At 45.6% G+C, this 57,671-nt stretch carries 57 protein-coding genes and 1 pseudogene (1 of these 58 running past the window's edge); 22 read left to right on the top strand and 36 right to left on the bottom strand.

Features of this window, described 5'->3' with window-relative positions:
• Window positions 1–1,582, bottom strand: the 5' portion of a protein-coding gene (locus tag B6A14_RS00290; protein WP_087908497.1) for a proline--tRNA ligase. The gene continues 161 nt to the left of window position 1, outside the view; the window shows 1,582 of its 1,743 coding nt (coding positions 1–1,582); the start codon lies at window positions 1,580–1,582; its stop codon lies beyond the left edge, outside the window.
• A gap of 48 nt (window positions 1,583–1,630) precedes the next feature.
• Between B6A14_RS00290 and B6A14_RS00285 the strand changes: the two genes are divergently transcribed.
• Both B6A14_RS00285 and B6A14_RS00280 read left to right on the top strand, forming a co-directional pair.
• Window positions 1,631–2,230 carry an RNA pyrophosphohydrolase gene (locus B6A14_RS00285; RefSeq protein ID WP_087908496.1) on the top strand — a complete coding sequence of 200 codons (600 nt, stop codon included), beginning with the start codon at window positions 1,631–1,633 and terminating at the stop codon, window positions 2,228–2,230.
• Window positions 2,227–2,778 (top strand): CNP1-like family protein, encoded by a 552-nt coding sequence (locus B6A14_RS00280; protein WP_087908495.1) that lies wholly within the window; start codon window positions 2,227–2,229, stop codon window positions 2,776–2,778. Before B6A14_RS00285 ends, B6A14_RS00280 begins: the two co-directional genes overlap by 4 nt.
• A gap of 15 nt (window positions 2,779–2,793) precedes the next feature.
• Here B6A14_RS00280 and proB read toward each other — a convergent pair.
• The 4 genes and pseudogenes from proB to rplU all read right to left on the bottom strand — a co-directional run.
• A pseudogene (gene proB / locus B6A14_RS00275) lies at window positions 2,794–3,573 on the bottom strand (glutamate 5-kinase); the annotation flags it as partial.
• A gap of 27 nt (window positions 3,574–3,600) precedes the next feature.
• Entirely contained in the window at window positions 3,601–4,689 is a 1,089-nt protein-coding gene (gene obgE / locus B6A14_RS00270) for an Obg family GTPase CgtA (RefSeq protein WP_087908493.1), read from the bottom strand.
• 87 nt (window positions 4,690–4,776) lie between these two features.
• Window positions 4,777–5,037: a 50S ribosomal protein L27 gene (gene rpmA / locus B6A14_RS00265; RefSeq protein ID WP_087908492.1), complete on the bottom strand. Its 261-nt coding sequence runs from the start codon at window positions 5,035–5,037 to the stop codon at window positions 4,777–4,779.
• Window positions 5,038–5,056: 19 nt separating this feature from the next.
• Window positions 5,057–5,368 carry a 50S ribosomal protein L21 gene (rplU, locus tag B6A14_RS00260; RefSeq protein WP_011902040.1) on the bottom strand — a complete coding sequence of 104 codons (312 nt, stop codon included), beginning with the start codon at window positions 5,366–5,368 and terminating at the stop codon, window positions 5,057–5,059.
• Window positions 5,369–5,443: 75 nt separating this feature from the next.
• Here rplU and B6A14_RS00255 point away from each other — a divergent pair, with 75 nt between their 5' ends.
• Entirely contained in the window at window positions 5,444–6,448 is a 1,005-nt protein-coding gene (locus tag B6A14_RS00255; RefSeq protein ID WP_087908491.1) for a polyprenyl synthetase family protein, read from the top strand.
• A gap of 3 nt (window positions 6,449–6,451) precedes the next feature.
• Here the strand turns inward: B6A14_RS00255 and B6A14_RS00250 are convergent, their stop codons facing one another.
• Entirely contained in the window at window positions 6,452–7,387 is a 936-nt protein-coding gene (locus B6A14_RS00250; RefSeq protein ID WP_087908490.1) for a glycine reductase, read from the bottom strand.
• 55 nt (window positions 7,388–7,442) lie between these two features.
• Between B6A14_RS00250 and B6A14_RS00245 the strand changes: the two genes are divergently transcribed.
• Window positions 7,443–8,210 carry a fumarylacetoacetate hydrolase family protein gene (locus B6A14_RS00245; RefSeq protein WP_087908489.1) on the top strand — a complete coding sequence of 256 codons (768 nt, stop codon included), beginning with the start codon at window positions 7,443–7,445 and terminating at the stop codon, window positions 8,208–8,210.
• An 84-nt stretch (window positions 8,211–8,294) separates the two neighbouring features.
• Here B6A14_RS00245 and B6A14_RS00240 read toward each other — a convergent pair whose 3' ends face one another.
• Both B6A14_RS00240 and B6A14_RS00235 read right to left on the bottom strand, forming a co-directional pair.
• Window positions 8,295–9,314, bottom strand: coding sequence for a 2-dehydropantoate 2-reductase (locus tag B6A14_RS00240; RefSeq protein ID WP_087908488.1), 1,020 nt, complete (start codon window positions 9,312–9,314; stop codon window positions 8,295–8,297).
• A 93-nt stretch (window positions 9,315–9,407) separates the two neighbouring features.
• A complete protein-coding gene (locus B6A14_RS00235; protein WP_087908877.1) occupies window positions 9,408–10,823 on the bottom strand; it encodes a sodium:solute symporter family protein in 1,416 nt (471 codons plus the stop codon).
• A 186-nt stretch (window positions 10,824–11,009) separates the two neighbouring features.
• On the opposite strand from B6A14_RS00235, the gene B6A14_RS00230 reads away from it, so the two are divergent.
• On the top strand, window positions 11,010–11,921 hold the full coding sequence (locus B6A14_RS00230; RefSeq protein WP_236635577.1) for a squalene/phytoene synthase family protein: 912 nt from the start codon (window positions 11,010–11,012) through the stop codon (window positions 11,919–11,921).
• A 2-nt stretch (window positions 11,922–11,923) separates the two neighbouring features.
• Here the strand turns inward: B6A14_RS00230 and B6A14_RS00225 are convergent, their stop codons facing one another.
• Window positions 11,924–12,436, bottom strand: a complete 513-nt coding sequence (locus B6A14_RS00225) for a methylated-DNA--[protein]-cysteine S-methyltransferase (RefSeq protein WP_087908486.1) — start codon at window positions 12,434–12,436, stop codon at window positions 11,924–11,926.
• A gap of 119 nt (window positions 12,437–12,555) precedes the next feature.
• On the opposite strand from B6A14_RS00225, the gene B6A14_RS00220 reads away from it, so the two are divergent.
• The 6 genes from B6A14_RS00220 to zapD are packed head-to-tail and all read left to right on the top strand — an operon-like array spanning window position 12,556 to window position 17,863.
• A complete protein-coding gene (locus B6A14_RS00220) occupies window positions 12,556–13,845 on the top strand; it encodes an HlyC/CorC family transporter (RefSeq protein WP_087908485.1) in 1,290 nt (429 codons plus the stop codon).
• Window positions 13,842–14,921, top strand: coding sequence for a GspE/PulE family protein (locus B6A14_RS00215; protein ID WP_087908484.1), 1,080 nt, complete (start codon window positions 13,842–13,844; stop codon window positions 14,919–14,921). The genes B6A14_RS00220 and B6A14_RS00215 overlap by 4 nt, the downstream gene beginning before the upstream one ends.
• A complete protein-coding gene (locus B6A14_RS00210) occupies window positions 14,912–15,958 on the top strand; it encodes a type II secretion system F family protein (RefSeq protein WP_087908483.1) in 1,047 nt (348 codons plus the stop codon). The genes B6A14_RS00215 and B6A14_RS00210 overlap by 10 nt, the downstream gene beginning before the upstream one ends.
• Complete coding sequence (locus B6A14_RS00205; RefSeq protein ID WP_087908482.1) at window positions 15,958–16,458, top strand: prepilin peptidase; 501 nt, start codon at window positions 15,958–15,960, stop codon at window positions 16,456–16,458. Before B6A14_RS00210 ends, B6A14_RS00205 begins: the two co-directional genes overlap by 1 nt.
• Window positions 16,413–17,075: a dephospho-CoA kinase gene (gene coaE, locus B6A14_RS00200; RefSeq protein WP_407947021.1), complete on the top strand. Its 663-nt coding sequence runs from the start codon at window positions 16,413–16,415 to the stop codon at window positions 17,073–17,075. Before B6A14_RS00205 ends, coaE begins: the two co-directional genes overlap by 46 nt.
• A gap of 35 nt (window positions 17,076–17,110) precedes the next feature.
• Window positions 17,111–17,863, top strand: a complete 753-nt coding sequence (zapD, locus tag B6A14_RS00195) for a cell division protein ZapD (protein WP_087908481.1) — start codon at window positions 17,111–17,113, stop codon at window positions 17,861–17,863.
• Here the strand turns inward: zapD and B6A14_RS00190 are convergent.
• The 4 genes from B6A14_RS00190 to secA all read right to left on the bottom strand — a co-directional run bounded on the left by B6A14_RS00190 (window position 17,860) and on the right by secA (window position 23,219).
• Window positions 17,860–18,276 (bottom strand): NUDIX domain-containing protein, encoded by a 417-nt coding sequence (locus tag B6A14_RS00190; protein ID WP_087908480.1) that lies wholly within the window; start codon window positions 18,274–18,276, stop codon window positions 17,860–17,862. The genes zapD and B6A14_RS00190 overlap by 4 nt on opposite strands.
• 9 nt (window positions 18,277–18,285) lie before the next feature.
• Window positions 18,286–19,143 carry an ATP-binding protein gene (locus B6A14_RS00185; protein WP_087908479.1) on the bottom strand — a complete coding sequence of 286 codons (858 nt, stop codon included), beginning with the start codon at window positions 19,141–19,143 and terminating at the stop codon, window positions 18,286–18,288.
• Between the two features lie 13 nt (window positions 19,144–19,156).
• Window positions 19,157–20,392, bottom strand: coding sequence for a bifunctional glutamate N-acetyltransferase/amino-acid acetyltransferase ArgJ (gene argJ / locus B6A14_RS00180; RefSeq protein ID WP_087908478.1), 1,236 nt, complete (start codon window positions 20,390–20,392; stop codon window positions 19,157–19,159).
• 61 nt (window positions 20,393–20,453) lie between these two features.
• Window positions 20,454–23,219, bottom strand: a complete 2,766-nt coding sequence (secA, locus tag B6A14_RS00175) for a preprotein translocase subunit SecA (RefSeq protein ID WP_087908477.1) — start codon at window positions 23,217–23,219, stop codon at window positions 20,454–20,456.
• Window positions 23,220–23,243: 24 nt separating this feature from the next.
• Here secA and B6A14_RS00170 point away from each other — a divergent pair, with 24 nt between their 5' ends.
• Window positions 23,244–23,774, top strand: coding sequence for a hypothetical protein (locus B6A14_RS00170; protein WP_236635575.1), 531 nt, complete (start codon window positions 23,244–23,246; stop codon window positions 23,772–23,774).
• Between the two features lie 6 nt (window positions 23,775–23,780).
• Here the strand turns inward: B6A14_RS00170 and lpxC are convergent, their stop codons facing one another.
• The 19 genes from lpxC to bioB form a co-directional block, all read right to left on the bottom strand.
• A complete protein-coding gene (gene lpxC, locus B6A14_RS00165) occupies window positions 23,781–24,695 on the bottom strand; it encodes a UDP-3-O-acyl-N-acetylglucosamine deacetylase (protein WP_087908476.1) in 915 nt (304 codons plus the stop codon).
• 49 nt (window positions 24,696–24,744) lie between these two features.
• Window positions 24,745–25,245, bottom strand: coding sequence for a peroxiredoxin (locus B6A14_RS00160; protein ID WP_087908475.1), 501 nt, complete (start codon window positions 25,243–25,245; stop codon window positions 24,745–24,747).
• Between the two features lie 112 nt (window positions 25,246–25,357).
• On the bottom strand, window positions 25,358–26,701 hold the full coding sequence (gene ftsZ / locus B6A14_RS00155; RefSeq protein WP_087908474.1) for a cell division protein FtsZ: 1,344 nt from the start codon (window positions 26,699–26,701) through the stop codon (window positions 25,358–25,360).
• A 50-nt stretch (window positions 26,702–26,751) separates the two neighbouring features.
• Window positions 26,752–27,981, bottom strand: a complete 1,230-nt coding sequence (gene ftsA / locus B6A14_RS00150) for a cell division protein FtsA (RefSeq protein WP_087908874.1) — start codon at window positions 27,979–27,981, stop codon at window positions 26,752–26,754.
• Window positions 27,982–27,990: 9 nt separating this feature from the next.
• The gene (locus B6A14_RS00145; protein WP_087908473.1) at window positions 27,991–28,848 is read right to left on the bottom strand and encodes a cell division protein FtsQ/DivIB; all 858 of its coding nucleotides are present in this window, start codon (window positions 28,846–28,848) and stop codon (window positions 27,991–27,993) included.
• Window positions 28,845–29,831, bottom strand: coding sequence for a D-alanine--D-alanine ligase (locus tag B6A14_RS00140; protein ID WP_087908472.1), 987 nt, complete (start codon window positions 29,829–29,831; stop codon window positions 28,845–28,847). Before B6A14_RS00140 ends, B6A14_RS00145 begins: the two co-directional genes overlap by 4 nt.
• Window positions 29,832–29,850: 19 nt before the next feature.
• Window positions 29,851–31,287 carry a UDP-N-acetylmuramate--L-alanine ligase gene (gene murC, locus B6A14_RS00135; RefSeq protein ID WP_087908471.1) on the bottom strand — a complete coding sequence of 479 codons (1,437 nt, stop codon included), beginning with the start codon at window positions 31,285–31,287 and terminating at the stop codon, window positions 29,851–29,853.
• Window positions 31,284–32,333, bottom strand: coding sequence for an undecaprenyldiphospho-muramoylpentapeptide beta-N-acetylglucosaminyltransferase (gene murG, locus B6A14_RS00130; RefSeq protein WP_201721445.1), 1,050 nt, complete (start codon window positions 32,331–32,333; stop codon window positions 31,284–31,286). The genes murC and murG overlap by 4 nt, the downstream gene beginning before the upstream one ends.
• 20 nt (window positions 32,334–32,353) lie before the next feature.
• A complete protein-coding gene (gene ftsW / locus B6A14_RS00125; RefSeq protein ID WP_236635623.1) occupies window positions 32,354–33,550 on the bottom strand; it encodes a putative lipid II flippase FtsW in 1,197 nt (398 codons plus the stop codon).
• Window positions 33,551–33,621: 71 nt separating this feature from the next.
• Entirely contained in the window at window positions 33,622–35,241 is a 1,620-nt protein-coding gene (gene murD, locus B6A14_RS00120) for a UDP-N-acetylmuramoyl-L-alanine--D-glutamate ligase (protein ID WP_087908468.1), read from the bottom strand.
• A 14-nt stretch (window positions 35,242–35,255) separates the two neighbouring features.
• Entirely contained in the window at window positions 35,256–36,425 is a 1,170-nt protein-coding gene (mraY, locus tag B6A14_RS00115) for a phospho-N-acetylmuramoyl-pentapeptide-transferase (RefSeq protein ID WP_087908467.1), read from the bottom strand.
• Entirely contained in the window at window positions 36,416–37,864 is a 1,449-nt protein-coding gene (locus B6A14_RS00110) for a UDP-N-acetylmuramoyl-tripeptide--D-alanyl-D-alanine ligase (RefSeq protein ID WP_087908466.1), read from the bottom strand. Before B6A14_RS00110 ends, mraY begins: the two co-directional genes overlap by 10 nt.
• Complete coding sequence (locus B6A14_RS00105) at window positions 37,864–39,408, bottom strand: UDP-N-acetylmuramoyl-L-alanyl-D-glutamate--2,6-diaminopimelate ligase (protein WP_407947020.1); 1,545 nt, start codon at window positions 39,406–39,408, stop codon at window positions 37,864–37,866. The genes B6A14_RS00110 and B6A14_RS00105 overlap by 1 nt, the downstream gene beginning before the upstream one ends.
• Before the next feature lie 2 nt (window positions 39,409–39,410).
• Window positions 39,411–41,183, bottom strand: coding sequence for a peptidoglycan D,D-transpeptidase FtsI family protein (locus tag B6A14_RS00100; protein ID WP_087908464.1), 1,773 nt, complete (start codon window positions 41,181–41,183; stop codon window positions 39,411–39,413).
• Window positions 41,180–41,446 (bottom strand): cell division protein FtsL, encoded by a 267-nt coding sequence (ftsL, locus tag B6A14_RS00095; RefSeq protein ID WP_087908463.1) that lies wholly within the window; start codon window positions 41,444–41,446, stop codon window positions 41,180–41,182. The genes B6A14_RS00100 and ftsL overlap by 4 nt, the downstream gene beginning before the upstream one ends.
• Entirely contained in the window at window positions 41,443–42,393 is a 951-nt protein-coding gene (gene rsmH / locus B6A14_RS00090; protein WP_087908462.1) for a 16S rRNA (cytosine(1402)-N(4))-methyltransferase RsmH, read from the bottom strand. The genes ftsL and rsmH overlap by 4 nt, the downstream gene beginning before the upstream one ends.
• Window positions 42,394–42,405: 12 nt before the next feature.
• A complete protein-coding gene (gene mraZ / locus B6A14_RS00085) occupies window positions 42,406–42,834 on the bottom strand; it encodes a division/cell wall cluster transcriptional repressor MraZ (RefSeq protein ID WP_087908461.1) in 429 nt (142 codons plus the stop codon).
• A gap of 315 nt (window positions 42,835–43,149) precedes the next feature.
• Window positions 43,150–43,779 carry a 2-polyprenyl-3-methyl-6-methoxy-1,4-benzoquinone monooxygenase gene (coq7, locus tag B6A14_RS00080; protein ID WP_087908460.1) on the bottom strand — a complete coding sequence of 210 codons (630 nt, stop codon included), beginning with the start codon at window positions 43,777–43,779 and terminating at the stop codon, window positions 43,150–43,152.
• A gap of 10 nt (window positions 43,780–43,789) precedes the next feature.
• On the bottom strand, window positions 43,790–44,827 hold the full coding sequence (bioB, locus tag B6A14_RS00075; protein WP_087908459.1) for a biotin synthase BioB: 1,038 nt from the start codon (window positions 44,825–44,827) through the stop codon (window positions 43,790–43,792).
• An 89-nt stretch (window positions 44,828–44,916) separates the two neighbouring features.
• Here bioB and bioA point away from each other — a divergent pair, with 89 nt between their 5' ends.
• From bioA to B6A14_RS00055, 4 genes are read left to right on the top strand one after another with little or no spacing between them, the layout of a single operon-like run.
• Window positions 44,917–46,263: an adenosylmethionine--8-amino-7-oxononanoate transaminase gene (gene bioA, locus B6A14_RS00070; protein WP_087908458.1), complete on the top strand. Its 1,347-nt coding sequence runs from the start codon at window positions 44,917–44,919 to the stop codon at window positions 46,261–46,263.
• A complete protein-coding gene (locus B6A14_RS00065; protein ID WP_087908457.1) occupies window positions 46,260–47,498 on the top strand; it encodes an aminotransferase class I/II-fold pyridoxal phosphate-dependent enzyme in 1,239 nt (412 codons plus the stop codon). Before bioA ends, B6A14_RS00065 begins: the two co-directional genes overlap by 4 nt.
• Window positions 47,491–48,210 carry a dethiobiotin synthase gene (gene bioD, locus B6A14_RS00060; protein WP_087908456.1) on the top strand — a complete coding sequence of 240 codons (720 nt, stop codon included), beginning with the start codon at window positions 47,491–47,493 and terminating at the stop codon, window positions 48,208–48,210. Before B6A14_RS00065 ends, bioD begins: the two co-directional genes overlap by 8 nt.
• A gap of 55 nt (window positions 48,211–48,265) precedes the next feature.
• Window positions 48,266–49,462: a M20 aminoacylase family protein gene (locus B6A14_RS00055; RefSeq protein ID WP_087908455.1), complete on the top strand. Its 1,197-nt coding sequence runs from the start codon at window positions 48,266–48,268 to the stop codon at window positions 49,460–49,462.
• A 10-nt stretch (window positions 49,463–49,472) separates the two neighbouring features.
• Here B6A14_RS00055 and B6A14_RS00050 read toward each other — a convergent pair whose 3' ends face one another.
• The 3 genes from B6A14_RS00050 to apaG form a co-directional block, all read right to left on the bottom strand.
• Window positions 49,473–50,249, bottom strand: a complete 777-nt coding sequence (locus B6A14_RS00050; RefSeq protein ID WP_087908454.1) for an enoyl-CoA hydratase — start codon at window positions 50,247–50,249, stop codon at window positions 49,473–49,475.
• A gap of 28 nt (window positions 50,250–50,277) precedes the next feature.
• On the bottom strand, window positions 50,278–51,408 hold the full coding sequence (gene mltA / locus B6A14_RS00045; RefSeq protein WP_087908453.1) for a murein transglycosylase A: 1,131 nt from the start codon (window positions 51,406–51,408) through the stop codon (window positions 50,278–50,280).
• Between the two features lie 131 nt (window positions 51,409–51,539).
• Complete coding sequence (gene apaG / locus B6A14_RS00040; RefSeq protein ID WP_087908452.1) at window positions 51,540–51,914, bottom strand: Co2+/Mg2+ efflux protein ApaG; 375 nt, start codon at window positions 51,912–51,914, stop codon at window positions 51,540–51,542.
• Window positions 51,915–51,963: 49 nt separating this feature from the next.
• On the opposite strand from apaG, the gene rpe reads away from it, so the two are divergent.
• From rpe to trpC, 5 genes are read left to right on the top strand one after another with little or no spacing between them, the layout of a single operon-like run.
• Entirely contained in the window at window positions 51,964–52,689 is a 726-nt protein-coding gene (gene rpe, locus B6A14_RS00035) for a ribulose-phosphate 3-epimerase (RefSeq protein WP_087908451.1), read from the top strand.
• Window positions 52,689–54,194: an anthranilate synthase component I gene (trpE, locus tag B6A14_RS00030; RefSeq protein ID WP_087908450.1), complete on the top strand. Its 1,506-nt coding sequence runs from the start codon at window positions 52,689–52,691 to the stop codon at window positions 54,192–54,194. Before rpe ends, trpE begins: the two co-directional genes overlap by 1 nt.
• Window positions 54,178–54,744: an anthranilate synthase component II gene (locus tag B6A14_RS00025; protein ID WP_087908449.1), complete on the top strand. Its 567-nt coding sequence runs from the start codon at window positions 54,178–54,180 to the stop codon at window positions 54,742–54,744. The genes trpE and B6A14_RS00025 overlap by 17 nt, the downstream gene beginning before the upstream one ends.
• Before the next feature lie 14 nt (window positions 54,745–54,758).
• On the top strand, window positions 54,759–55,793 hold the full coding sequence (gene trpD / locus B6A14_RS00020; protein WP_087908448.1) for an anthranilate phosphoribosyltransferase: 1,035 nt from the start codon (window positions 54,759–54,761) through the stop codon (window positions 55,791–55,793).
• 5 nt (window positions 55,794–55,798) lie between these two features.
• Window positions 55,799–56,602, top strand: a complete 804-nt coding sequence (trpC, locus tag B6A14_RS00015; protein WP_087908447.1) for an indole-3-glycerol phosphate synthase TrpC — start codon at window positions 55,799–55,801, stop codon at window positions 56,600–56,602.
• On the opposite strand, the gene B6A14_RS00010 is transcribed toward trpC, so the two are convergent.
• Window positions 56,583–57,152 (bottom strand): hypothetical protein, encoded by a 570-nt coding sequence (locus B6A14_RS00010; RefSeq protein WP_087908873.1) that lies wholly within the window; start codon window positions 57,150–57,152, stop codon window positions 56,583–56,585. The genes trpC and B6A14_RS00010 overlap by 20 nt on opposite strands.
• Before the next feature lie 127 nt (window positions 57,153–57,279).
• On the opposite strand from B6A14_RS00010, the gene B6A14_RS00005 reads away from it, so the two are divergent.
• On the top strand, window positions 57,280–57,630 hold the full coding sequence (locus B6A14_RS00005) for a hypothetical protein (RefSeq protein WP_087908446.1): 351 nt from the start codon (window positions 57,280–57,282) through the stop codon (window positions 57,628–57,630).
• Window positions 57,631–57,671: the final 41 nt, after the last annotated feature.

The raw sequence follows: 57,671 nt of genomic DNA, 5'->3' as shown, positions 1-57,671 counted from the left end.
TCAGCTCCCAGTCAGCAAACATGGCACCTGGACGCTCGTTGCGATCGTCTAAGATCACATCAATGCCAGCAGCAAGTAAGTCATCATGCAATTGATCACAGGCAGCCTTCACTGCCTCAGATTTGTCGTAACCCATTGGGCAAATGACTACTTCAAATGGCGCCATCGAGATGGGCCAAATAATGCCGCGCTCATCATGACCTTGTTCAATAGCGGCGCCCAACAAACGAGTCACACCAATCCCGTAGCAACCCATCACCATGGCTTGCGCTTTACCTTGTTGATCAAGGTAGGTGCAGCCCATTGCTTCTGAATAACGCGTGCCCAATTGGAAGACGTGACCCACTTCAATACCGCGGCAAATATCTACAACACCTTTGCCATCCGGGGAAGGATCGCCAATCACTGCATTACGAATATCCAAAGTGAGTGGCTCTGGTAAGTCACGACCCCAGTTCACACCTGTTAAGTGGTAACCAGCATCATTAGCACCGCATACAAAGTCAGCCATATTGGCAACCGTACGATCTGCCACGACAGTCACATCGGCGCTTACGCCTACAGGACCTAAATATCCTGCTGGAGCGTTACATGCTTGCTTAATCTCAGCCTCTGTAGCAAAGCGAGATTCGGCCATACCTGGAATCTTGCTGGCCTTCACTTCATTCAAATCATGATCACCACGAACTAACAACATGAAGAGTTTAGCTGGCCCTTTTTCTTGGTCAGCAGCAAACAATAAAGTCTTTACCGTTTTTTCTAACGGGAGATTGAGAAACTGAGCGACATCAGCGCAAGTACTCTTATCAGGCGTCGGAACCTTAGTCATTATGGCGCTTGCTGAAGCCCTTATTGCTATCAATGCAAGGGATTCTGCTGCCTCTAGATTTGCTGCGTAATCAGAATTTGGGCAGTACACAATGGCATCTTCGCCAGTTTCCGCAATCACATGGAATTCTTGACTACCCGATCCACCAATGGCACCGTTATCGGCAGTGACCGCACGGAACTTGAGACCCATACGCTTGAAGATACGCGTATAAGCATCAAACATCATTTGATAAGACTTCTTTAAGCCTTCAGTATCGCGATCAAATGAGTAAGCATCTTTCATGCTGAACTCACGACCACGCATAATTCCAAAACGCGGGCGGCGCTCATCACGGAATTTAGTTTGAATCTGATAAAAATTCACCGGCAGTTGTTTGTAGCTCTTAATTTCATTGCGAGCTAAATCAGTAATCACTTCTTCAGAAGTTGGCTGAATCAAAAAATCCCTGTCGTGACGATCTTTAATACGCAGTAATTCAGGGCCCATTTTTTCCCAGCGGCCAGTCTCTTGCCATAGTTCAGCAGGCTGAATCATCGGCATCAGTAATTCAATTGCACCGGCACGATTCATTTCTTCGCGAATGATGTTTTCGACTTTGCGAATCACTTTTAAGCCGAGCGGCAAATAGTTATAAACGCCAGCACTAAGCTTGCGAATTAAACCTGCCCGCACCATCAGTTTGTGCGAAACCACCTCAGCGTCAGAAGGCGCTTCTTTTAGCGTGGCGAGAAATGATTGTGATGCTTTCATGTATGGATATAATCAAATCATTGATTTTAAAGGATTTGAGGCACGATCATGCTTGACCGTGAAGGGTATCGCCCCAATGTCGGCATTGTCCTCCTTAATGGCCGTAACGAGGTTTTCTGGGGAAAACGCGTTGGGCAGCATTCGTGGCAGTTCCCACAGGGTGGGATTCAGCATGGTGAAAGCCCTGAGCAGGCCATGTACCGCGAATTGCATGAGGAAGTTGGCTTGCTGCCGGAGCATGTCCAAATTATTGGACGAACTAGGGACTGGCTTCGCTATGACGTCCCTGAGGAATACTTGCGCCGTCAACACGCCACTCGCGTTCACCGTACTGCCTATCGTGGCCAAAAACAAATTTGGTTCCTTCTGCGCCTAGTTGGCTTAGATAGCGATATTCAACTGCGGGCCTCAGACCACCCCGAATTTGATGCTTGGCGCTGGGTACCTTTCTGGATCCAACTGGATACAGTGATTGATTTCAAGCGAGAGGTTTATGAATTAGCGCTTTCTGAGCTGGCTCGTTACCTTTCCCGAGGAATCAGAATGCAGCAGCTCGCTTGGGGCACCCCACTCGATCTTATACAGTCTTTTTATGCTGGCCATGATGATCAACACAAACCATCTACTAAATCGGATAAAGAAAAATGAATGCTAAGTACCGCAAAATCAGTGCCTACGCGATTAGCATTTCAATTGGAGCCAGCTTAATGGCTTGTGCAGGCGATCCTTTGCAAAGCGGCCTCGATCCTTTTGCTCCAATGGTATTTAAGGAGGGGACAACTACCCTCCCTTCAAATCCACCCAATAAATCCACTCTGCTGCCCTTTTATGTCACTCAAACCACGATCTTCAAGTTTGCAGTGGATACGAACTCTATTGCGATCGGAAAAGATGGTGTTACACGCTATACAGTTGTCATTACCAATCCCAGCGGCGGAATGCAGGTTCAATATGAAGGTATTCGCTGCGATTCTTTCCAGTGGCGCCTGTATGGGACACTTGATAACAACAAGTGGAACGAAAATCCTCTAGGCACATGGACTGCTATCAAATCCAATATCCCAAATCGTTATCAAGCAGCATTGGCACAGGGCGCATTTTGCAATTTAAATTCTCAGGAAACGAGTCTTAAGACCGTACTACAGAGCCTAAATCCCAGATCTTTTACTGGTGATCCCCCAGCTCCTGCGTTCTGATGACGCTTAGTTGAGCTTGGCCCTCAAAGAGGTACCAATTTTCTCGCCTCTCAAGAGACGGGTGAGCACATTAGGTTCGCGACCAGAGGCAATCACAGTAGAAGCTCCTGTTTGGACAGCAATCTTTGCAGCCAATACTTTTGTCAACATGCCGCCTTTACTCAATTCGCTGGCTGCACCACCAGCCATTCTCTCTAAAGCGGGATCTCCCGCAATAGCATCACTGAGCAGAGTTGCGTCGGCGTTTTGGCGAGGATCAGCAGTAAATAAACCACCCTGATCAGTCAAAATCACTAAAAGATCTGCATGAACCAAGTTCGTCACCAGAGCAGCTAGGCTATCGTTATCGCCAAACTTAATTTCATCCGTGACCACGGTGTCATTTTCATTAATGATTGGAACAACGCCCAGCTTTAGCAAAGTCTCTAAGGTGGCCTTAGCATTTGCGTTACGCTCTGGGTTTGCCAAATCAGCGTTGGTTAATAAAATCTGGGCACTGCGTAAATTAAAGCGTGCAAAACAACTCTCATAAACCTGCACTAGACCCATTTGACCAACTGCAGCTGCAGCTTGAAGTTGATGAATTTCTTGTGGGCGCTTAGCCCAACCTAAACGCTGCATACCTTCGGCAATTGCTCCTGAGCTCACCATCAATAACTCATGGCCAGACTTTAATAATGCTGCCATTTGCTCAGCCCACATCCCAATTGCAGCATGGTCTAGACCCTCACCATTATTGGTGACAAGACTAGAGCCTACTTTGACAACGATGCGTTTAGTTTGTTTGGTGTTCATAACAACTATGAAATTTGAATGAATACTTTAATCGGGTTTTTTATCTTCTAGCTGATCTTTGTAACGAGGATCTTGGGCGCGCTCATCTTGCTCATCACGATCACGTCGAACAGAGTCTAGATAGTCCTGCAAGGCATAACAAAGCTTATCGCAGCCAAGTCCAGTGAGAGCGGAGATCTCAAACATGGGACCCTTCCACTTAAACTTTTTCACAAAATCTGCAACTACTTTCTTGCGATCCTCTTCAGGAATCATATCCACTTTGTTCAATACCAGCCAGCGCGGCTTCTCGACCAGAGCTTCGTCGTACTTGCGCAACTCGTTCACAATCGCATTTGCATCGGCTACTGGGTCTACGTTTTCATCAAAAGGTGCAAGATCAACCAAATGCAAAAGAACGCCTGTGCGCTGCAAGTGACGCAAGAAGCGGTGGCCTAAGCCAGCACCTTCAGCGGCACCCTCAATTAATCCTGGAATATCCGCAATCACAAAGCTACGCTCATTTCCCACGCGAACCACACCCAAATTAGGATGTAAAGTGGTAAATGGGTAGTCAGCAATTTTTGGACGTGCGTTAGAAACAGCCGTAATCAAAGTAGATTTGCCAGCATTCGGCATGCCAAGTAAGCCAACATCAGCCAACACCTTTAGTTCCAGTTTCAATTTACGACGCTCACCTGGCTTGCCATTGGTCTTCTGACGTGGCGCCCTATTGGTGCTGCTCTTAAAGTGAATATTGCCCCAACCACCAACGCCGCCTTGGGCAAGGCAAAGGCGCTCACCATGCGTTGTTAAATCAGCAATCGGCTCACCAGTTTCGTAATCCGCAATGATGGTTCCAACTGGCATACGTAATTCAATATCGTCACCTGCGCGGCCATAACAATCAGCGCCACGGCCAGGTTCACCATTTTTTGCGGTATGCGTTTTGGCATAGCGGTAATCAATCAGAGTATTGATGTTGCGATCAGCTACAGCCCATACGCTTCCACCCTTACCGCCATCACCGCCATCAGGCCCGCCAAATTCAATGAACTTTTCACGGCGCATAGAAGCGCTCCCGGCGCCACCCTGGCCGGCTATGACTTCAATGCGCGCTTCGTCTATAAATTTCATGAATAAAAAAGGCCTCGCTTAGCGAGGCCTGTTCCTAAGAGTTAAATTCGGAATAAATCTGAATCAAACGAGTCTCAGTCAGGCGCCTTATGAACGAGGCAAGACTGAAACTTGGGCCTTCTTCAAAGCACCCTTAACGCCGAATTCCACTTGTCCGTCAATTAAGGCAAACAAAGTGTGATCTTTACCAATACCAACGTTAGCACCTGGATGAACACGTGTGCCACGTTGACGAATGATGATGCTGCCAGCATTAATCTGCTCGCCGCCAAATACCTTCACGCCTAAGCGTTTCGATTCTGAGTCGCGACCATTTCGTGTTGAGCCGCCGCCTTTTTTCTGTGCCATATCTTTCTCCTACCCTGAATTAGGCTTTAATCGTGTTGATCAAAATTTCAGTGAAATTCTGACGATGGCCTTGGTGCTTTTGATAATGCTTGCGACGGCGCATCTTAAAGATTGTCACTTTATCGTGACGTCCCTGGGAGACGACAGTGGCCATCACAGCTGCACCATTAACCAATGGATCACCTAATTTCAGTGAAGCGCCTTCGCCAACGGCGAGGACTTGGTCAAGAGTGATTTCGCTGCCGATTTCCGCTGGTATCTGTTCTATTTTCAATTTTTCGCCTGCAGCAACTTTATACTGTTTGCCACCGGTTTTTATGACCGCGTACATGGTTTGAAACCTCAATTAATATCTACATTTAAGCTAATCCACCCTGGATAAGCTAAGCCCATTATTATATCTTGCATGACGAGCACTGTCAAAATCAACGACTTAAGCCAGATCCTGGCCCCAATTGCCTTAGATTTCAAGGCCTTAGATGGAGTAATTCGTCAGCGTTTAGCCTCAAAAGTGGCCTTAATTGACCAAATTTCCTCATACATCATCCAAGCGGGCGGAAAACGGGTTCGACCAGCGCTATTGATGCTGGTAGCTAAAGCCCTGGCTAATGCTAAAGAAACTCCTCACACCCTCGAAATGGCTGCCGTAGTGGAATTTATCCATACTGCTACCCTCCTTCATGACGATGTTGTGGATGAATCGACCCTCAGGAGGGGGCGAGAAACCGCAAATGCTGCTTTTGGCAATGCAGCCAGCGTTTTGGTGGGCGACTTCCTCTATTCCCGAGCCTTCCAAATGATGATTGGCCCAAATGACTTGCGAGTAATGCAAATCCTGTCGGATGCCACCAATACGATCGCCGAAGGTGAAGTTCTTCAGCTCCTGAATATGAATGACCCTGAAGTAGACGAGGCAAGCTACTTGCAAGTCATTCGCTACAAAACCGCAAAATTATTTGAAGCCTCTACTGAGTTAGGTTCAATCCTAGCGAACGCAACAGATATTCAGCGAGAGCAGGCAGCTGCGTTTGGTCGACATATTGGTACTGCATTCCAACTGATGGATGATCTTTTGGATTACACGGCTAATGCTGCGCAGATGGGTAAAAATGCTGGTGATGATTTGCGTGAAGGTAAGCCAACGCTACCCCTGATTTACTTACTAGAAAATGGCAGTAATGAAGAGCGTCTTTTAGTGCGCGCCGCTATTGAACAAAATCAAGATCTACCAGAAGATATATTTGCACAAATTTTAAATGCAGTACAAGCATCCGGTGCTCTAGATTACACCCAAGCTGTCGCTAAACGTGAAGCAGACTTGGCTTTAGCATGCATTACAGACTTCCCAGTTAATGAGGCAACAGCAGCATTGCGTGCCTTATGCGAATACTCCCTCGCACGCCAGACTTAATAATTAACTCCCAACGCTTTTCATTCTTAGCTCGCGTGCGGTAATGCGCACCTTCTCTGCCTCTTCCCTTAAGCGCAAAATCTCCTCTGAGGATAATTTTTCTAGATTTGAGTAATCCAATTTCCAACTCGGATCAGTAGACCAAATCAAGGGAGATTGCACTGTCGTTCGCGCCGTAGGAGCGCCCTCTAAAAGACTTAACGCTAATTCAAAGTTAAGCGCTCGCGAGTCAGGATCACCAGGCTTTGCTGCTGCATTGCCAAGCGGAAAATCACTAAATAGAAATCTCGGTACGCCACAATATTCAACAATGTCCTTTGCAGCGCCCATCACAACAGTAGAAATACCATTTACCTCCAAATACCGTGCTAACAAACTTTGGCTCTGATGACATATGGGGCAATTCGGAATTAAGACTGCAACATCGACTTTGTCAGCTTGCAGAATTTTTAAAATGAGTGGTGCATCTACTTCTAAAGTATGGCGCTGACTGCGATTGGTTGGTAAGCCATAAAAATTGGGTGATAAAGCCTTCACTCTTCTGGACTGCACCGCTTGTTTGGCCGCTCCCAATGGAAACCAACAATTGCTATCTTCCATATTGGCATTTGTACGATCTATACCCACGTGAGCAATTCTTAAATCAAAATCGGTATTCGTTGGTTTTTGATAAGGCTGATAAAACTTAGCAGCGGCGTTGTAGGAGGCACCAGGCCCCTGCGGCCCCTTGCTGGCATCAAAAGGAACTGCCGTAGTAATCAACCCCAATACCGATTGATGCAGCGGCTTTTGCAGTGGATTAAACGGGGTCTCAATGTAATGAGCCCAAACATAGGGATTTTCATAACCCAAACCTAGGTAATAACTGCGAGTACGCTCGATATAGCGAACAGGCTGGTCCGATTCTGGCGCAAAAACGAGTTCGGCGGTTTTGGACATCAATACATCCCTGTAAGATATTGTTTATTAAATATTTACTTCACAGGAACTCATTATGGCTCAATGGCTTAGATTTCAGCATCAAGGGAAAAGTGGTTTAGGACAGGTACAAGGCGAGCAAATCACTGTGTACTCGGGAGACTTATTTCAAGATCCAAAACCTACTGGGGAAACGCTCAAATTGGCAGATGTCACGATTGATATCCCATGCACCCCATCCAAAATGGTAGCAATGGTTGATAACTTCCATGCGCTAGTTACTAAATTAGAGCATGCGGTGCCCGCTGAACCTTTGTACTTTCTCAAGGGAAACAACTCCTTCTTGGCTGCCAATCAAATTATTCGCACACCTAAGTCCTACTCTGGCAAAGTAGTTTATGAAGGCGAACTAGGAATCGTCATTGGCAAACCTATTCATGAGGGTGACGAAGCCCAAGCAGCAAAAGCAATCTTTGGCTATACCTGCATTAACGATGTGACCGCCATTGAGATTCTTAATCGAGATCCTGGTTATGCACAGTGGACTCGCTCTAAGAGCTTTAATACTTTCGGTGTCTTTGGTCCATATATCACTACCGATATAGACCCAAGTAAACTGACCATCAAAACCATTCTCAATGATCAAGAGCGTCAAAACTATCCAATAGCAGATATGATTTTTGCACCAGCAAAATTAGTTAGCTTGATCTCACAAGACATTCCCTTAGAGCCGGGCGACATTATTGCCTGCGGCACTTCAGTAGGCGTTGGCTCCATGAAGCCCGGCAGCAACGTCAGCATCATTATTGATGGTGTTGGTCGATTAGATAATCGCTTCGAATAAATCTACCGCTCCAAAACAAAAACCCTTGCTACTCAACATAGCAAGGGTTTTTTAATACTAAAAACTTTAGTATTGCCGGTGGTTTTAGTAACCCGAAACAGATGGTAGCGCCAAGCTACCTTTGGAAGCTTGCACGTTCTCATCCAAATACTTTGTCAAAGCAAAGACTGTATTTAAGCAAGGTGTAGGTGTTTGGGTAATTTTGCCAAGCTCTATCACAGAACCTAAGAGTGCATCGATCTCTAAACTACGGCCAGCCTCTAAGTCTTGCAACATCGACGTCTTGTGTTTACCGACTTTTTCAGCGCCTGCAATACGACGCTCAATATCAACCCGGAAAGTAACGCCAAGCTTTTCAGCAATAGTTTGGGCTTCTGCCATCATATTGCGCGCTAACTCCTTGGTTAATGGGTATTGGCAAATGCCTTCCAAAGTTCCATGGGTCAAAGAGCTAATCGGGTTAAAAGTCATATTGCCCCAAAGCTTGAGCCAAATCTCAGAGCGAATATCGTCAAGGATTGGTGATTTAAAGCTGGCTGCACTCATCATCTCAGACATCTTCTGAATACGCTCAGTAGACTTACCATCCAACTCACCCAACGGGAAGCGATTGCCTTCTACGTGACGTATCACACCAGGAGCTTGAGTAAAAGTTGCGGGGTAAACAACGCAGCCAATAATATTGTTTGGGTTAATTGTTTTTTTCGCAACGCCGCCAGCATCAACTGTCTCAACTGAGTGGTCTTGATACTCGCCACCGAGTTTTTGGAAATACCACCAAGGAATACCATTTTGCATAGGGATCAAAATAGTTTCTGGACCCATGATGGCAGCCAAGTCATCGATGATTGGCTCAACTTGATGCGCCTTGACTGCCAGGATCACGACATCTGGAGTTTCAGCATCAGTAATTTTTTCAACTGCTTTGACTTCGGCTACTAGTGGCTCAGGTTGGTCATCCATGATTAATGCCAATCCACGCTCTTTAATTGCAGCCAAAGTTGCGCCACGCGCAACAACGGTTACGTCATTGCCCGCTCGCGCCAGCATGACAGCTAGGTAGCCGCCAATAGCACCGCCCCCTCCGATTACACAGATTTTCATAGGAACCCCATCAGAATAAAAAATATTTGTATTAGTGCAATATTAGATGAGAACTTTAGATGAAAACTTGTTGCGGTGCAACAATATGGTTGCCTAAACTGCTTTTAATAGGTCTTTTGATACCAGACTGCCCAAAATCATGCCGGCAATGCTTGCAAATAAGCCCGCTAATTGGGGCGGCAAAATAGCCTTTGGAGCCAGAATTTCACAACTAATCCAAATAGTAAGGCCGCAGACCACTGATAGTAAGCCACCTAAAGAATTGGCCCTTGACCAGTAAACCCCAAACGCTAAAGGTACAAATGCGGCAACTAAGGTCACCTTATAAGCACTCTCGACCATCTTAAAAATAGAGAGCTCAGAATTGATCGCAAAGAAAGTAACAACTACCGCAAAACACAATACTGTGATGCGCATAATTTTGAGTAAGTCTTGATCTGAGAGATGCTTAAAAAATCCCCTCACAATGTTTTCCGCAAAAGTAACTGAAGGCGCAAGCAAGGTAGCGCTTGCACAACTCTTAATAGCTGAAAGTAAGGCGCCAAAGAACATTACCTGCGCAATGATCGGTGCATGGTTCAAGATGAGTTTAGGCAAAATCATTTGCGGGTCAGTATCAAGATACTTCTTGACCAAGTCTGGACTAATTAATGTTGCTGAGTAAGCCAAATACATTGGCACGAAAGCGAAAATAAAGTACAGCACTCCACCTAAGATCGCTGCTTGGACAGCAATGTTGACATTCTTCGAAGAGGTGATGCGCTGGAAGACATCCTGCTGAGGGATTGAACCCAGCATCATGGTGCAGAGAGCAGCAACAAATCCCAAGATGGAGGCAAGATTCATGTCTGGCCAAAAATTGCTAAATTGCCCGGCGGCGGCTGCATGCTCAAGCACTACGCCAATTCCACCGGTTTGCGTGGTCATTTCGCCGCCGATATACAGCATGCCGATCACAATAATGATCATCTGAATAAAGTCCGTAATCGCCACAGACCACATACCTCCAAAAAGGGTATAAATCAAGACGCTACCGGCACCAATCAACATTCCACCTGTTTGAGAAATGCTGCCTTCTGACACCACATTGAAAACTAAACCTAGGGCCTTAATCTGCGCAGCAACCCAACCCAAATACGAAACCACAATGCAAAGGGTTACCAAGACTTCAACCGTACGGCCATATTTTTCACGAAAGAAGTCACCAATCGTTAACATGCGGCGGTTATAAAGATGGCGCGCAAAAAATAGGCCAACCAAAATTAAACATAAAGAGGATCCGAATGGATCAGACACCACTCCGCCCAAACCTTCTTTCAGAAAAGTAGCCGGAATACCCAAAACTGTTTCAGAACCAAACCAGGTAGCAAATACAGTAGCTGTAACGATTGGCAACGGGAGGCTATGACCAGCCGCAGCAAAGTCAGCTGTATTTTTTACGCGCAGAGCAGCCCACAGGCCAATACCCACAGATACTACCCAGTAGATGATGACGAACCAAATAAGCACGCCCAATTTCCCCCTGAAGAATTTGGTGAAATTATATGACCTTGTCACTTTTACCAGTAAGGGAATTTGTATCAACTTGGGGTGCCAGATAACACTAGCGCACTCTGACATAATTCAAGGGTGAATTCATTTCAAATGAGCCCAAGCGAGAACCCCAGCACTGACCTGGCTTATCAAAAAGCTATCTTGAGCTCAGTCTCCCGCACCTTTGCTCTGACAATCCCTCTATTACCCTCCATCATTGAAAAAGTGGTAGGTAATACCTATTTACTGTGCCGAATTGTTGACACTATTGAGGATGCTGCAGAATTAAATCCACAAACCAAACAAAAACTCTCTCAACTGTTTTTAGATGCGGTGCTTCAAAAGGTACCCGTTGAGTTTTTTGTAGAGCCTTGTCTTGAAGCTCTGAATCATTATGGTAATCAAGATGAATTAGATCTCATCGCACACACTCCTACCGTCTTGAGAATTTTGCACACTTGCTCCGAGGATGATCGAGCGGCAGTGAGTCGCTGCGTCTCCATCATGTCAGAGGGGATGTCTTACTTTCACGGAAAGCAGACTCAAGCAGGTCTACAGAATTTGCAGGAATTTGAGAAATACTGTTATGTGGTTGCAGGCGTTGTAGGGGAGCTTCTCACTACCGTCTTCAGTAACCACTCCGCTGAATTTGCTAAGCGCATTCAGGGCCATGAAGATCTCGCCATAGCTTTTGGTCAAGCCCTACAAATGACCAACATCCTGAAAGACTCACCTGAAGATCGTGCCCGCGGGGTATCTTGGAAGCCAGTCGGCATGAATCAGGAGCAACTTTTAGCAATTGCTTATGAAAAGCTCCAGGACTCACTCAACTACATACTTCTCATTCCAAAAGAGGAGCTTGGAATACGGCGCTTTTGTTTCCTGGCTTTTGGCTTAGCAGTAATGACGCTCGCAAAGATTGCCAAACAAAAAGAATTTAGCGAAAAGGAAGAAGTAAAGCTCTCTAGAAAAACAGTCATGACGTTTTATACCTTCACAAAATTTGCAGTAAACAGTGATGCGCTCATGCAGATTTTCTTTAATCAATTTTCTAAATCCATTAAAGCAATTTGAGCCTATAGAGCGCCCTCGTGCTGCAAAAGCCACATCTTGATTTGGCGATACAAACCTGGCGCGTTCTCTTTCATGAAACCACCAATCCCCTGTGCAGAAACAACGCGATGACAAGGTGCAATTAAGGGATAGGGGTTGGCACCGCATGCCGTACCCACTGCGCGCGGGCCACTTTTGATCTTACTTGCAATCTCGCCGTAGGTTTTGGTTTTACCAACGGGAATCATTTGAATATTTTTCCAAACCCTTTGCTGGTGTTCGGTGCCTGCTGGCTTCATGGGCAAATCAAACTGGTAATGAGGATTCTGAAAATATGCTTTAAGCTGCTTTTCTACCTCTTTTGCCAATTGATTCCTAGGGCTTACTAAAGCGGTTGATATTGGCAAATACTCAATTTTGGACAACATTAAACTGCCATCAACCAGCTCAGTCAAAATCCCCAATCTCCCAAAAGGAGCGGCAATAACGCAATATTGAGCACTATCTGAAGCAACTTGTTTTTTAGCCAGGGTCATAGAAAGTGATTCTCACATAACTAGAGGCCAAAGACGACAGGCCTTTCTTCCACATCTATAGCTTGTGAAATGCCACTTTGCTATATTGATTCATCCTTACTTTTTTGCAGGCAGACCTTATGGATACCTTTTTTGACGATTGGCCTTTTTACTGGCAAGTTGCTCTCGTCCTTTTTTTACTTGCTCTTTCTGGCTTTTTCTCAATGGCCGAAACTAGCATGCTCTCATCAAATCGCCATCGTCTACGAGCCATGGCAACTAGTGGCAATTCGGGGGCGGCCTTAGCTGAGCGACTCTTAAAGCGTATTGATTCGCTTTTATCTGTTCTGTTAATTTCTAATAACCTCATTAATACCATACTGCCTATTTTGGTAACGGGCATCGCTTTGCATATCTTTGGAGATAGTGGACTCGTACTTTCAATTGCCACTTTAGTAGTAGCTTTGCTGATCATCATTTTTAGCGAAATTACTCCGAAGGTTATTGGGGCAGCCTTTCCAGAAAAAATCGCTTCTCGAGTAGGCTGGTTCATTCTGCCGCTGACTTTTTTACTAAAACCCCTGCTGTGGTTTATTAATAGCTTTGTCTCTGGACTGATGAAGTTTTCTGGTCTGAAGTCATCTTCAGATAGCAGAACGATGAGTACAGAGGAGTTACGTAGCTTGGTTCTGGAGTCCAACCGCTTTGTATCAAACCATCATCGCAATATTTTGCTAAACCTCTTTAATTTAGAAAATATTACAGTCGATGATGTGATGACTCCAAGATCGAAGATTGAAGTTCTAGATCTCTCGCGACCCATTGATGAAGTCGTTCAACAATTAGAAACTTGCTATCACAACAAACTGCCCGTCTGCGATGGTGATTCTGACCGCATAGTAGGTATTCTATCGGTCAAGAAGGCCCTTTCCTTACTGGGCGACACAGACTTAAAGCATGCAGACTTTCAGTCTTTATTAAATGAGCCTTATTTCATTCCCAGCGGAACGCCTGTGCTTCAGCAGATGCAATTCTTTCAAGATAATCAACAGCGCTTAAGCCTGGTTGTAAATGAATATGGTGAAGTCTTAGGCCTCGTAACCTTTGAAGACATTGTTGAAGAGCTCATTGGTGAGTTCACAACCTCTTTCTCTAATCTTTCAACCGATCCCCATTGGCTGGCTGATGGGACTTACTTAGCCAGCGGTACCGCATCACTTAGGGACCTAAATCGTTTGCTGAACCTGAATTTACCTTTAGATGGTCCTCGTACCTTGAATGGACTCATTCTTGAAAAGCTTGAGGCGATACCAGATCATGATGTCAGCATTCGAATTGCGGGCATCGTAATGGAAATTATGCAGTTTGATGATCAGGGCGTGAAGACTGTCAAACTCTACCGCCCCACCCTTAATCAAGATCAAGATTGAGCAGCAACCATGATGACTCACTCATTATTCGCACCTGGCATGAAATCGCAGTCAATGCGCTTCAATCTAGAGCGAGTGATATCCATATCGAGGCTGGATCACAAAGCACTCTAGTCCGTATTCGAGTAGACGGCTTGCTACAAGTGCAAGCGCAATTTGATATTCAATTCCATGAACGATTAATTACTCGCATCAAAATTTTGGCACGACTGGACATTGCCGAAAAACGTCTGCCTCAAGATGGACGACTCTTAATTGGACTTAATTTTGTAAAACCTAATATCGACTGCCGCGTTTCAATCCTGCCGACTCTATATGGCGAAAAAGCAGTGATACGGGTTTTGCCCAGCTGCATAAACCAACTTGCCATTGAAGAAGTCGGCTTACTTCCAGAACAGTTGGAGATATTTAAAACTGCCCTCAACCAAGAAAATGGTTTGATATTGGTAACAGGCCCTACCGGTAGCGGAAAAACCAGAACTCTTTACAGCTGCTTAAGAACTCTGAACCAAAGCCATCGCAATCTTTGTTCTATAGAAGATCCCATTGAGATTCGCCTACCAGGAGTGAATCAAGTGGCGTATCACCCTCGCTCGGGTTTAGATTTTCCGACAATTATCCGTGCACTATTACGTCAAGATCCAGACGTCATCATGATTGGTGAAATTCGAGACAGCGCTACTGCCGAACTTGCCATTCAAGCGGCACAAACTGGCCATCTTGTTTTGAGCACCCTTCATACTCGCAATGCTCGAGGGGCATTAAATCGATTAAAGAGTCTAGGGCTTGACCAGGAAGCTCTCGAATCTTGCTTGCGTAGTGTTAGCTCGCAACGCTTAGTTCGCAAGATATGTCGGCAATGTTCGGGCGGAGGCATCAATAAAGGTAATAAATGCGCAAGCTGCAACGGATCTGGATGTCACGGACGAATTGGGGTGCATGAAGTTTTAAGTGCGGCACACATATTTGACCTCTCTTTTCAATACTGCACCATGCATGAGGCTGGAATTCACCATATAAAAGCAGGATTGATTAAGGAAGCTGATCTACTGACTGAGGTGGGTACATGGCAGTAAGCAAGCTAGAGCAACTCACCTTTGCTCAACAACTTTTGTCACTATTAACTGCTGGCCTTCCGCTTCTAAATGCGATGGAGCTGATTCGGCTATCCGCACCAAAGTACTGGCAAGGGTGCTTAAGTAATTTATGCGGCCATTTAAAACAGGGTGAAAGCTTTTCTCAAGCCTTGCTGGCAGAGCGAAACTGGTTTTCTGCAGAATTTATTAATCTCATTCGGGTCAGTGAGCGCACCGGTAATATTGAATTAGCGCTACAAACTATTTGCCGGCAACTTGAGGCACAAATTGAATTAAGGCGAAAGGTCCAGCAGGCATTGAGCTACCCCGCTATCACGCTGATCAGCTCCTTACTACTGATTCTAGTAATGCTGATTTGGGTTGTACCGGTATTTAAGGATGTCTTTGCCCACTTTCAGGCTGAGTTGCCAGCACCCACTAAAACGCTGATTCAAATATCGACGGTTATTGAACATTTCTTTTTTGAGATGGCCGCTCTGCTTATCAGTAGTGCTGGTCTATTTCTATTCGCATGGCTAAGACTACCTCGCTTACAAAAAAGGTGTGATGAGCTGAGTTTTTACATTCCTATATTAGGTCAGTTATTTCGCCTGGCAACCCTCACCTACTGGTGCAGAACCTTAGGACATTTATTAGACTCTGGCTTAGCCCTACCCGATGCATTGCGTGTAACGGCACAATCCTCCAACCATTGGCTTAGTCATGATTTGAGCGCAGAGATCTTCAAACATCTCACTCGGGGCTGGCCACTGGGGGATGCCTTGATTCGTGCCGACCCCAAACATGTACTGTTTGATATTGAAACTTGGCAATTACTGCGTATCGCCTCAGAAAGTGGATCTCTTCCCCAAATGCTGGGTACACGAGCGAATGCACTAGGCTCACAACTCAGCAATCGCCTAAATACTTTGAGCCAGAGCTTAGAGCCCTTACTCATCATTTTTGTTGGGATTGTGATTGGTAGTCTTGTCATAATCCTATATCTTCCAATCTTTAATCTAGGACAGATTGTGTAATGGGCCATCTAGAAGTGCTCGACCTTATCCGGATTGTTCTGATCCTCATATTGGCTTATTTGGCCTATGTTGACATCCGAACATTTCGACTGCCTGATGTCATTACCATCCCCCTCATCTTGGCTGGACTTTGCTTCAATAGTTTCTCAAGCCTCAGGTTCATCACTCCACAAGAGTCTATTTTTGGTGGACTGCTGGGCTATTTGCTCCTTTGGCTCTTAAATCGCCTGTATCGATATATTAGAAAACAAGATGGGATTGGCATCGGTGATGCCAAACTCTTGTCTGCTTTAGGAGTCTGGCTTGGCTGGGGCGCCCTACCCAGCATCCTATTCCTGGCGTCCATCTCTGGAATCATTGGTGGCCTGATTTGGCTTAAATTGAACAAACAAAATCATGGCTCAGCCTTTCCTTTTGGACCTTTTCTGATCTTTGCTGGCATCATGGAGTTGTTATGGCCACAGCCTCTTCAAAACCTACTACCGAGCAATCTGAGTTAAGCGCACTCAAGGGTCGCATACCTCTGATTGGCCTGACCGGTGGAATTGGCTCTGGGAAAACTACCGTGAGTGATTTACTGGCTAAGCTAGGGGCTGGTATTGTGGATACAGATCTGATTGCCCATCAAATCACAGCCCCTCATGGCGCAGCAATTTCAGCGATTGAGAAACATTTTGGCTCTGACTTCATTGCAGCCGATGGTTCACTCGATAGAGAGAAAATGCGCACTCTAGTTTTTAAAGACCCAGAAGCCAGAAAATCTCTTGAGGCAATCACTCATCCGCTGATTCGCTCAGAAACTATCAGACAGACCTCAAATTTAGAGAGAGATGGGGTGCAATACATGGTCTTCGTAGTGCCCTTACTACTTGAATCCGGGTCCTGGATGACCCTCATTGACCTTCTAGTGGTAGTGGACTGCCCTGAAGAGACCCAAATTCAGAGGGTGATGCAGCGCAGCAATTTACCCCGGGAGGATGTGGAGAGAATTTTGATGGTACAAGCCAGCAGAGCAGAACGTCTCAAGCATGCCGATGTGGTGATTGAAAACCAAGGAAGTCTTAAGGACCTAGAGGTAGAGGTGCAAAACTTGCACCAAAAAATTCTACAGATTTAGAAACATCAGCGCAGTTCGTCATAGAATATGGGCTTGTGATTGTCTACGAATACCCATTTAACGAATTAGTTCGAAGCATGCTTCGACTGGAGTATTTGTTCGCCCGCTTCAATCAATTTCTTCGCTCAGATGAACCAGAGCTTCACCACAATGCAATCTCTATTTTATTTGAGCTTGGTGATATTGGCGCTAGAGGTGATATCAAGTCTTTATTGCTCAAAGAATTTGAGCGTCAAAAATATGCTCTTAATGGCCTGAAGTCGTCACAAAAGGTAGATCAAGAGGCTTTATCCCAAACGCTTTCTGAAATTGATACTGTTGCCAGCAATATCAATCACTCTACTGGTAGACCGAATTCTGCTATCACCGAGAGCGAATGGTTAAATGCGATTCGTACTCGACTAAATATTCCTGGTGGAACAAGTCCAATTGATTTACCTAGTTATCATGCCTGGAAAAATAGCCCCTCGATTGAGCGACGCAAACTTTTAGAAAATTACGTGCGTCCTCTGATGCCATGGCAAGAAGCGTGTCAATTATTTTTGCGCCTCTTGCGTCAGTCAGGTGAAGCTAAAGATGTCCTTGCTCATAATGGCTCGTTTCAGCAAGCGCCTTCCGGCAAGGTATATCAATTGATGCGCATTACTTTAGAAGATGACACGCTCTTTTCAGAAATCAGCGCCAACAAGTATCTACTTTCTGTACGCTTTCTAAAGGCTGATCGGGATAAAAAAGCACAGCTGATTAATGCAGATGTACCCTTCAAGCTGACGCTCTGTCAGTTCTAAGCTAAAAACCTTCTAAGGCACTCCAGCATTGGCCAGGCGGCTGGTAATAAAGGCTCGACACTTGGTTTTTCGGCACCAATCAGCTCCCAAGATAGGGCTTGTCCTTCGCAGCCCATTGGAGTGCCAGTCCAATCACGAATGATGCTGACATATAAACGAACATAAGCGTGTGGATAGTCATGTTCAAGAACTGTTAATTCTTCGCTAGAACGAATAGCAATCCCCAACTCTTCCTGCAATTCACGCTGCAAGGCCTGAAAAACGGTTTCGCCCTTTTCCACTTTTCCGCCTGGGACTTCCCAATAGCCGGCATATGGTTTGCCTGCAGGTCTCTGACCTAAGAGATAGCGATTCTCAGAATCTATCAATATTCCCGCTGCAACAACGGTAATGGGGCGATTTATTTCATTCATCAAATCAGATTAAGCATGGGTACCTGCCCAATATTTTGCAAACTGCCAAGCAACACGGCCTGAGCGTGAGCCACGCTCTAATGCCCAAACCAATGCCTCTGAACGAGCGGCTTCAATTTGCGCTGCACTTAAACCAAAATGATTAAGCCAATGCGCAACAATAGCTAGATATTCATCTTGCTTGGGCGGATAAAACGATAGCCACAATCCAAAGCGCTCAGACAAGGAAATCTTTTCTTCCACCACTTCACCCGGATGAATTTCACCATCATCACTATGCACATAACTCTCGTTTTCTTTCATATACTCGGGCAATAAATGACGTCGGTTAGAGGTTGCATAAATCAAAATATTGTCGACCTGGGCAGAAACCGAACCATCTAAGGCGGATTTCATGGCTTTATAGCCCGATTCCCCATCTTCAAAAGACAGGTCATCGCAAAATATGATGAAGCGTTCAGGACGCTCAGCCAATAGCTCAGTGATATCGGCCAAATCAGCCAAATGTTCTTTCTCGACCTCCACCAAGCGTAAACCTTGACCAGCAAACTCATGAAGGCTTGCCTTAATCAGAGAGGACTTACCGGTTCCCCTAGCACCCGTCAGCAAAATATTATTGGCCGGCTTTTTCTGGATGAAATTCTTGGTGTTGTCCCGAATAGCATCTCGTTGACGGTCAATATTCTTCAGGTCCTCAAAGGTAATATCCGAGACATGCTTCACAGGTTGTAGAAAGCCAATACTGCCAAAAATACTATCGCGGCGGCGCCATCTAAATGCAGTTGAAGAGTTCCACTGCTCATCACTTAAAGGTTTGGGTAAAAAAGTTTCGAGATGACTGAGGAGTTGGTCTAATTTTTCATTCATCAATCAAAAACCTTTATGAGCGATAGTCCGCATTAATAGAAACATAATCATGAGATAAATCGCAAGTCCACATGGTTTGGGTAGCATTGCCACGGCCCAAATCAATCTTGACTGTAATCTCCGGAGCCTGCATCACCCTTTGGCCATCAACCTCTTGATAGCTTGGATTGCGGCCACCATCCTTAGCAACCCAAACGTCTCCCAGCCACATCTGTACACGACCCACATCTAAATCGGCAATACCTGCATAACCAATTGCCGCCAAAATACGGCCTAAGTTTGGATCACTAGCGAAGAAAGCCGTTTTGACTAAAGGCGAGTGCGCAACTGCCTCAGCAACTAAACGACACTCCTCTTGATTCTTGCCGCCAAGTACATCGATGGTTATGAACTTCGTTGCGCCTTCACCATCACGCACAATCATTTGCGCTAACTCTCTAGCAAGGCCAATCAAAGCCTCTCGTACAACCGCATAACTTGGATCTGTCGCAGACTTAATCTGCACAGGAGACTGACCAGTTGCCATGATGATGAAAGAATCATTTGTTGAAGTGTCACCATCAATCGTGATCGCATTAAAAGAAAGGTCTGCAATTTCACGAGTAAGGTTAGCCAATAGTCCTGGGGCAAAACCAGCGTCAGTAGCAATAAACCCCAACATCGTTGCCATATTTGGATGAATCATGCCGGCACCTTTACAGATGCCGGTAATCACGACTTGTCCCGCTGGGGTTAATACCGTCACTGAGCTTGCCTTGGGCTGAGTATCGGTGGTCATGATCGCCTGGGCAGCATCAAACCAATTGTCCTCACCCAAATTCGAAACCGCCTTTGGTAAGGCGCTAACAATTTTTTCAATTGGTAGAGGCTCCAGAATTACGCCTGTTGAAAACGGCAAAATTTGCTCTGGATTAATCTTGAGATCCTTCGCTAAAGCAGCGCATGTCTCTAAGGCATGTTTCATACCTGATTCACCGGTACCAGCATTAGCATTACCAGTGTTTACCACTAAAGCACGGATTTCGCCATTGCGACCCTCTTGCGCTAAATGGTCACGACAAACCTGAACGGGCGCCGCGCAAAAGCGATTCAAAGTAAACACTCCAGCAACCTGAGATCCCGGCGCCAAAGTCATTACCAATAAATCTTTGCGATTTGCTTTCTTGATACCAGCTTCAGCGATGCCCATCTCAAAACCTTTAACTGGCTTGAGATCGGCTTTTTGGGGAAGGGATAGGTTAACTGTCATAGTCTGACAATTGTAGATGAGGGTTTAAAGGGTTGCTAGGAAGCCACCCTTTAAAAGGTGCTTAGCTTAAGGCGCCGCAGCAATTCTTATATTTTTTACCGCTGCCACAACTGCATGGGTCATTACGACCAATCTTAGGACCAGTTCGCATAGGCGCCGGAACAACCTGAATCGAAGCACCATGGTCGCCTGTTGATCCAGCAACTTCTTTTTCAGGATCAGCGTGGTGATATTGGACGCCCGCTAATTTAGCTAGATCCTCGGTCATAGATTCAGATGCTTCATCTAACTCGCTGGCACTTCCGATCTTGACAGTCATGATGCTTTTCACAACATCATTCTTGATAACGCCTAGTAGTTCACCATACAACTCAAAAGCTTCGCGACGGTATTCTTGTTTTGGATCTTTTTGAGCATAGCCACGCAGATGAATGCCTTGACGCAAATGATCTAATGCTGCCAAGTGCTCACGCCAGTGGGTATCTAAGCTGTAAAGCAGCACAGAGCGTTCAAATCCAGCAAAAGACTCGCGACCGGATAACTCAACCTTTGCGTCATAGGCTTCTTTAGCAGCTTGCAACACACGATCCACAATCTCAGCATCATCAACAGTCTCAGCGCTTTCAACCCAACTACGTAAATCAATCGTCAGGCCCCAGTCACTTGCCAAAACATTCTCGAGTCCAGCCAAATCCCACTGCTCTTCCATAGACTCAAGAGGTACATAGAGAGAACAAATCGAGCGCAAGACATCTTCACGTAAATTAGCAATTAAGTCACCGATGTCTTGACTTTCAAGCACTTCATTTCGGAGACGATAAGTTTCCTTACGCTGATCATTTGCGACATCGTCATATTCCAATAGCTGCTTACGGATATCAAAGTTACGGCCTTCAACCTTACGTTGCGCTGACTCAATCGAACGAGTCACCATACCAGCCTCGATCGGCTCACCATCAGGCATCTTTAAGCGATCCATCACAGCACGCAAACGATCTCCGGCAAAAATACGCAAGAGCGAGTCATCCAAAGAAAGGTAGAAGCGGGAGGAGCCTGGGTCACCTTGACGGCCGGAGCGACCTCTTAACTGGTTGTCAATACGGCGACTCTCATGACGCTCGGTACCAATAATGTGCAAACCTCCAACAGCAAGCACATGATCATGAATTCCTTGCCACTCATCTTGTAGCGCTTTAATCTTGCTTGCTTTGTCTGCAGCCGAGAGTGCGGTATCCGCCTCAATTAAATGAGACTGCTTGCCTACGTTTCCGCCAAGGACAATGTCCGTTCCACGACCCGCCATATTGGTAGCAATGGTGATCATTTTTGGGCGGCCCGCTTGCGCAATAATTTCCGCTTCTCGTGCGTGCTGCTTAGCATTTAAAACTTGGTGCGGTAATTTACGTTGATCGAGTAATTTAGCAATCAACTCAGAGTTTTCAATCGAGGTGGTGCCCACCAACACTGGCTGACCACGCTCGTAGCAATCTTCAATGTCTTTAATAACGGCGTCATAGCGCTCGCGAGACGATTTGAAGATTTGATCTTGACGGTCTTTACGCTGACTAATTCTGTTAGGCGGAATGACTACTGTTTCAAGGTTGTAAATTTCCTTGAACTCATACGCTTCAGTATCGGCAGTACCCGTCATACCAGACAACTTGCCATACATGCGGAAGTAATTCTGGAAAGTAATCGTGGCTAAGGTTTGATTCTCATTCTGAATCGGTACACCCTCTTTGGCTTCTACTGCCTGATGCAACCCATCAGACCAACGGCGACCCTGCATCAAGCGGCCAGTGAACTCATCAACAATAATGACTTCTTTATTTTGTACAACGTAGTGTTGATCACGGTTGTACAAGCAGTGCGCACGTAATGCTGCATAAACGTGATGCATCAAAGTAATATTTTGCGGAGCATAGAGAGAGGCACCATCATTTAAGGCGCCCAACTGTACCAAGATTTCTTCCGCCTTATCGTGACCTCGCTCGGTCAAATAAACCTGCTGTGACTTTTCATCTACCCAGTAATCGCCAGGCTTTTCAACACCCGTACCATCTGCTTTTTCTTCACCGATTTGACGCTCTAAGTGCGAAGGAAGCGCATTAATTTTGATATATAGATCAGTGTGATCTTCAGCTTGACCAGAAATAATGAGCGGTGTACGCGCTTCATCAATCAGAATGGAGTCGACTTCATCGACGATTGCATATGCTAAGCCACGTTGAACACGTTGGTCCAAATCTTGAACCATGTTGTCACGCAAATAATCAAAACCAAACTCGTTATTAGTGCCGTATGTAATATCTGCGGCATAAGCTTCTTGCTTTGTCTTGTGATCCATCTGAGATAGATTCACACCAACCTTCATGCCCAAGAAGTTATATAAGGTTGACATCCACTCAGCATCACGCTGTGCCAAATAATCGTTCACGGTAACAACATGAACACCTTTACCAGTCAAAGCATTTAAATAAACTGGGAGTGTTGCTGTTAAGGTTTTTCCTTCACCAGTTCCCATTTCGGCAATCTTGCCCTGATGCAGGGCAAGTCCACCCATAATCTGCGCATCAAAGTGCCGCATCTTCATCACGCGAACACTGGCTTCTCTCACCACCGCAAACGCTTCGGCAGTAATATCCTCCAATGACTCTCCGCTAGCTAGACGAGTCTTAAACTCTGCGGTTTTAGCAGCAAGGGCAGCATCATCCAAAGATTGCAGGCTAGCCTCAAAAGCGCCAACCTTAGCAACGACTTTGCGATACTGTTTTAAGAGGCGGTCGTTACGACTGCCGACCAGGGTTTTAAGAAGACCGATTACCATGGGATATTGAAGAAAATTAAGTCCTTGAGTTTATCACCCGCAACCCCATTTTTTATGAACTTTGCCCGCAAACCATCACGCAATCATTCAGCCCATGACTGGATGGAATACCTACGAGAGTCCAATGGTCTTGGGGGGATCTTGGCTAAAACAGAAGATCTGGCCAAACTCAAGACTAAGCTCCATAAGGCATTGGAGAGCCTGGATTTAGGTCACTTAAGCCCAAAAATTGAGGCTGGATGGCGTTCCGGAGCGCAGGATGAGCTCTTTTTACTAGTGACCAGCGCCAGCATTGGAACTCGACTACAACAGATTTTACCTAGCTTAATCAATGAGTTAGGAAAAATTGGGCTCAGTTGTAAGGCTATAAAGATCAAAGTAAAGCCAGCAAGTCCAGACTGGGAAGTTAAGCCAAGGCAAAACCCCAGGAACATAAGACCTAAAGGCTTAAATGAGGTGGCCAAACAGTCATGGCAAGACCTCCTGGCAAAACTACCACCGGACTCTAATCTTCGTGAGGCGGTAGAACGCCTCCTGCAAAATAAATCTAAATAGGACGCCCTAGAAAAAGAGGGGCTGACTTTCCCGAGAGTAGGCTTCAGGAGCCTTAGCTTCTGTAAAAGACTCAATTGTGTAAGAACTGGGGTCTTCTAAAAGCTTACGCAAAAGAGCGTTATTGAGTGCGTGGCCAGACTTCTCGGCTACATAGGCACCCACAATTGGATGACCTACTAAATACAAATCGCCAATCGCATCCAAAATTTTGTGACGTACAAACTCATCTTCGTAACGCAGTTCTTCATTGTTTAAGATGCGGTGCTCATCTAAAACAATAGCATTATCTAAACTACCGCCGCGAGCTAAACCCATTTCACGCAAAGCTTCTACCTCATGCGCAAAACCAAATGTCCGCGCGCGACCAATCTCACTGCGGTAGGCATGCTCTGCAAAATCCACAATAAAACGTTGGCCAGTCTTATCAACTGCTGGATGCTTAAAGTCAATCGTGAAATCCAATTTAAATCCGAAGAAAGGCTCTAGAAGCGCCAGCTTGTCACCCTCGCGAACTTCAACGGGTTTCTGAATCACGACAAATTGACGTGGCGCATCTTGCTCAATAATTCCAGCAGATTCAATTAAAAATAAGAATGAGGCAGCACTACCATCCATGATGGGAACTTCTTCATCATCAAGCTCTATCAACAAGTTATCTAAGCCTAGGCCAGCGCAAGCTGATAGCAAATGCTCAACCGTAGAGACTCGCACACCATCCTTCTGAATGACTGACGCAAGCCTTGTGTCGCAGACAGCCAGGGCAGTTGCGGGTACAACTGACTGCTCTGGCGTATCAACACGAACAAACTGAACCCCTGAATTTACCGGTGCAGGCTTAATAGAAATAGTCACCTTGCGACCAGAATGCAAACCAATGCCTACAGTTTTCACTGGAGTAGCAATAGTTCTTTGTTTCATCATGGTGATATCTCTAAAATTCAGGGAGCATTACTGACTAAGTGAATGCGAATTACAGTTTTTTCAAAATAGAAGCAGCGTCGCTTACTTCAAATTTTCCAGGTGCTTCGCGATCTAAAGACTTCACTACACCATCTTCAACAATCATGGCATAACGATCTGAACGTACACCTAAACCACGAGCCGTTAAATCTAGCTCTATGCCCATCTTCTTGGTGAACTCAGCACTGCCATCACCCATCATACGAATCTTTTTTCCAACCTTTTGATCACGTCCCCAAGCGCCCATGACAAATGGATCATTTACTGAAATACACCAAATTTCGTCAACACCTTTTGCTTTAATCGCATCGTAGTGTTCAACATATCCAGGTACATGCTTTGCAGAGCAAGTCGGCGTAAATGCGCCAGGCAATGCAAAGATCACAATTTTTTTGCCAGCTACAAGCTTCTCAACTTCAAAGGCGTTTGGCCCCAAGGAGCAGCCTTCGCTCTCTTCATCAAAAAATTCATAAAGAGTAGCGTTTGGTAATTTTTGTCCAACAGTAATCATGACATCTCCAATAAGTAATTGTTAGTAAGCATGCCAACGCAAGCGCGGGATTCGTCGTCCGGAGGGGCGCCGCGCTGGCAGTTTGCAATTACCTATTGTATTGAGCAGTTAGTTAGTCTGCTTGCTTGCGTAAAAAGGCTGGAATCTCATAGTAATCAGCCCCTTTATCCAACATGGATTTAGCCTGAGGAGAGCTATCTGCACCTAAAGTAGGTGCAGGAGTCGCCTCGCGGGAACTACGGAATACCCGTGGCAAATCATATTGGCTGTAATCAACACCGCTACTAGTAGCTGGCTGAGCTGCAACTGATGGAATGCTACCGACACCAGTTAAAGCCATGCCTGCACGAGTTGTCAAAGCAGAATCTAAACCAACTTTACTCATAGCAGCAGATGCGCTAGCAGGAGCAAAAGTATTGAGGTCTGCCATTGTTGGCATTGCATCACTAGTACCAGTAGCCTGTCTCCAAACTACTTCGGGTTGATTTGCTTTGCGTGCCTGGGGATTATTTAAGCCAGTGGCAACTACTGTCACGCGTAATGCATCGCCCAAGGTCTCATCGTACACGGTGCCGAAGATTACAGTTGCATCATCAGCAGCATAACCACGAATAGCGGCCATTACTTCGCGTGTCTCAGACAATTTCAATGAGCGGCTAGCAGTAATATTTACCAATACGCCACGTGCACCAGATAAATCAACGCCTTCTAATAATGGAGAGGCCACTGCGGCTTCTGCAGCCAAACGAGCACGATCCATGCCAGACACTGTTGCTGTTCCCATCATGGCTTTACCTTGCTCGCCCATGACAGTCTTCACATCTTCAAAGTCAACGTTAATTAAACCTTGAACATTGATGATTTCAGCAATACCAGAGACTGCGTTATGTAAAACGTCATCAGCACAAGCAAAGGCCTTGTCAAACTCAGCATCTTCACCCATGACTTCAAAGAGTTTTTCATTGAGAACAACAATCAATGAATCAACGTAAGATTCGAGCTCTGCAGCGCCGTTCTCAGCAACCTTCAAGCGCTTTACGCCCTCGAAGTCAAATGGCTTGCTGATAACACCAACAGTCAAAATGCCCATTTCTTTTGCGACTTGAGCAACGATTGGAGCTGCACCAGTGCCGGTACCACCACCCATACCTGCAGTAATGAACACCATGTGAGCACCTTGCAAAGTATCTGCAATCCGAGCACGCGCCTCTTCAGCAGAAGCTGCACCGATTTCTGGTTTTGCACCCGCACCTAATCCGCTAGAGCCCAGTTGCAAATTCACAGATGCTTCGGAACGCTGTAAAGCGCCAGCATCGGTGTTCATGCAAATGAACTCTACGCCATTTACTCCGCGACGGATCATGTGCTGGACAGCATTACCGCCAGCTCCACCGACTCCAACCACTTTAATAATGGTTTTGCCAGCTGTATCTTGATCTAACATTTCAAATTCCATATACCCTCCTAGGTAAATAACTTACTACATTGACGACGACGAAAAACAACTTAAAAATTTCCTGCAAACCATTCCTTCATACGCGACATAATTCCTTGGAGCGCGCCTGATTGAGAAACACGACGGCCACGCAACAACTGTGCTTGGCCTTCCATGAGTAAACCAATGCTGGTGGCATACCTTGGACTACGCAAAACTTCATGTAAGTGCCCACGATATTCAGGTGTACCAATTCGAGCTGGCCGTAAGAAGACTTGCTCAGCTAACTCAACCATTCCCGGCATCAATGAAGTACCGCCAGTGAGCACAATTCCAGAGGAGACCATGTCTTCATAGCCAGAGTCACGCACCACACCTCTCACCAAGGTAAAGAGCTCTTCAACCCGCGGCTCAATCACTGCAGCAAGTGCTTGCTTAGACATTGGACGTGGGTCACGATCACCAACACCCGGTACATCAATCATGGCGGCTGAATCAGCCATATCTTGACGAGCAATTCCATGGGCAATTTTTAAATCTTCCGCCTCAATGGTTGGAGTACGCAATGCCATTGCAATATCGTTAGTAATTTGGTCGCCGGCAATTGGAATCACGGCGGTATGGCGAATCGATCCTTGGCAATAAATCGCGATGTCAGTAGTGCCGCCACCAATATCGACTAAGACAACACCAAGTTCTTTTTCATCATCAGTGAGAACAGCTAAGCTCGATGCCAAAGGCTGCAAAATGAGATCATTCACCTCTAGACCACAACGACGTACACACTTCACAATATTTTGTGCAGCACTTACAGCACCAGTAACAATATGTACCTTCACTTCTAAACGTAAACCACTCATGCCAATTGGCTCGCGGACATCTTCCTGGCCATCGATAATGAATTCTTGTACCAAGATATGCAAAATTTGTTGATCCGTTGGAATATTGATTGCTTTAGCAGTTTCCAACACGCGCTCAACATCGCCAGCGCCTACTTCTTTGTCTCGTATAGCGACCATACCGCTCGAGTTAAAGCTCACAATATGATTTCCGGCAATGCCAGTAAATACTTGAACAATCTGGCGGTCAGCCATCACCTCAGCCTCTTCCAAAGCCTTCTGAATCGACTGAACAGTTGCTTCAATGTTGACTACAACGCCTTTCTTTAAACCCTTAGAGGCTGTTTGACCAACACCAACTACATTAAATTGGCCGTCAGGTGCAAGCTCTGCTACTAAGGCTACTACCTTAGACGTCCCAATGTCTAACCCTACCAGCAGGTCACGATTATCTTTACTCATTGCCATTCCTCATTGCTTCAGCTCACTTTTTTTGCCATCTACATCACTCTTTTTCACACTTCCAGATGCGAGATGCACTGCGAAACCATTTGCATAACGAAGATCTACTGCATCCACTCGATTGGCCCATTTCTCTTGCACCTGAGGCCAATACTTAAATAGACGTGCAACACGTTCTTCTGTTAAGTTTTTGTCCGAGCTCTCTTCATCCCGTCCAAATTCGACCCTCATACCATTGGATAGCTTGACGTGCCAGGCATAACGCTCGGTTAATGCCAAGCTCACTACCTGAGCATTCCAAGGTTTAAACCAGTTATTAGCTTTTTCATAAAGACTCATTACCTCTTTACCAGCATCGTTTGGCCCAGAAAAATCCAATAAATGCTTATCATCAACTAGCTCTGAAACACGGCCAGCAAATAGCTCACCATGTGTATTCATTAAAGTATTACTACTCTCACCACCCCAAGTAGCAAAGGCCTTCTGCTCTTCAATATTCACTATCAAACCATTGGGCCAAACACGACGTACATTAGCGTGGCGTACCCAAGGCATACTTTCAAAGCCGCGCTTTACATCTTCTAAACGTACACTGAAGAAGTTGCCTTGCACGGTTTCCATTACTTGCCGCTTCACGAGAGATTTATTAATGTGTTTCAGTGTTTGACCAGCAACTGGCTCAACCTGAATTTGTCTCAAAGTAAAAACAGATCTCTGGCTTAACCAAACCAGAACCCCAACCACCAACATCACAGCAAAGCAGCGCATCAAGAAACGACTAAGCTTTTGCATCCGCTCTGGATGATTCCAAAGCGGAGACATGATGACGGAGAAAATATCTCCGAAGCGGTCTAAGAGCGTGCTCATGTAATAGCACCTTCTTTTTGTTGCAAAGTTTGGCTTAGTAACCACAGCACTAGGTCTGCATAAGGAACACCAGCTGCTTTAGCTGCCATCGGTACCAAAGAGTGAGAAGTCATACCTGGTGAGGTATTCATCTCTAATAAATAGGGCTTACCAGTTTTCTGATCGAGCATGACATCTGCACGGCCCCATGTGCGGCAACCTAGAGCCTTGTATGCAGCTAAGGCCAACTCTTGAACGCGCTCATTAACCTCAACTGCAAGTCCAGTTGGGCATAGGTACTGAGTCTCGTCTGAGAAATATTTGTTATGGAAGTCGTAGTTAGCTTCCGGCGGGATAATTTTGATTACAGGTAATGCTTCTGCTGTATCACCTTGACCAACTATCGGGCAAGTGAGCTCATCTCCAATAATGCAAGTCTCAGCAATCACTTTTTTATCTAATCCCGCAGCAAGCTTATAGGCTGCTGGTAATTCATTGACAGATTTCACCTTAGTTAAACCAAGTGAAGAGCCTTCATGTGCTGGCTTCACAATCAAAGGTAGACCTAAATGCTCGACGACTGCATTCCAGTCGCTATTTGTAGTTAATTCTTCAAACTCTGGGGTCGCCAGACCATTACTAATCCAAACTTGCTTAGTCACAATCTTGTCAATTGCTAAAGCAGAAGCTAATACACCACTACCGGTATACGGTAATTCAAGTAAATCTAATAAACCTTGAATCGTTCCATCTTCACCGTAACGACCATGTAGAGAAATAAATACGCGATCAAATTTTTCTTTTGCTAGCTCTGTTGGACAACGTAAGCCAGGATCAAAAGCATGTGCATCCACGCCTTTAGAAAGTAAAGCCTCCAAAACACCATTACCCGACATGAGAGATATCTCACGTTCACCAGAGCGCCCGCCCAATAGAACGCCAACGCGACCAAACGATTTCACATCTAGCTTGGATAGCTGAGACTTCACACGATCGCCCCACATGCCGAGGCTTGTATCTAACTTAGACACTCTTTGCCTCCGCCAAGGTATGTGGCAGTGCAGAGATTGATCCTGCACCCATTGTGATTAAGACATCGCCATCTTTTAATACTTGAGATAACTTTTCTGGCATCTCTGCAATATTTGCTGCGAACACTACTGCTGCAGAATTTAAGGAGCCTTTTGTATGCTTCTCCTCTGCAAGTGCTGCCTTCATCAAACTCTTACCATCTGCACCCGGAATCTTTGCCTCGCCGGCTGGATAAACCTCGGTCAATACCAATGCATCAAAATTTCGAAGGACTTGCACAAACTCTCCAAAACAATCTCGTGTTCTTGTAAAGCGATGTGGCTGGAATGCCAACACTAAACGGCGGCCTGGGAATGCACCTCGCGCTGCTGCTAAGGTCGCAGCCATCTCTACCGGATGGTGGCCATAATCGTCGATCAAGGTAAAACTTCCACCAGAGGCAAGTGGAATCTCACCATAGCGCTGGAAGCGTCGACCAACGCCACTAAATTCAGAGAGCGCTTTTGTAATTGCTTCGTCGCCAACACCCAACTCAGTGGCAATACCAATTGCAGCTAGAGCATTACGCACATTGTGCAAACCAGGTAAGTTCAATGTGATATTAAGGGGGCCTGGTTTATTACCATGCCTGCGAACGGTGCGACGATCTACTGTAAAGTGCATACGCGTGCCATCAGCACGAACATTGCTAGCTCTGATATCTGCGTCTTCAGAAAGTCCATAACGCAAGACGGGCTGAGATACAAATGGAATAATGTCACGCACATTGGCATCATCAATACACAATACTGCTACACCATAAAATGGCATACGCTGAATAAATTGCACAAAGGCTTGCTTCAATCTCGCCATATCGTGCTGGTAGGTGTCCATATGATCTGCATCAATATTAGTAACCACTTCCATTGCCGGAAAAAGCTGCAAGAAAGAGGCGTCAGACTCATCGGCTTCGACCACAATGAAGTCACCGCGACCCAAACGCGCATTGGCACCAGCAGAGTTAAGCTTTCCACCAATGACAAAAGTAGGATCGAGACCACCTTCAGCCAAGACCGAAGCAACCAAACTGGTTGTAGTGGTCTTGCCATGCGTACCAGCAATAGCAATTCCTTGTTTTAGACGCATCAACTCACCCAACATGACTGCTCGCTGAATGACTGGAATCTTTGCAGCACGCGCTGCGAGAACTTCGGGATTGTTTCCAGCTACTGCAGTAGAAATAACCACTGCTTCTGCGGTACCAATATTTTTAGGGTCATGGCCAATATGAATCACTGCGCCTAACTCCTTGAGACGCTTCGTTACAGGGCCCTCAGCTAAATCAGATCCAGATACTTGATAGCCTAGATTCAGTAAAACTTCGGCTATGCCGCTCATACCAGCACCACCAATGCCAACGAAATGGATTTGCTGAACAATATGCTTCATACACCTACCCCCGCACAATCAGCGCAAACCTCAGCGACTCGCTGGGTTGCATGTGGTTTAGCTAAAGCATGCGCACGCAAAGCCATTTCTTTTAGGTCCGCACGATTAAAACTTTGAATCATGGATGCCAAATCTTGTGGATTCAGGTCTTGCTGAGGCAATAAGATTGCGGCATCTGCATTAGCTAAAAATTTTGCATTAGCAGTTTGATGGTCATCAATTGCATATGGGAAAGGAATTAAGCAAGAAGCAACGCCACAAGCTGCTAATTCTGAAACTGTCATTGCACCTGCGCGACAAATCACAAGATCTGCCTGTGCATACGCTGAAGGCATATCGTCAATAAAGGGACGAATATCTGCTTCAACACCTAACTCGGTATAACGCTTTTGCAAATCGGCTAAATGCTTATCGCCCGCCTGGTGAATGACCTGAGGGCGCACATCTTTAGAGAGCAGTGCCAAGGCTGCAGGAATATTTTCATTTAAAGCGGCCGCACCTAAACTACCGCCCACGACCAATATAGATAAAGGTCCTTGACGCTGTTCGTAGCGCAATGCAGGCGCCGAAATATGATCAAACTCTTCACGAATAGGATTACCTACCCACTCGGCATTTACCATCGTATTTGGGAAGCCAGTTAATGTGCGCATTGCAATTTTGGCAAGCGCACGATTTGCACTCCCTGCTACAGAATTTGCTTCATGTAGCACTAAAGGACGGCTTAATAACTTAGTTACTAAGCCCCCGGGGAAAGAAATATAGCCGCCCATGCCTAAGACCACAGATGGTTTTAGGCGGCGCATAATCTTCCAACTTTGAACACAAGCTCGCATTAAATTAAATGGCAACATCAGTTTGGTCTTGAGGCCCTTGCCTCGTAAACCGCCAAACTCAACTGCTTCAAATGGAAAATCACAAGACTTTACTAAGCGGTATTCCATGCCATTTTGGTTACCCAACCATGACACATTCCAACCGCAGATCCTCAGATATTCAGCAACAGCAAGGCCTGGGAAGATGTGCCCGCCAGTACCACCAGCCATCACCAAAATTGAGGGTCTTGTCACAGCTTCCCTCCGCGCATCAGAATACGATTCTCATAATCAATTCGGAGGAGCATGGCAATCGCCACGACATTCATCAAAATTGCAGATCCACCGTAACTCACTAATGGCAATGTCAAACCCTTGGTTGGTAATAAACCGAGGTTCACACCCATATTAATAAAGGCTTGCCAGCCAATCCAAATTGCTACGCCCTTGGCTGCAAGACCAGCAAAACTACGGTCTAACTGCAAAGCGGTACGCCCAATCAAGAAAGCACGTCGGACGATCCAATAAAACAAGAAGATCATCACAACCACACCAACGAAGCCAAGTTCTTCGCCAATCACTGCCATAATGAAATCAGTATGAGCTTCTGGTAGGTAATGTAATTTCTCTACGCTGCCACCAAGCCCAGTACCGAACCACTCACCACGACCAAAGGCCATTAAAGAATGTGTTAGCTGATAACCTTTATTTGCAGCGTTATCCACTTGCCATGGATCCATAAAGGCAAGCATGCGGCCGCGACGGAATGGCGAGAGCGCAATCATCGCTGCGCCACTCATTAAGCCAACGGCAATCAAACCACCAAATAACTTGGCATTAATGCCGCCTAAGAACAATATACCAAATGCAATTAAGGCAACTACTACGAATGCACCCATATCAGGCTCTGCCATCAATAGGCCGCCAACCAATGCCACTGCAATACCCATTGGTAACATGCCCTTAACAAATGAGTGCAAGTATTCTTGACGTTGCACGGTATAACTTGCAGCAAAAATGATGGCTGCAAACTTCATTAACTCAGATGGCTGGAAGTTCATTAAGCCCAGCGGAATCCAGCGTCTAGCTCCATTCACACCCTTACCAACACCTGGGATGAGAACCGCGATCAAGAGCAGCACGGTAAATCCAAAAATCAAGGGTGAATATCGATCCCATACCTTTGTTGGAATCTTAAAGACCCAAATGCCTACCCCAATCGCAATGACCAAAGAAATCATGTGGCGAATTAAGAAAAAGCTGCTGCTGTAATTAGCGTACTTTGGGCCATCTGCCAAAGTAATCGATGCTGAATACACCATTACCAAACCAATCAACATCAGAGAAAGAACTGCCCATACGAGCAGTTGATCGTATTCCATCATGCGCGAGCGAGTTTGCTCAACTCCCGATACAGCGTCTCTTAAGCCAGTGCGGAAGTTATCAATCCCACCTCTAGAAAAATTCCAGAAGCGATCTAGGCTTAAACGGTTGTCAGGAAAAAGTTTATCTTTTAGATTCACGCTTGAACTCCTTCAAAACGCATTCCTAATTCTTCAACTTCTTCAACAAAAGCCTGGGCACGCGCAATATAATCTTTAAACTGATCAAAGCTTGCGCAAGCAGGAGAGAGTAAGACCAAATCCCCAGATTGGGCCTGTTGTGCAGCTGTCTTAACAGCCTCCGCTAAGTTACCGCTCATCGTGCAAGGAACATCGCCAATAGCCTCACCAATCGCAGCGCCATCTTTACCAATCAAGAAAACGCCTTTAACAAAACGTAAGGCTGGCTCGCGCAATGGACTAAAGTCTTGCCCCTTGCCATCACCGCCAGCAATTAACCAAATTCTCTTACCGGATTCATTGCTTCCAAGGCCATTCAGAGCTGCTACCGTTGCACCTACATTAGTGCCTTTGCTGTCATCAATATACTCAACATCATTCAAAACTGCGATGCTCTGAACACGATGAGGCTCGCCGTGATAATCACGCAAGCCGTGCAGAAGAACATTCATTGGCAAGTTAGCCGCTCTTGCTAATGCCAATGCAGCTAATGCATTCAATGCATTGTGGCGACCACGTATTCTGAGAGCATCGGCTGGAATTAAGCGCTTCAATCGCAGTGGCTCATCCTCTTCAGCCACGGACGACTTACGACGACGTTTAGGCTTTGGCTCAAGATCTTCATCTACCTCAGCCCATACAAGCCAATCAATTCCACCAGCACGCAAATCATGCTCGATGCCGAATGCGCCTTGCTCGTCTGGCTTGTTCGAGCCAAAAGTCACAATTGACTTTTCTACCTTTTGCTCATCAGAGAGCAAACCCATCACCAAAGAATCATCGCGATTCAAAATACAAATTGTGTCTGCGCCAAATATATTCGCTTTTGCATCTGCATACGCCTGCATATCGCCATGCCAATCCAAATGATCTTGGGTGATATTCAGCACGGTGGCAGCAGTTGCATTGAGGGTATACGTATAAACCAATTGGAAGCTGGATAATTCAAGCACCCAGATGTCTGGCATATCTTCAATTTGGTCAGCCTCATCAAGACAACTCATCAACTTGTCTAATGCAGCAGGGCTAATGTTTCCAGCTACAGCAACTTTTTTCCCAGCGCGCTCGCAGAGTTGGCCGGTTAATGCAGTAGTAGTAGTTTTTCCATTGGTCCCGGTGATCGCCAATAATGCCGCTTCATAGCTTGATTCAGCCGCTTGGGCCATACGACTTAATGCTGCAATGGCGCGCGCAAAGAACTCGATCTCACTCCAAACATCAATTCTGGCTTTTCTAGCCTTGGCCAAGAATGATTGAGTTGGCTCCTGAAATGGAGATAGGCCAGGGCTAATACCAATCACATCGATATCAACCAATAAGGCATCATTTAATGGCCCAAATTGAATATCTTTTAATCCATCAACCTTTAATTCATCCAACCAAGCATTCTGGCGCTCAGAAAATTGAGATTGATCGCGTGTATCCACCAAACGAACAATGGCACCATTACGCAAGCACCACTTAGCCATAGCAACACCAGACTCTCCCAGACCCAAAATCAAAAAGCGGTGGGGAGCTTGATAGCCTGAATCAGCGATGAGAGCAGGATTAGCGAAGGTATTTTCTAGATTCAACATATTTACTCTTTGGCTCACCGTAATTTCAGGCTAGATAAGCCAATCAATACCAATAGGATGGTGATGATCCAGAAACGCACAACCACTTGAGTCTCTTTCCAACCACCTAATTCAAAATGATGATGCAGCGGCGCCATGCGGAAAATGCGGCGCCCTTCGCCAAAATATTTCTTGGTTAACTTGAACCAAAATACTTGCAACATTACAGAGACAGTTTCTGCAACAAAAATTCCGCCCATCACAAAGAGCACAATCTCTTGACGCACAATGACTGCAATAGTCCCAAGTGCGCCGCCTAATGCCAGCGCACCAACGTCACCCATGAATACTTGTGCTGGATGCGCGTTGTACCAGAGGAAAGCTAAACCCGCACCGCCCATGGCGCCACAAAAGATCAACAACTCACCAGCGCCCGGAATATAAGGGAACAATAAGTATTTGGCGTAGATAGCATTACCCATTACATAAGCAAATGCCCCTAAGGCTGCTCCCACTAAGATGACAGGCATGATGACCAAGCCATCGAGTCCATCAGTTAAGTTCACTGCATTACTACTGCCAACGATGACCAAGTAACTCAAGATGATGAAGCCCATCATGCCTAACGGATAACTTACCTCTTTAATAAAGGGTAGTAGCAAATTTGTTTTTGCTGGAAGATCTAAAGCTAAGCCACTCTTGAGCCATTCATAGAAAAGTTGTAGCACCTTGAGGTTGTTGACTTCGGAAACTGAGAACGCCAAATAGATCGCTGCAAATAGCCCGATCAAGGTTTGCCAAAAGAATTTTTCTCTTGAGGCCATTCCCTTAGGATCTTTTCTAGCAACCTTACGATAGTCGTCTACCCAGCCAATCGCACCAAAGCCAAAGGTCACGATCATCACAATCCAGATAAAACGATTGCTTAAGTCTGCCCATAACATGCAGGACACAAAAATACCGATCAAGATCAAGACCCCACCCATTGTTGGAGTGCCAGATTTGACTAAATGCGTTTGTGGTCCATCAATACGAACGGCTTGACCCATTTTCAATGCCGTTAATTTTCGAATGACCCATGGACCAGCAGCCAGTCCAATCAACAAGGCAGTCACCGTAGCCATCACCGCTCTAAATGTAATGTAGTTAAAGACTCGGAAGAAGCCAAAATCATCCTGCAGCCATTGCGCCATAATTAAGAGCATGTTTTAGCCTCCTCTAACAAGGCTTGCACTACACGCTCCATGCGCATAAAACGTGAACCCTTAACCAAAATATTGAAATGCTCATTACTACCGGCTGACTGAGCATGCAATGCATCTCTTAACTGCTCAATCAAGCTATCCATTTCAGCAAAATGTTTTGCGCTAGGAGTGGGTAATCCATTTTTCTGGACATCATCGAATCCTTGAATAGCAAATTGACATTGCTCGCCCAGAGCAAATAATTTATTAACGCCTTGCTCAGCAGCGTAAGCACCAACCTCACGATGAAACTCAGGCCCTTGATTGCCTACTTCACCCATATCACCTAAAACCAACCAAGAGATATTGCCTGACTGCTTGAGAGCATCAATTGCTGCTCTGACTGAATCTGGGTTAGCGTTATAGCTATCATCAATTAAGGTGTGATTAGAATCAATTTTCTTAGCCTGCATACGTCCATTAACCGGGGAGAATGCCTCTAAGCCTTGCTTAATATTTTCTAGGCTAAGGCCAGCCGCTACAGCAACAGCGCTAGCAGCCAATGCATTACGCGCATTGTGGCTACCCAAAGTGTTTAACTGAATCTCTATCGAACCTAACTCTGTTTGCACATGCACGTGGCCATTATTTAATAAGCGCCCCATGACTGCAGCCTGCAGTGTTGACTGGCCCGATTGCAAAACAAAATCAATGATTTTGCGTCCAGCTGCAGCTTCATGCCAAACGCTTGCAAATTCAGAATCCGCTGGAAATACCGCTATTCCATCTTTCGGTAAGGCTCTGATGGCATCAGAGTGCTCCTGAGCTACTGCAGCTACAGTAGCCATGAACTCTTGATGTTCGCGCTGCGCATTATTTATCAAGGCAATATTTGCCTGAGCAATATCAGCAAGCTGCGCAGTCTCCCCAGGATGATTCATTCCTAACTCAACTACAGCAAGTCGATCGGTTGAGCTAAGCTTTAATAATGTCAGCGGTAGGCCAATATCATTATTCAAGTTCCCTTTAGTCACCAAGGTATGGGCTTCGCCAACTGCCGCTCTAAAAATAGAGGCAATCATTTCTTTCACGGTAGTTTTGCCATTACTACCAGTCACCAAGGCCAGCGGGATGGGATGATTGGCGCGCCAGGCTTTTGCAAATACTCCAAGGCCAATACGAGTATCAGCAACGCAAACTGCAGGCAAACTTTCAGGGCATTTATCTTGATTACTAATAAGCACTCCAGTTGCTCCTGCTTTAGCAACATCTGATAGAAAATCGTGGGCGTCAAAGCGATCACCAGTCAAAGCCACAAATAATTCTTTGGCATCAATCTGCCGACTATCGCTGCCAACTCTAGAAATACTTGCTAACTGAGCATCCTCTGGGGAAATATTGATCAAAGCGCTTCCAGGCAGCATGGCATGCACTTGAGCAAGTGTTGTCATAACAGGCATCAGACCATTCCCCCAGCAGCCAAACGAATATGCTCTTGGTCAGAGAAATCAAATTTCTTGCCATTAATGTCTTGAGTGGTTTCGTGACCTTTTCCTGCCACCAAAACAATATCTTGGGAATCGGCATTACGCACGGCAGCCATAATTGCTGCGGCACGGTCAACAATCATCTGCACTTCTGAAGATTTCTGATTGATACCCGTGCGAATCATTTCCATGATGGCTTGCGGCTCTTCAGATCTTGGGTTATCACTAGTAATAATGATTTGATCCGCAAATTTTTGAGCTACCGCACCCATTTGTGACCGTTTACCAATATCACGATCACCGCCGCATCCAAATACACACCAAATCTTTCCACTGCGTTGCTCTGCAATTGGACGTAAAGCTTGTAAAGTCTTCTGAAGGGCATCAGGCGTGTGAGCGTAATCAACCACTACTAATAAACCTTCTGATTTTTGCTGCTTACCTACTTGGATTAATTCCATGCGACCGAGCACGGGACGTAATTGACTTACTCGCTTGCTTGCCTCATCACAAGTTAAACCTTGAGTAAGTAATACAGCCCATACAGCAAGTGCATTACTTAAATTAAATTCACCCAACACAGGAATATGCACGCAATTGCTGCCAACCCCCTCATATACAAATAGGGAGTCATACCCCGTACCATTCAGTACGCTATCTTTTGCAAAAACACGATGAAAGCGATCACCAAATTTTTCAAATTCCTTAAGAGATTCTTGATTTATGGTGAATGCCCAAACCTGAATGTGGCCTTGAGCTAAAAGCTTTATGGCGATCTCACGACCAAAGGCATCATCAAAATTAATGACAGCGTGCTCTAATCCCGCCAGCTCAAATAGCTTTGCCTTCGCTTCCGCATACTCAGCCATGCTGTTGTGATAGTCCAAATGATCCTGCGTCAGATTTGTAAAAACTGCGCAGTTAAGATGAGTACCCATTACTCGACCTTGATGCAAAGCATGTGATGACACTTCCATTGCTACCTGCTTAGCACCAGCATTGAGTAACTCTTGAAGTTGAGTCTGTAACTTCGGCGCATCTGGAGTTGTATATCCAGTTTGTACTAAAGAGCCTGGGAAGCCATTACCTAAAGTACCTAGTACTGCTGTTCGGTGGCTGGGCTCGTCCAAGGCTTGAGCTAACCACTGCGTAATACTCGTTTTACCGTTAGTGCCTGTTACACCAATCACCTTTAATTGCTTACTTGGATAGCCATACCATTGTGCAGATAAGTCGCCAACCTGATCTGCAAGGTTTTCAACAGCAACGCATTGTGGATGATCGAGATATTGAGCACCAGCTCCCGCAGGATCAAATACAACGGCTGCTACACCTTTCTCCAATGCGGCATTAATAAACTGACGGCCATCTCTTAACGCGTTTCCATGCCCAACAGGATAGGCAAAAAAGATATCGCCAGATTCAAGCTGGCGACTATCGGCACTTACCTTAGCAGTACTGTTTGCTAGGCTGTGCAAGTGGTCAATCAGATGATTGGGATCTATATTCAATGCCATCCTCATCGTTTTAAAACCACATGCTGGGTTTGTACATTTGCAGTTCGAATCTCATCAGGACTCTTATCTTGCAAAACCATTTGCTTCACTTTGTTATCAGGAAGCACATTGAGAGTATTGAGCGTTTCACTCACAATGGTTGAGAACACTGGTGCTGCAACCTCACCGCCATAGTGACCGCCAACGGTTGGCTCATCAATCATGACTGCAACCACAATTCTCGGGGCGCTGATTGGCGCTAAACCAGCAAAGTAAGCGCGATACTTATTGCCATACCCTTTGCCAACTAATTTATGTGCTGTTCCTGTCTTACCGCCAACCCTAAAACCTTCGGCCTGTGCCTTGATAGCAGTACCACCAGGCTCGGTCACGGTCTCAAGCATGGAACGCATTTCAATCGCAGTCTTTGCAGAGAGCACTCTGCTGCCTGGTTTGAAATTTGGACTACGCTCAATCGTGAGTGGCACTAACTCACCATCACGTGCAAATACTGTGTAGGCCTGTGCCACCTGAAAGAGTGATGCAGAAATACCGTAACCAAATGCAATTCGAGCTTGATCGGTTGGCATCCACTTTTTAAATGGATGTACTGTCCCAGCTACAGCACCAGGGAAACCAATTTTTGGTGACTGCCCAAAACCAACCGCAGTATAAAAATCCCACATCTCTTCTGCAGAGAGGCTATTTAATGCAATCTTTGCAGTACCAATATTGCTAGATTTCTGAATAATCTGTGCAACAGTTAAATTGCTATATGCGTGAGTATCGGTAATAGGTTTGGGTCCAACTAAATATTTGGCACCAATCACCATATTGGTATCTGGCTGAATTACGCCCTTTTCTAAAGCAATAGCAACTGTCAATGGCTTCATTGTTGAGCCAGGCTCAAAGGTATCCGTCAACACGCGATTACGTAACTGTTCGCCCGTGAGAAATTTACGATCATTGGGGTTGTAGCTTGGATAATTTGCCAAGGCTAAAATTTCACCAGTTTGAGTATCTAAAACTACTGCGCCACCAGCTTTTGCGCGATGTTTCTCAACTGCATCTTTGACGGCGTTATACGCTAAGAACTGAATCTTGCTATCAATCGAAAGATTTAAATCTTTACCGTTTTGTGGTAACTGCAAGATTGCCATCTCTTCAACTACACGACCCAGGCGATCAACCACGACACGCCTTTGACCAGGATGACCCGCAAGCTCTTTCTGTCTCGAGAGCTCCATGCCCTCTTGACCACGATCTTCCACATTTGTAAAGCCAACCACGTGTGCCATCGCTTCACCTTCTGGATAGAAGCGGCGATATTCGTTATTCAAACCAATGCCTGGAATTTCTAATTGCTTAATTTGCTGTGCAATTGCCGGCTCAACCTGACGCTTTAAGAAAATCTGCTTACGATCTTCCTTAAGTTTTTTTCTGAGTTCAGGCTCGCTAATTTGCAAAAGACTAGCGAGCTTTTTAACCTTGTCTGCAGACAAATCATCTGGAACAGTGTCGTTATAGGCGATCACAGACTTCGCTTCTAGGCTAGTAGCAATGACTTGGCCATTACGATCCAAAATTTTTCCACGACTTGCTGGTAACTCCAGCTCACGCTGAGTACCGCGCACGCCTTTAGCTTCATAGAATGCATTTCCAGGACCTTGAATCCAAAATGCGCGCAACAAAAGCATCATAAAAACAAAGAACAAGAGGAATAGCATTAAGCGCGAACGCCACATTGGCAAACGCAATACTAAATTTGGCGTAGTAGAAAAACCAACCGGCCTCATTTAGCCTCCCTTAAGTACAAGGTACGTTCAGGAGAAATTGGGGACATCCGTAATTGATTGCGGGCAACATCACGAATACGTGCTGACTTTGAAAGATTACGTTGCTCATACTCCAGACGTAACCATTCTTGATTTAATTTACGCTCTTCAATCTGAGCACGCTCTTGGGCAATAAATAATTTACGCGCACGTTGTTGAGCTGCCACTAGCGATAAAGCGCAAATTAATAACAAAGTAAGCAAGGTCAAGGTAGCGCGATTCATGCGGATACCACCATCCGCTTCTCTGCGACCCGCATGATGGCTGAACGAGCCCTTGGATTTTCTAAGACTTCTGCTTCACTTGGTTTAACGCGGCTAATGATTTCTAAAGTGCTTTGAGGTAAGTCTTTTTCACGAACCGGTAGGCCACGAGGGACTTCCACTTTTGCGTGCGCCTGGAGAAACTGCTTCACGATGCGATCTTCTAATGAATGAAAGCTAATCACTGCAAGTCGTGCACCTGGCTTCAATAAATTGATGGCAGCTTTTAACCCTAGCTCTAAATCTTCTAATTCGCGGTTGATAAAAATACGCAATGCCTGAAATGTTCTAGTAGCAGGATCTTGACCAGCTTCACGTGTTCGTACCACGCTAGCAACCAAACTTGCTAGTTGAGTCGTCGTTTTTGGAGACAAGCCTTCTTCTCGCTTTGCCACAATGGCTTTAGCAATCTGAAATGCAAAACGCTCTTCTCCGTAAGTCTTAATCACGTGTGTGATTTCCTCCTGCGGCGCCTGCTCTAACCACTCTGCAGCTGTCATTCCTTGATCTGTATTCATCCGCATATCCAGCGGACCTTCGCGACGAAAGGAGAAGCCTCGATGCGCTTCGTCCACTTGTGGCGAACTGATTCCCAAGTCCAACAAAATTCCATCGGCTGATTCTGCTTGCGCATACTGATCCATATTTGCAAAGCTGTCGTGCACGATGGTTAAACGTGGATCGTTGATTGTCTGTGCCACTGCGATTGCATCCAAATCCTTGTCGAAGGAAATCATGCGCGCAGACTGAGGAAGCTGTTGGAGCAAAGCCTGTGTGTGACCACCGCGTCCAAATGTTCCATCGATTACCAAAATATTGTTTGCTGCGTTTTGTTTTTGAATGAGCGGACCACTGATTAGCGCCGTCACCGCCTCGGCCAGTAACACTGGGCGATGATTTATGTTCATGGCACCCTGTCATCAAAAATTAAATTGCTTGAGTGCTTCAGGCATGCCTAGTGCAATTGCAGCCTGCTCTTTTGCAGCGTATGTAGCTGCGTCCCACAATTCCAAGTGACTGCCCATACCAAGCAAGATCACTTCTTTTTCAATTCCAGCTGCTGCACGCAATTCCGGGCTAACCAAAATTCGTCCGGCATTATCCAAATCAATTTCTGCAGCATTACCCAGAAAAATTCTGCGCCACCAATGTGCGTCCATTGGAAGCTGAGCAACCCGCGCTCTAAAACTTTCCCATTCTGGTCTTGGGAAAAGCAAAAGACAGCCATCTGGATGCTTTGTGAGCGTGAGGCGGCCATCACCTTGAACCAACAAGGCGTCACGATGCTTTGCCGGAACTGACATTCGGCCTTTTGCATCTAAATTGAGAGCTGACGCACCTTGAAACACTATTTACCCCACTTTTTCACACTTCCTCCCACTTTAGAGGATCGCAATAGGAGGGTCAAGTGTTTTTGGGGATTTTTTTGGGAAATTCTCTAATGTTTACAAACACTTAGCGTAATGTGTTCAGAAGTTGGTGATAATAAAATAGCTACTTGAAACAATGGCTTGGAAAATATACTTAAGAATAGGTCTTAGCTATGGAGATAGATAATACCTAAATACACTGTAATTAAAAACAGTATTTATTAAAAAATATATCAAAAATTAATGTGAAATTGATTTTCTGGATTTATTCAAACTAAATCCTCAATATCCATTTTAAATTTTGTAAGCAGCGCTTGTCATTACCTTAGACATTGCTTGCATTATTTTTTGGATTGGCTCAGGCAAAGTAACTCCTCCTGCATTTAAAGCTGCTTGCCCATGTTCAATTTCATCAATGCGCATTTGATCAACAATTGCACGTGAACGATGATCTTCTTCCGGCAATTTTTTGAGATGACTCTCAAGGTGGTTTTCCACTTGTTTTTCAGTTTCAACAACAAAACCTAAACTCCACTTATCACCTGCTAAGCCAGCTGCCAAGCCGATTGCAAAGGACCCTGCATACCAAAATGGGTTGAGATAACTCGTGTGGGAACCAAGTTCTTTTAGCCGAGTTTCACACCATGCCAAGTGATCTAACTCTTCTTGTGCAGAATGATCTAGCATCTCTTTTATTTCTGAATTTCTGGCGACTAATTTTTGCGATTGATATAAAGCTTGCGCACAAACTTCGCCAACATGATTGATGCGCATTAAACCTGCCGCATGCTTTCGCTGCTCAGCATCTAATGCTAGATTGGCACCAGTCTCAGAACCTGGGGTAGGTCTTTGAGCATTTGCCCCGCCTACGACTGAACGAAGCGCGGTATCAAATTCAAGAATGAAACGGTCGACTGGAGTCATCGGCTGAAAATTAGACCAAAACCTCGGCTTTATAGCTCTGCTTGGTCTTTAATCCTAGTTCTGCGAGTAGCTCACGGTCCTGTTCGGCCTCTGGATTGCCGGTAGTGAGTAGTTGCTCACCATAGAAAATCGAATTAGCTCCAGCCATAAAGCACATGGCCTGAACGGCCCTACCCAGCTCTTGGCGCCCTGCAGACAAACGTACACGTGCCTTAGGCATCGTGATGCGCGCTACTGCAATGGTGCGCACAAACTCAAGCGGGTCCAAAGGCTTTTGATCGGCCAGGGGAGTACCAGCAACGGGCACCAGGTGATTAATCGGCACGGACTCAGGGTAAGGGTTCAAATTGGCTAAGCGTGCCAAGAAAGCAGCTCGCTGCTCACGGGACTCACCCATTCCAACAATGCCGCCACAGCACACAGACATGCCGGCCGCTCGGACATTGGAGATAGTGTCTAGACGATCTTGATAACCACGTGTAGAAATCACTGAGCGGTAAAAATCTTCGCTGGTATCAAGGTTATGGTTATAAAAATCTAGCCCAGCCTCTTGAAGTGCTTGGGCCTGGTTAGCCTCTAGCATCCCTAAGGTGGCGCAGGTCTCAAGGCCTAAAGCTTTTACACCCTTGATCATGGCGGTTACTTTTTCAATATCGCGATCCTTAGGCTCACGCCAGGCAGCGCCCATACAGAAACGGTTTGAGCCTGCCGCCTTAGCGGCTTTAGCGGCCTCTAAAACCTCCTCTAAGCCCATTAGCTTCTCAGCCTTCACATCCGTGTCATAGCGTGCGGCTTGAGGGCAATAACCGCAATCCTCAGGACAGCCACCGGTCTTGATGGACAACAAAGTAGCGAGTTCTACATCACCCTCGGGAAAGTAGGTTTTGTGTGTCTCCTGGGCCTTGAGCATCAATTCATTTAAAGGCAAGGCAAAAAGTGCCTCAATTTGGGCCACAGTCCACTGCCCAGAGGCATCAACCTCTTTACGTAAATTAGCCTTAGATTTGACTAAGGTCAGCGGTTTTTCAGCAGTTTGGGCGTCCAACATGGGCAAATTCCAGAAAATAGATCAATTCAAGCCATAAACATAACAGATACAAGCCTGAAATTGGAAAAACTAGTGGTCAAATATCAAACATGAAGGTTATTTCTGATTTAAATCAAGCCACCCTCGTTGATCGCAGCTTGGCTGCCGTTTGGCACCCCTGCACTCAGATGAAACATCATGAGTCATTTCCCCTCATTGCTATTACCAAAGGAAAGGGTCCCTGGCTCTACGATGAAAAGGGAAACGCTCTACTCGATTGCATTAGTTCTTGGTGGACCAATTTATTTGGCCATTCCAATCCGCAGATCAACCAAGCCATTACTAATCAATTGGAAAAAATTGAGCATGTGATGCTCGCAGGATTTACTCATCCGCCAGTGGTTGAGTTATCTGAAAAACTTTCTGCACTAACAAACGGTAAATTAGGTCATGTTTTTTATGCCTCAGACGGGGCATCTGCGGTAGAAATTGCCTTAAAAATGAGTCACCATTTTTGGCAACTTAATGACAAACCAAAAAAGAAAAAATTTGTTTGCCTAGAGAATGGATATCACGGAGAAACACTCGGCGCATTAGCGGTAACTGATGTTGCTATTTTTCGTGAAGCATATGGTGCACTATTGCAAGACGTGTACACAGTCACATCACCTGATACACGCAAAGCAAAAAATGGTGAGAGTGCGGAAGATGTTGCAAGGCATGCAGCAAGCGAACTCGAAATTTTATTCAAAGCAGAACATCAATACATTGCCGCGATTATCATCGAACCGCTAGTGCAATGCGCCGGGCAAATGGCGATGCATTCACCGGAATACCTTCGCTTAGTAAGGGACTTATGCAATCGTTATGAAATACACCTGATAGCCGATGAAATCGCCGTAGGCTGTGGCCGTAGTGGTAAGTTCTTTGCCTGTGAGCACGCCGAGATTTGGCCTGATTTTCTGACTCTATCCAAAGGTATTAGCGGTGGCTATCTCCCTCTATCGCTTTGCATGACCACCGATACCATTTATCGTGCTTTTTATGGCGATAAAACACAACAAGGCTTCCTGCATTCTCATTCGTATACTGGAAATCCGTTAGCGTGTGCAGCAGCACTAGCTTGCTTAAATATTTTTGAAACAGAACAAGTTTTAGAAAAGAATAAAGCCCGCTCACAAGATTTAGCAAATGCATTTGCCTGGGCAGAAGCAGATTCTCGAATCGAGCACTGGCGTCAACAAGGAATGATTCTGGCATTTGATGTTAAGAATGAATACCTCAAAAATGCAAGCACCTTTCCTCGTGAACTATTTGCCAAAGGGCTTGAGGATGGCGTTCTCATTAGACCAATTGGCAATACGATATACGTCATGCCCCCTTATATTTTGTCGACTGAAGAAACCATGCAGATGGGCCAAGCTATTGAACGCGCTCTTGCGAAGGCTTTAGGATGAGTAATTCATTTAGGGCCCTAGAACTTGCGCAAGGGGCTATTGCAGATTTAGATTTGCAACTACTCAGGAGAAAATTACGCGTTACCCAGTCTCCTTGCGATACCAATGCAACTGTCGAGAATAGGCAACTCAAGGCCTTTTGTAGCAATGATTACCTTGGTCTTGCTAATCACCCAGACTTAGTAAATGCTTTAGCAGAGGGAGCTAAAAAATATGGGGTTGGTAGTGGCGCATCCCATTTAATTAGTGGTCACAGCGCTGCACATGAGTTGCTTGAAAAAAAATTGGCGTCTTTTCAAGAGAAGCATATTCCAAATGCTCGCACCCTATTTTTTAGTACTGGCTACCTTACCAATCTAGCCGCCATCACAGGCTTAGCCAGGCTTACCGAGCGCGGTGATTTAAGTATTTACTCAGCCAAACTTAATCATGCCTCCCTAATTGATGGCGTTCGCTTAGCTGCTACACAAATGAATGCTACGGTTAACTTATTCGACCATACACAACTGACCTCATTAACTGAGACCCTCAAAAAAGATACAAAATCTCTTAAGCTCATCGTGACTGATGGCGTCTTTAGTATGGATGGCGATGTAACTCCCGTTCAGGAATTACTTCAAATAGCGCAGCAATACGATGCCCTACTGTTAGTTGATGATGCACATGGCTTTGGAGTGCTAGGGGAAAAAGGGCACGGCATCCTAGAGCAAGAGGGTATTCAATCTAACCGCATTATTTATATTGGCACCTTAGGAAAATCTGCTGGTGTCAGCGGTGCTTTTATTTGTGCACAAGACTCCTTTATTGAATGGCTGATTCAAAAAGGGCGCCCTTATATTTATAGCACTGCGACCCCGCCAGCCATTGCACATACCTTACTCAAAAGTCTTGAGATTATTGAAAGTGATGAAGGTGTTAAGCGTCGATCACATCTCAATCAGCTGATTCAAATTTGGCAAGATGAAATGACCTTTATCAATTGGGAAAAAGTGTCATCTTGCACACCAATTCAGCCAATTATTTTAGGCAGCAATGCCAATGCACTTCTGGCAGCAAAGCTATTAGACGAAGCAGGCTATTGGATTCCAGCAATTCGTCCACCTACGGTTCCTCTTGGTAGCGCACGTTTGCGTATAACCTTTTCAGCAAATCACAGTGTTGATGATTTACGCAAACTCATTACAACCCTGAAAAAGATCGAGCAAGAAATCAACCACAAGGCAAATCATGACTAAGCTCTCTGGCTTCTTTGTGACTGGCACCGATACCGAGGTTGGCAAAACCTTAGTGAGTGGTGCATTAATACTAAAACTCCGTGAACAAGGCAAGAAAGTATTGGGCTTTAAACCAGTCGTTGCTGGAACATACCGAAGTGCTAATGGTGATGTGCTCAATGAAGATCTTGAAACTTTGCGCATTGCTTCTCAACTTGCAGAAGGTCAATTAGAGTTGTGCCCTTATGTTTTAGACTTGCCCGCAGCGCCCCATCTGATCGCCGCAAATCAGGGTATTACTATTGAGCTTAATACCATCATGCAAGCGCTTAGTCAGATTCAAAAACAGAGTGACTACCTTATTGTTGAAGGGGCCGGTGGATTTTTGATTCCCTTAAATAATGATGAAGATCTCGGGGATTTTGCACAGCAAATCAATTTACCCATCATTTTGGTAGTCGGTATGAAATTAGGTTGCATTAATCACGCTCTACTCACCCAGGAAGCGATCAAAGCACGTGGTTTGAAAATTGCCGGGTGGATTGCTAACTCTCTAGCAACTGAAATGCTCTTACTCAAAGAAAATATTGCTACTTTGCAAGCAAGAATAGATGCGCCTTTTTTAGGACATATTCCGACGCTACCAAAGGCACTCCAAAAAGCAGATAACAGTCCCTATTCAATTGAGGCACTTCGTTTTGCTGCAGAGCACATCCAAATCAGGAATCATTAACCCCTAGAGCAAGCCCTAAAGTGCAACTGGCGGGACTTTCAGATAAGATGAAGGGATGCATTTACTTCCTGAAATCCTTGATTCTGCAGAAGCTATTCGAGACATTCGTCGCAATATTCATGCTCACCCTGAATTGCGCTTCGAAGAAAATCGCACTTCTGATTTAGTTGCAGAAGCGCTTTCAAGCTGGGGCATCGCCGTTTATCGCGGTATGGGTAAAACGGGCGTAGTCGGCCGTCTCGATGGCGATTTAGGTCCTGGAAGAATGATTGGCCTTCGGGCTGACATGGATGCACTTCCGCTGCAAGAACATAATAATTTTGAGCACACCTCACGTAATGCTGGAAAGATGCATGCCTGTGGTCATGATGGTCACACTGCAATGCTGTTAGGTGCCGCTCAATATCTAGCGAATCACCGCGATTTCAAAGGTAGCGTCATTTTTATATTCCAGCCTGCCGAAGAGGGTGGTGCTGGTGCGAATGAAATGATTAAAGATGGGCTCTTTCAACAATTTCCTTGCGATGCTGTTTTTGGGTTACACAATTGGCCCGGATTAGCCGAAGGTCACTTTGGTGTTACATCAGGCCCTATGATGGCCTCAAGCAATACTTTTGAAATTACCATCACTGGCAAAGGCGGTCACGCCGCCCTCCCTCACAATAGTGCTGACCCTGTTCTTACTGGGGCGCAGGTAGTTTTAGCGCTACAAAGCATTATTACTCGCAATAAACGCCCTGTTGATGCGGCCGTTCTATCTGTTACACAGTTTCATGCAGGCGAAACAAGCAACGTCATTCCTGATAGCGCTTTCATCGGCGGCACCGTCAGAACATTCACGTTAGAAGTGTTGGATCTCCTAGAGCAACGGCTGCGTGAAATTGCACACAGTGTTGCGGGGGCATTTGATTGCCATGCAGAAATTGTATTTTCCAGAAACTACCCCCCACTCATTAATCACGATGCTGAAGTTGAGTTTGCAAGTGTAGTGATGAGTGAGCTAGTGGGTAAGCAAAAGGTTAATACCAATATTGATCCCACAATGGGTGCAGAAGATTTCGCCTTCATGTTGCTCGAGAAGCCGGGGTGTTATGTATTTTTAGGTAATGGTGATGGCGATCACCGTGCGGTAGGTCATGGCATGGGTCCATGCCACCTGCACAACCCCTCTTACGACTTTAATGACGCGTTAATTCCGGTGGGCGTGAGCTACTGGGTGAAGCTAGCGCAACGCTATCTAGAAAAGAACTAAGACTGCTTACTTAAGAGTTGGTGAATTTCGCTGGGCGTTTTTCCATAAACGCAGCCATACCTTCTTTTTGATCATTGGTTCCAAAGCAGGTATGGAATAAGCGACGTTCAAAATGAATACCTTCTGATAACGTAGTCTCATAAGCCGCATTTACAGCCTCTTTTACCATCATCGCCGTCAGCAACGGCATATCGGCAATCTCTTTAGCAATGGTTTTAACCTCTTTCAATAGATCTGCTTTGGGAAAGACGCGTGATACCAAACCAGAACGTTCAGCCTCTGCCGCATCCATCATGCGACCAGTCAAAGCTAAATCCATGGCCTTCGCTTTCGATACGGCTCGTGGCAAACGTTGCGTACCGCCAGCACCTGGGATGATTCCCAGCTTCACCTCTGGTTGAGCAAACTTGGCGCTATCTGCAGCCATGATGGTGTCGCACATCATGGCTAACTCGCAACCGCCACCTAGAGCATAGCCAGATACGGCCGCAATTACTGGCTTACGAACTTTTCTAATTTCTTCCCAATTGCGGGTAATGAAATCATCCCGATAAACATCTTTTAAACCATACTTGGCCATTGAGGCGATATCAGCACCAGCAGCAAAAGCCTTCTCACTACCAGTGAGGATGATGCAACCAATATTGTCATCAGCATCAAAACCAAGCAACGCAGCACCAAGCTCGTCCATTAATTGATCATTTAAGGCATTAAGAACCTCAGGCCGATTTAAGGTAATAGTGGCAACCTTGCCATCAACTTCGGTCAAAATTGTTTTGTAGCTCATCAATTTCCTTCTATCCAAGATCCATCAATTATCGTGGTAACAATAACCACATCTTGCCATTTTGTTTCATGCGCCCTGCGATTTCTCCAGCAGCATCACCAGAACCCCAATAAAAATCAGCCCTAACGCCACCTACGATGGCTTTTCCTGTGTCTTGAGCCATCACGAGCTTTTGCAAGGATTGATTACTTAAAGGCTTAGTTGTAGCCAAGAATACAGGTGCACCTAATGGCATAGCCTGTAAATCAACTGCAATACTGCGCTCTGCAGTTAAGGGAACGCCAAGCGCTCCTGTTGGACCAAGATCTGCGTCCACATTGCTGGGCAACTCTTTGAAAAATACAAAGCGTGGGTTTGCATTGAGCATTTCATTAACACGATCAGGGTTCCGTTTTGCCCATTGTGAAATTCCCTGCATGCTTGCCTCACCACGTGTCATCTCTTTGCGATCTATCAACCATTGTGCAGATGATTTAAAGGGCTGCTCATTGGTACCCGCAAAACCGAGACGGAGAATGCGACCATCCTGCAGACGAATTTTTCCTGAGCCCTGAATTTGCATAGATGCAGCAGCAACAGGATCTTGTACCCAAGCAATTTCAGATCCTTGCAGCATCCCGGAGCTCATGAGTTCAGCGCGAGTTGGTCCAGGATTAGGTCGCGATTTTTTCCAAGCATTTGGGTAAGAATAAAGTGGCACGTTATAAGTACTGGTGCGAGTTTGCGAGCCATTCATTACAGGCTCGTAGTAGCCGGTAATTAAACCTGTGTCGCTACCAGCGCTATTACGAATTTCGTAGGCTTGAAAGTTACTCTCAAAGTATCGACGAATAGATTGTGTATCGCGAGCAGATACGCTTGCAGCTTGCACACACACTTGGCGCCAATTCATTTCGCCACTACGTTTACGCAATACCTCACAACTCTTGAGCCATGCAGGCCAAGCTTGAGATACATCATCATCCTGCCAACCTGGTAAGGCTTGCCACGAAACCGCATTGAAACTCGCAATTGAGGAGTTATAAGATGAAGGGGGCGCACCAGAACTGCTAGCTCGATAGCCAGTGCCTCTAGTAGGTGGAGTAGAGCATCCCACCACTAGGCTCGCAATCAGAATAGCGAATACACTTAACTGAACTAATTTAAATTTAGAAATCATGATTGCCAATTTACTTGATCAATACCCAATGCTGCTCTTTGTCATTGAAGGTGCTATTGCCTTGGGGCTCTTGCTGTTTATTGTCCTATGGACGGGCAAAGGGAAAAAATAGCTTTTTTAAGCGCGTGGCCCTAATGCAGGGTCCGCGGCATCACTAATGCAAATTCAGGAATGAGCGCCTGGAAAAACTGGGCTTCCTCGGTAACGCAAAAGTACTCGCCCCGCATCGTTCCTGCTGGGGTAGGCAAAGTAGCCCAGCTGGTGTATTCAAATTGCTCACCAGCGCGTAACAAAGGCTGTTGCCCAACTACCCCTAAGCCACGCACCTCTTGAACGTCATTATCCCCATCGGTAATGAACCAATGGCGGGCAATAAGCTGGATGCTAGCGGTACCCGTATTGCGAATGGTGACCGTGTAGGCAAAGGCAAATTGGCGATTATCGGGGTCAGATTGCTCCGGAAGGAACTGGGCTTTGACCGAAATGCTGATTTCATGGGGATTCATGCTCGAATTCTGCTCCATCCTAAGGCCAACTGCAAGCTAGAATCTAGGGATGGAAAGCCAAAAATTACCCTCAAGCAGTCAATTTGTCATCGCCCCCTCCATTTTGTCGGCTGACTTTGCCTGCCTGGGCAAGGAAGTTCAAGACGTTCTGACAGCTGGTGCCGATTGGATTCACTTTGATGTGATGGATAACCACTACGTACCCAACCTCACAATTGGCCCCCTAGTTTGTGAGGCTATTCGTCCGCATGCCCTGAAAAATGGCAAACCTGCAGTGATCGATGTTCACCTCATGGTTGAGCCCGTAGATCGTATCGTGCCTGATTTTGCAAAAGCTGGCGCCAATCTCATCAGCTTTCATCCTGAAGCGAGTCCGCACGTCAATCGCACTCTGAATTTAATTCGTGATCAAGGCTGTCAAGCAGGTCTTGTGTTTAATCCCGCAACACCACTCGATCATTTAGATCACACTTTGGAATTGCTCGACTTAGTTTTACTCATGTCAGTGAATCCAGGATTTGGCGGCCAATCCTTTATTCCAAGCACTCTGAATAAAATTGAACAAGTGCGCGCGCGCTTAGATCGTTACGAAGCTGAGACTGGTCGCCACATTCGTCTTGAAGTTGATGGCGGAATCAAAGTAGACAACATCGCACAAGTGGCTCAAGCAGGAGCTGACACCTTTGTTGCTGGGTCAGCCATTTTTGGAAAAGACAACTACACACAAGTGATTGAGACCATGCGTACTGAATTAGGAAAGACTGGAAAATCCTAATGCAGCGCGAAGAATTTAATGCCCTAGCAAAACAGGGTTTCAATCGCATTCCTCTGGTTAAAGAGGTACTTGCAGATCTGGAAACGCCGCTATCGCTTTACGTCAAACTCAGCCAAACATTTGGTAAAAAAAATACCTATCTCTTGGAATCTGTTGTAGGTGGCGAGCGCTTTGGTCGCTTCTCCTTTATTGGCCTGCCTGCCAAGACGCTCATTCGCACTGTGGGTACCCCATCAAAACCCGTGAATGAAGTCATTACTGATGGCAAGGTGGTCGAGACCAATACTGATAATCCACTCGATTTTATAGATGCTTATTTCAAACGCTTTAAGGTCTCAGTAGAGGCTGGTCTACCGCGTTTTTGCGGCGGTCTTGCTGGCTACTTTGGTTATGATACCGTTCGATATATCGAATCACGCTTAGCCAAACATGATTTACCAGACGAACTTGGTGTGCCCGATATTCAACTCATGCTGACTGAAGAGTTGGCGGTCATTGATAACGTCGCTGGAAAGATTTATTTCATTGTCTATGCAGATCCGGGTAATGCTGATGGCTTTGAAAAGGCACAAGACCGCTTAAAAGAATTACTTACTTGCCTTGGTAAGCCGGCGAATATGCCTGCATCACTACCCAGCACAAAAACAGATCTGATTCGTAAATTTAAATCTGCAGATTTTGAAGAGGCAGTACGCAAAACCAAAGAATATATTTTGGCTGGTGATTGTATGCAGGTTGTGATTGGTCAGCGCATTAGCAAACCATTTACCGACTCACCATTGGCGCTATACAGAGCACTACGTTCCTTAAACCCATCGCCTTATATGTACTTCTATGACTTTGGCGATATGCAAATTGTGGGCTCCTCCCCAGAAATCCTCGTTCGCCAAGAAAAACGTGCTGCAGAGAAAATTGTGACGATTCGCCCTCTGGCCGGTACCCGTCCACGTGGCGCTAACCCTGCGGAAGATGAGCGTCTGGCTAAAGAGTTACTAGCAGACCCTAAGGAAATTGCTGAGCATGTCATGTTGATTGATCTTGCTCGAAATGATGTTGGCAGAATCGCCAAGACAGGATCAGTAAAAGTTACAGACTCCATGTCGATCGAAAAATACTCTCACGTGCAACACATTGTGAGCTCAGTTGAAGGCGATCTTTTAGATAATATGAGCAATATGGATGTCTTACGAGCAACCTTCCCTGCGGGCACACTCTCTGGCGCACCCAAAATTCGTGCGATGGAAATTATTGACGAAATGGAAATTGTGAAGCGCGCAGTTTATGGTGGCGCAGTCGGATATCTCTCTTTCTCAGGCGATATGGATGTTGCAATTGCAATTCGTACCGGAGTCATTCGTGATGGCATGCTGCACTCCCAAGCGGGCGCAGGTGTCGTAGCTGACTCTGATCCTACCGCCGAATGGAAAGAAACCGAAGCCAAAGCGCGTGCAGTTTTAACAGCCGCTGAATTAGTACAAGGAGGACTCGATGCTCCTAATGATTGATAACTACGATTCGTTTACCTACAACCTTGTTCAGTATTTTGCTGAGCTAGGTGAAGAAGTAAAAGTGTTTCGAAATGACGAAATCACTGTGGAAGATATTGCGAAATTCAAGCCCGCACGCATTTGCATTTCCCCTGGACCCTGCAGCCCTGCAGAAGCCGGCATCTCAGTGGAGACCATCAAACGCTATGCAGGACAGATTCCGATCCTAGGTGTATGTCTTGGCCATCAAGCTATTGGCGAAGCATTTGGTGGCAAGGTGATTCGCGCCCAGAAAGTCATGCACGGTAAGACTGACTTGATTCACCACACAGGTGTAGGCGTTTTCAAAAACCTGCCAGACCCGTTTAAAGTCACGCGTTACCACTCACTCGCCATTGAGAAAAGCTCCTTACCTGCAGCGCTGGAAGTAACAGCTACCTCCTCCGATGGAGAGATCATGGGTGTACGCCATCGCAAACTCTCAGTTGAAGGCGTGCAATTTCATCCCGAGTCCATTCTCTCTGAGCACGGCCATGCCCTGCTCAAAAATTTCTTACTTAATCAGTAACTCAGTAAATCGATATGAGCGCTACGCCAATTACTCCTCAAGAAGCACTGCAACGTTGCATTGAACATCGCGAACTCTTTCATGATGAAATGACTGCGATGATGCGGCTCATCATGAGCGGGGAAATGTCGCCAGAGCTTGTGGCTGGGTTATTGGTAGCTCTGCGCACTAAAAAAGAGACTGTCGGAGAAATCGCCGCGGCAGCACAAGTCATGCGTGAATTTGCAACTACTGTTCATGTGGATGACCGCGCACATCTAGTGGATGTTGTAGGTACAGGTGGCGATGGAGCACATACTTTTAACATCTCTACTGCAGCGATGTTTGTTGCTGCTGCAGCTGGAGCAAAAATTGCTAAGCACGGCAATCGGAGTGTAAGTAGCAAGTCTGGCAGTGCCGATGTGCTCGAAGCATTAGGCGTAAATCTAGGACTTTCTGCAGAGCAGGTTGCTCAATGTATCTCCACTGTAGGGGCTGGCTTTATGTTTGCCCCTAATCACCACCCTGCCATGAAGAACGTTGTGCCCATTCGCAAACAACTGGGTGTACGGACTATTTTCAATATCTTAGGGCCGCTGACCAATCCCGCCGATGCCAAGCGCATCTTGATGGGAGTATTTCATCCTGATCTTGTGGGCATTCAGGCTCGGGTGCTGCAAGCTTTAGGCATGGAACATGCTCTGGTGGTTTATGGTCGCGATGGTCTAGACGAGATCTCCTTAGAGGGTCCAACTCTAGTTGGCGAACTCAAGGACGGCATTGTGCGTGAATATGAAATTCATCCAAAAGACTTTAAATTGAAGACCGCCCTCACTAATAGCTTCAAAGTAGCCAATGCAGAAGAATCAAAAAAAATCGTATTAGATGTCATTGATAACAAGCCAGGTGCAGCGAGTGATATTGTGTGTCTAAATGCAGGGGCAACCCTGTATGTTGCTGGTGTAGCCAAAGATATCGCCTCTGGCGTAGAAATGGCCAAAGCAGCGATTACATCTGGGGCTGCACGTCAGAAGTTAGACGCATTTGTCGCCGCAACCCAATCCAAATAAAACCTATGAGCGATATCCTCGACAAAATTGTTGCGACCAAGAAGATTGAGATTGCCCATGGCCTTCAGAAAATCTCTCTTGGCAATCAACGCGATATTGCAGAATCAAACAATAAAGACGCTTTACTAAAGCCGCGTGGTTTCATTAGCGCAATTGAAAATAAAATTGCTGCCGGTAAGCCAGGTGTAATTACTGAGGTTAAAAAAGCAAGCCCCAGCAAAGGAATTCTGCGGGACAACTTTAACCCCGCACAAATTGCCCAATCTTATGAAAAGCATGGGGCAGCTTGCCTATCAGTGCTCACTGATGTGAACTATTTCCAAGGCTGTAATGCCTTTCTACAAGAGGCTCGATCAGCTTGCAACATTCCAGCTCTACGCAAAGATTTCACCATCGACCCCTATCAAGTTTACGAAGCTCGTGCGATTGGTGCGGATGCCATTCTCTTAATTGTGGCCTGCTTAGAACTCAATCAAATGAAAGAGCTTGAGGCCTGCGCCCATGAGCTAGGCTTAGACGTTTTGGTTGAGGTTCACAATGCTCCCGAGCTCGAGCAAGCATTAGAGCTAAAAACACCCTTGCTTGGGATCAATAACCGCAATCTCAAGACATTTGAAGTGACACTACAAACTACGCTGTCACTTCTCTCTATGGTTCCACAGGATAAAACTTTAGTTACCGAGTCAGGGATATTAGGTCGGGGTGATGTGCAATTGATGCGCGACAATCAAATCAATGCATTCCTAGTGGGCGAAGCATTCATGCGTGCAGCCGATCCTGGAGTCGCCCTTAGCGAGCTGTTCTCCTAACTTTATTCAAAACGTCTAGGCTGTATTTGACAAAAGAGATCAATAGCAGGGAACCGAGTATGTCGCCAATAAACATGACAGAGACATGATTTACTCCGCCCGCATTATCTAATGCCATAGTAGAAAACCACCACTGATGTAAGCCAGCGCTCAGAAATGAATACACCAGAATACAAATAATTAATTTCTGTAAATTGAGGTCACTCAAATCGGGCGCCAGTCGAACGTTACTAAGAACGAAAAATCTTGCAAGGTAAGGGGCAAAACCAGAGACCAAACCGATACCAATACAAAGCATTAAGTCGTGGGGAAAGTCACCGTGGTAGCTAATCAAAAATGATGCCAAGGCAATGCCTATGGCTCCTGGAAGTCCAAAAATCAGAGTCAGAAATAAACGCAGACCTGCCGGCAAATAAATCCAATTAACGCCTAGACTAAAAATAAACTCACTGGTTAACCAGTGATTGACATAAAAAAGGGATGCATATGCAAATGCACTAATAAGAAGAGCAAAAAACGCTTCGGGGAGAGTTCCTAAAATTTTAGTCATTGCATTCATTATGAATGTTTGTCATAGCGAATTTCATTTGTGAAAAGATTCACTAGGGATTACACTAAGATTAGCTCTAGGGCTAGCAACCATCAAAACTGTCAACCGGATCAAATATCAATACATTATGGCAATAACCAAGTCTCCGTCTTATCTTCGCTTTCTCAATTTGATCGATGCTCTAGATCGGATGAATCCTGGCAAGAAACTAGACTATGTTGAAGAAAACTTGCTGGATAAAATCATTAACTGTGCTTATTCCAAAAAATCTATCTTGGTGGGTGATTTAATTGCACTTTCAGAGCTGGGTTCACAAGCAACCTTACATGGTCGCTTGAAGAACCTCAGCGCGATGGGTTACATCAAAATGATTTCAAATGTTGATGGACGCAAGAAAGAAGTATTGCCCACAAAGCTGGCGCTCAAGCGCTACGAAGAAATCTCCAAGTGCCTCGAGAAAGCAGTCAAGTCTGCTTAAGTTCTTATCACCCCAATAAAAAAGCCCTTTTTAAAAGGGCT

This window comes from Polynucleobacter hirudinilacicola (genome assembly GCF_002192535.1).
Classification (GTDB): domain Bacteria; phylum Pseudomonadota; class Gammaproteobacteria; order Burkholderiales; family Burkholderiaceae; genus Polynucleobacter; species Polynucleobacter hirudinilacicola.
This window is presented reverse-complemented; position numbering and strand designations above follow the sequence as displayed.

What these genes read in the sequence shown, in the direction of transcription:
- coq7 (WP_087908460.1), bottom strand. Translation starts at nt 43,779, where the DNA reads ATGACTCCAGTCGACCGTTTCATTCTTGAATTTGATACCGCGCTTCGT.
- B6A14_RS00225 (WP_087908486.1), bottom strand. Translation starts at nt 12,436, where the DNA reads ATGACCCTGGCTAAAAAACAAGTTGCTTCAGATAGTGCTCAATATTGC.
- murD (WP_087908468.1), bottom strand. Translation starts at nt 35,241, where the DNA reads ATGTTGAATCTAGAAAATACCTTCGCTAATCCTGCTCTCATCGCTGAT.
- B6A14_RS00065 (WP_087908457.1), top strand. Translation starts at nt 46,260, where the DNA reads ATGAGTAATTCATTTAGGGCCCTAGAACTTGCGCAAGGGGCTATTGCA.
- apaG (WP_087908452.1), bottom strand. Translation starts at nt 51,914, where the DNA reads ATGAATCCCCATGAAATCAGCATTTCGGTCAAAGCCCAGTTCCTTCCG.
- mltA (WP_087908453.1), bottom strand. Translation starts at nt 51,408, where the DNA reads ATGATTTCTAAATTTAAATTAGTTCAGTTAAGTGTATTCGCTATTCTG.
- rpe (WP_087908451.1), top strand. Translation starts at nt 51,964, where the DNA reads ATGGAAAGCCAAAAATTACCCTCAAGCAGTCAATTTGTCATCGCCCCC.
- B6A14_RS00010 (WP_087908873.1), bottom strand. Translation starts at nt 57,152, where the DNA reads ATGACTAAAATTTTAGGAACTCTCCCCGAAGCGTTTTTTGCTCTTCTT.
- ftsL (WP_087908463.1), bottom strand. Translation starts at nt 41,446, where the DNA reads ATGAATCGCGCTACCTTGACCTTGCTTACTTTGTTATTAATTTGCGCT.
- B6A14_RS00140 (WP_087908472.1), bottom strand. Translation starts at nt 29,831, where the DNA reads ATGTGGGGCGATCGTGTGAAGTCTCAGCTATCCAAGCTAGATGTGAAA.
- B6A14_RS00110 (WP_087908466.1), bottom strand. Translation starts at nt 37,864, where the DNA reads ATGCCTGTTATGACAACACTTGCTCAAGTGCATGCCATGCTGCCTGGA.
- B6A14_RS00105 (WP_407947020.1), bottom strand. Translation starts at nt 39,408, where the DNA reads ATGGCATTGAATATAGATCCCAATCATCTGATTGACCACTTGCACAGC.
- bioB (WP_087908459.1), bottom strand. Translation starts at nt 44,827, where the DNA reads ATGTTGGACGCCCAAACTGCTGAAAAACCGCTGACCTTAGTCAAATCT.
- B6A14_RS00100 (WP_087908464.1), bottom strand. Translation starts at nt 41,183, where the DNA reads ATGAGGCCGGTTGGTTTTTCTACTACGCCAAATTTAGTATTGCGTTTG.
- B6A14_RS00250 (WP_087908490.1), bottom strand. Translation starts at nt 7,387, where the DNA reads ATGTCCAAAACCGCCGAACTCGTTTTTGCGCCAGAATCGGACCAGCCT.
- B6A14_RS00190 (WP_087908480.1), bottom strand. Translation starts at nt 18,276, where the DNA reads ATGAATGAAATAAATCGCCCCATTACCGTTGTTGCAGCGGGAATATTG.
- B6A14_RS00255 (WP_087908491.1), top strand. Translation starts at nt 5,444, where the DNA reads ATGACGAGCACTGTCAAAATCAACGACTTAAGCCAGATCCTGGCCCCA.
- trpE (WP_087908450.1), top strand. Translation starts at nt 52,689, where the DNA reads ATGCAGCGCGAAGAATTTAATGCCCTAGCAAAACAGGGTTTCAATCGC.
- rsmH (WP_087908462.1), bottom strand. Translation starts at nt 42,393, where the DNA reads ATGAACATAAATCATCGCCCAGTGTTACTGGCCGAGGCGGTGACGGCG.
- B6A14_RS00285 (WP_087908496.1), top strand. Translation starts at nt 1,631, where the DNA reads ATGCTTGACCGTGAAGGGTATCGCCCCAATGTCGGCATTGTCCTCCTT.
- mraY (WP_087908467.1), bottom strand. Translation starts at nt 36,425, where the DNA reads ATGCTCTTAATTATGGCGCAATGGCTGCAGGATGATTTTGGCTTCTTC.
- B6A14_RS00205 (WP_087908482.1), top strand. Translation starts at nt 15,958, where the DNA reads ATGGGCCATCTAGAAGTGCTCGACCTTATCCGGATTGTTCTGATCCTC.
- rplU (WP_011902040.1), bottom strand. Translation starts at nt 5,368, where the DNA reads ATGTACGCGGTCATAAAAACCGGTGGCAAACAGTATAAAGTTGCTGCA.
- B6A14_RS00185 (WP_087908479.1), bottom strand. Translation starts at nt 19,143, where the DNA reads ATGAATGAAAAATTAGACCAACTCCTCAGTCATCTCGAAACTTTTTTA.
- secA (WP_087908477.1), bottom strand. Translation starts at nt 23,219, where the DNA reads ATGGTAATCGGTCTTCTTAAAACCCTGGTCGGCAGTCGTAACGACCGC.
- B6A14_RS00220 (WP_087908485.1), top strand. Translation starts at nt 12,556, where the DNA reads ATGGATACCTTTTTTGACGATTGGCCTTTTTACTGGCAAGTTGCTCTC.
- murC (WP_087908471.1), bottom strand. Translation starts at nt 31,287, where the DNA reads ATGAAGCATATTGTTCAGCAAATCCATTTCGTTGGCATTGGTGGTGCT.
- B6A14_RS00280 (WP_087908495.1), top strand. Translation starts at nt 2,227, where the DNA reads ATGAATGCTAAGTACCGCAAAATCAGTGCCTACGCGATTAGCATTTCA.
- ftsA (WP_087908874.1), bottom strand. Translation starts at nt 27,981, where the DNA reads ATGAGTAAAGATAATCGTGACCTGCTGGTAGGGTTAGACATTGGGACG.
- B6A14_RS00055 (WP_087908455.1), top strand. Translation starts at nt 48,266, where the DNA reads ATGCATTTACTTCCTGAAATCCTTGATTCTGCAGAAGCTATTCGAGAC.
- B6A14_RS00025 (WP_087908449.1), top strand. Translation starts at nt 54,178, where the DNA reads ATGCTCCTAATGATTGATAACTACGATTCGTTTACCTACAACCTTGTT.
- trpD (WP_087908448.1), top strand. Translation starts at nt 54,759, where the DNA reads ATGAGCGCTACGCCAATTACTCCTCAAGAAGCACTGCAACGTTGCATT.
- B6A14_RS00210 (WP_087908483.1), top strand. Translation starts at nt 14,912, where the DNA reads ATGGCAGTAAGCAAGCTAGAGCAACTCACCTTTGCTCAACAACTTTTG.
- lpxC (WP_087908476.1), bottom strand. Translation starts at nt 24,695, where the DNA reads ATGATGAAACAAAGAACTATTGCTACTCCAGTGAAAACTGTAGGCATT.
- B6A14_RS00160 (WP_087908475.1), bottom strand. Translation starts at nt 25,245, where the DNA reads ATGATTACTGTTGGACAAAAATTACCAAACGCTACTCTTTATGAATTT.
- bioD (WP_087908456.1), top strand. Translation starts at nt 47,491, where the DNA reads ATGACTAAGCTCTCTGGCTTCTTTGTGACTGGCACCGATACCGAGGTT.
- bioA (WP_087908458.1), top strand. Translation starts at nt 44,917, where the DNA reads ATGAAGGTTATTTCTGATTTAAATCAAGCCACCCTCGTTGATCGCAGC.
- trpC (WP_087908447.1), top strand. Translation starts at nt 55,799, where the DNA reads ATGAGCGATATCCTCGACAAAATTGTTGCGACCAAGAAGATTGAGATT.
- B6A14_RS00050 (WP_087908454.1), bottom strand. Translation starts at nt 50,249, where the DNA reads ATGAGCTACAAAACAATTTTGACCGAAGTTGATGGCAAGGTTGCCACT.
- argJ (WP_087908478.1), bottom strand. Translation starts at nt 20,392, where the DNA reads ATGACAGTTAACCTATCCCTTCCCCAAAAAGCCGATCTCAAGCCAGTT.
- B6A14_RS00240 (WP_087908488.1), bottom strand. Translation starts at nt 9,314, where the DNA reads ATGAAAATCTGTGTAATCGGAGGGGGCGGTGCTATTGGCGGCTACCTA.
- rpmA (WP_087908492.1), bottom strand. Translation starts at nt 5,037, where the DNA reads ATGGCACAGAAAAAAGGCGGCGGCTCAACACGAAATGGTCGCGACTCA.
- B6A14_RS00005 (WP_087908446.1), top strand. Translation starts at nt 57,280, where the DNA reads ATGGCAATAACCAAGTCTCCGTCTTATCTTCGCTTTCTCAATTTGATC.
- B6A14_RS00245 (WP_087908489.1), top strand. Translation starts at nt 7,443, where the DNA reads ATGGCTCAATGGCTTAGATTTCAGCATCAAGGGAAAAGTGGTTTAGGA.
- coaE (WP_407947021.1), top strand. Translation starts at nt 16,413, where the DNA reads ATGGCCACAGCCTCTTCAAAACCTACTACCGAGCAATCTGAGTTAAGC.
- obgE (WP_087908493.1), bottom strand. Translation starts at nt 4,689, where the DNA reads ATGAAATTTATAGACGAAGCGCGCATTGAAGTCATAGCCGGCCAGGGT.
- B6A14_RS00145 (WP_087908473.1), bottom strand. Translation starts at nt 28,848, where the DNA reads ATGAGCACGCTCTTAGACCGCTTCGGAGATATTTTCTCCGTCATCATG.
- ftsZ (WP_087908474.1), bottom strand. Translation starts at nt 26,701, where the DNA reads ATGGAATTTGAAATGTTAGATCAAGATACAGCTGGCAAAACCATTATT.
- murG (WP_201721445.1), bottom strand. Translation starts at nt 32,333, where the DNA reads ATGGCTGGTGGTACTGGCGGGCACATCTTCCCAGGCCTTGCTGTTGCT.